The following is a 42864-nucleotide window of genomic DNA, read 5'->3' on the forward strand; positions in this document are numbered from 1 at the left end:
ATCAGGGATGATTTTGCCCGCTTTTTGCATACCCGGGGAAAAAGGGATCAAAATTTTGTTCAAAAGATTGGACAATCTGCTATAAAATTGTTTCTGGATTTGTACAAGATGCTAAAAATCCGAGATTTTGTCCCGGAAAACAGCGTGTGAAAAAAATATCGAAAAAAGGGGTTGACATTCCGGCATGGGGCAAGGGCTATACTAAGTGCACAGAAAAACATGAGCGAGAAACTGTTTCTTGTGCATGTTGCGCGCGCTGTAAATAAAAATGAGCTCAGAGAAAAGAAAAAACCGTAAAAGTTCCCAATCCCGAACAAAAGAAAACGTAACAGTAACAAAAGCAAAGCAAAAGTAAAGCAAAAGCGAAACGTTTGAGGGCTTGGGAGAGAACCAAGGAGAAGGAGAGAGACAAGATGAAGTATGATGCACTTGGAATGATTGAGACAAAAGGTCTTGTGGCTTCCATCGAGGCAGCCGATGCAATGGTAAAGGCAGCAAACGTAACCCTGATCGGAAAAGAAAAAGTCGGTGGCGGATTGATCACCGTTCTGGTGAGAGGTGATGTCGGAGCTGTCAAGGCTGCAACCGATGCAGGTGCCGCAGCTGCTCAGAGAATCGGTGAGCTGGTATCCGTTCACGTAATCCCGCGTCCGCACGGAGAGGTTGAGACCATCCTTCCTGGTGGAAAGACTGAATAATTAAATAACATCAAAGGAGAAATGAATCGATGAACGGAGGAAACGCATCTTTAGCGGATGCCAAGATGAAACAGGTCAGCAAAAGTTTCCGCAAGACGGGACTGATGACCGGAGCACTTTCCGGTCTGACCTATGGAATTTACACCACGCTGGTTATGGTGGCTGGTTACTATGAACCACTTGCCGGAGCGGCTGGTTTCCTTGCAGCTCCTTATGTGTGCGCAGGTCTGAATGATCTGTTTGCCGGACTTTGGCTGTTGATCTACAACGCCAAGATGGGACGTCTGGCAGAGATCGGAAGAACCTTGAACACCTTCCCGGGAAAGATGATGCTTCTCGGAGCCTTCCTTGGAGGTCCGATCGCAAACGGAGCTTACCTCGTAGGACTTGCACTTGCAGGTGCTTACGCAATCCCGATTTCCGCAACCTGTGGTCTTTTCGGAGCGATCTTCGCATGGATCTTCCTGAAACAGAGACCGACGAAGCGAGTTGTCGCAGGAATGGTCATCTGTGTAGCCGGTGCAATCGTCATCAACTGGACGAAGCCGGAGGGCGCACCGAACTTTACACTCGGAATTCTCTGTTCCCTTCTCGCAGCAGTCTGCTGGGGACTTGAGGGAACGCTTTCCAGTTACGGCGGTGCAATGGTTGATACCGATGTGGCAACAAACATCAGAGAGCTGTTCTCCGGTCTTGTAAACCTGATCGTCATCGTTCCGCTTGTCGGCGGTCTCGGACTGCTCGGCGGTACGTTAGCAGCTGGAATGCCGATCGTATGGCTGGTAATTTCCGGTCTGAGCGCAGGTGCTTCTTATCTGCTGTGGTATCAGGCAAATGCAACCGTTGGCTGTGCAATCGGAATGTCCCTGAATGTCACCTACGCATTCTGGGGAGTTCTCTTCTGTGTCCTGTTCTTAGGTCAGGCAGTGACTCCGACGATCGTGATCGGATCGATTGTCATCATCGCTGGTGCAATCCTGGTTACGATGAATCCGTTAGATTTCTTTAAGAAGGAGGAAAACTAAGATGTTACTTCCTGCAAGAATGGCTGTATTGAATTATTTAAATAAGGTGAAAGATGCAAGCGTCGATGAGATCATGACTGCGATGAAGCCTCAGTACGGAAACGAGGGTCAGTTCACAAAGAAAATGTATCTGAATCACGCGATGGCACTTGAGGCAAACGGAATGTGCGATCTGACCGGATATGAGCTTGACAAAAACGGAGAGCTCTCGATGAGATTTGCAATCAACGAGGCAGGACGCGATGCCGTAAACAAGTACGTGCCTGCAAAGTTTCGATAAACGTTCTCCCGGTGGAAAGTTGAGAGATTGAAATTCGGAGAATGAGAATGGAATCGCTTAGAATTAGAAAAGGAGAATCGGAGAATGAGATATTACGGTGAAGAAGCCCTCGGTCTCGTGGAAACCCTCGGTCTTGTTCCGGCGATGGAAGCTGCGGACAAGATGTTAAAGGCAGCAGATGTCGAGCTGATTTCCTACGAGAATGTAGGTTCTACCCTTGTCACGATCATGGTGAAGGGCGATGTGGCAGCTGTTCGTTCTGCTGTGGAAGCGGGAGCTGAGGCAGCGGCAGCGATCGGCAAACTGACAGCGAAAAATGTAATGCCGAGACCGATCCGTGCGGTCGGTGAGATCGTGTCCGTTCACGACATTGATGCGTAAGAAACCACTTCAAGTATTTAGACTTATTTAGACTTAGAGGGACTTGCGTAAGAAACCGTTTACAGGAGAAAAAGTATGGAGAGATATGAAGCCATTGGAATGATTGAAACCTTTGGTCTGGTATTTGTTCTGGAAGCTGCGGATGCAATGTGCAAGGCAGCAGATGTTGAGCTGATCGGCTATGAGAACGTTGCTTCCGGATACATTTCCGTCATCGTTCAGGGTGATGTCGGTGCATGCCGTACCGCAGTGGATGCCGGAGTGAAGGCAGTCGAGAACATGGGAGCAGAAGTTTACAGCTCCGTGGTAATCCCGAGACCGCATCAGGATCTTGGAAAGATTGTGAAACGTTACAGCCTGACGAATCTACTGCCGGAGGAGTAAAAACGTTGCTGCTTAGAGGTAGGCACTTTTGGAACCGAAAGTGCCGTAAGATAACCTGGTGGTAGCAGATTTTGCCGATTTGGAATGCGAAGCATTGGCAAAATCCGTTACTGTTTGCAGAACAGTAAGGTAAACACGCAGGAGGATCGTAAGATGAAATTTGTTGACAGAGACCTGATGGCAGTTCAGGAAGCCCGCGTCCTCATGGAAGAGGCCGGCGAGGCAAAGAACGTCCTCGGGACATGGAAACAGGAAAGATTGGACCGCGTTGTCCGTGCGATGATGAAAGCGTGCTCAGAGCGAGTCGAGATGCTCGTGCAAATGGCAGTCCGGGAAACCGGATACGGAGAGATCGCCGATCAGGTCAAGATGTGCCAGCTTCTGATTGCGTCGCTTGAGAAATCATTTGAAAACATGCAGTGTGTCGGGATTCTCGATCGCTGTGAGAGCGAGGGTGTTTTGGAGATCGGAGTTCCGCTCGGCGTGATCGCTGTGGCAGTTCCGGCACTCAGCCCGGTCTCAGCCGTGCTCTTTAGTGCAGTCAGCGCAGTGAAATCCGGAAATGCGGTGGTATTTGCCCCGCATCCGAGAGCCGTCGAGACGACGAAGAAGACGGTTCAGATTTTGAGAGAGTCGGCACTTGCAGAAGGGCTTCCGGACGGAGCGATTTCCTGTATGGAGACCTCAGCAAAGGAGGGAGCGCTCGAGCTCTTCGCTCACCCGCAGACCTCACTGATCTTAAACATGGGTGAGGAGGCGCTTTACCGGGAAAGCCCGGCGGGAAAACCGGTGATTTACGGCGGAATTGTTCCGTCCCCGGTCTTCATCGAGAGAAGCGCAGATGTCAGACAGGCAGTCGCAGACATTGTTGCGGGACGCAGTTTCAACTGCGGAATCATGGCCGGTTCTGAGCAGTATGTGGTTGCGGACAGCCGAATCGCAGAGACTGCAAAGCAGGAGATGATCTCCTGCAAAGCTTACTTTATGAACGAGGAAGAGGAGAAGAAATTGATTCGTCTTCTCGGAATCGGGGAGAAGCAGGGATGTGCGGAGAAAGAGTACATCGGAAAGAGCGCAGAGTGGCTTGCCACAAAAGCGGGATTTTCGGTTCCGAAGGGAACGAGAGTGCTGGTATCCGAGCAGACTTACATCACGGATTTCAACCCGTATGCAAATGCCCTGCTTTGTCCGGTGATCGTCTTCTACATCGAGAGCGACTGGACGCACGCCTGTGAGAAGTGCATGGAGCTGTTGATGGGAGAAAATCATGGAAATACGCTGGCGATTCACTCGACCGACGCCGAGATCATCCGCCAGTTTGCACTGAAAAAACCGGTGGGACGCGTGCTTGTGAACACCCCATCCTCTGTCGGAGCGATGGGAGTGACGACAAATCTTTTCCCGTCCGCAGTGCTCGGAAGCCTGAGTGCCGGAATGGGAATCACCGCAGAGAATGTTTCACCGATGAATCTGATTTACCGAAGAAAGGCGGCCTTCGGGGTGCGCAACTTCCAGAAGATGATGGAGTAACAAGAATCGAGTAACACAGTTTGACAAGAAGTCGAGAGAGTACTTTGTTACTCCGGAAAGAAAGAGAGGAACCATTTTGGATATTCGTGAATTTTCAGATAAAATTGCAGAAGCCACCAAAAATATGACTCCTGAGGAGAAGGCTTCTCTGATGAAGATGTTTGAGTCGGTTTCCGAGGAAATCGCAAAAGACAATACCGGCAAGAAGGCAGAGGAAGCAAAGAGCCTCGCAGATTTCCCGGCAGAGGGTACCGACATTCCGGACGGAATGACCAGAAGACTGAAACTCTTAAAGGAGAACTACTTAAAGCAGAAGCCGTCGATCACGACCTACCGTGCAAGAGCAATCACCAAGATTGCAAAAGAGAATCCGGGAATGCCAAAGATCGAGCTGAGAGGAAAATGCTTCCGTTACTGCTGTGAGACTGCTCCGCTTGTCATTCAGGACAACGAGCTGATCGTCGGCGCACCGTGTGGCGCACCGAGAGCAGGCGCATTCTCCCCGGATATCGCATGGCGTTGGATGGTGGACGAGATCGACACGATCGGCACAAGACCGCAGGATCCGTTCTACATCTCCGAGGAAGACAAGAAGATCATGCGCGAGGAGCTCTTCCCGTTCTGGCAGGGCAAATCCGTAGATGAGTACTGTGAGGATCAGTACCGTGAGGCTGGCGTTTGGGAGCTGTCCGGTGAGTCCTTTGTATCCGACTGTTCCTACCACGCAATCAACGGTGGTGGAGATTCCAACCCGGGTTACGATGTCATCCTGATGAAGAAGGGCATGATCGATATCCAGAACGAGGCAAAGGAGCATTTAGCACAGCTTCACTACGACAACCCGGAGGATATCGACAAGATTTACTTCTACAAGTCCGTGATCGATACGACTGAGGGCGTTATGATCTATGCGAGAAGAATGTCCGAGTACGCAAAGGAACTGGCTGAGAAGGAGACCGATCCGAAGAGAAAGGCAGAGCTGTACAAGATCTCTGAGGTCAATGCAAAAGTTCCGGCACACAAACCGGAGACCTTCTGGGAGGCAATTCAGGCAGTTTGGACGATCGAGTCCCTGCTCGTTGTCGAGGAGAACCAGACTGGTATGTCAATCGGTCGTGTTGACCAGTACATGTATCCGTTCTACAAGGCAGACATTGAGTCCGGCCGTATGAACAACTTCCAGGCATTCGAGCTTGCAGGTTGTATGCTGATCAAGATGTCTGAGATGATGTGGATCACAAGTGAGGGCGGTTCCAAGTTCTTCGCAGGTTATCAGCCGTTCGTCAACATGTGTGTCGGCGGTGTGACAAGATCCGGTCATGATGCAACCAACGATCTGACCTACCTGCTGATGGATGCTGTCCGTCACGTAAAGATTTACCAGCCGTCTCTGGCTTGCCGTATCCACAACAAGTCCCCGCGTCGTTATCTGAAGAAAATCGTTGACGTTGTTCGCGCAGGAATGGGCTTCCCGGCATGTCACTTCGATGACACCCACATCAAGATGATGCTTGCAAAGGGCGTTTCCATTGAGGATGCAAGAGATTACTGTCTGATGGGATGTGTAGAGCCTCAGAAGGCAGGCCGTCTGTATCAGTGGACTTCCACCGCATACACCCAGTGGCCGATCTGTATCGAGCTTGTTTTAAATCACGGTGTTCCGCTGTGGTATGGCAAGCAGGTTTGCCCGGATATGGGAGATTTAAGCCAGTTCAAGACCTACGAGCAGTTTGAAGAGGCTGTCAAGGAAGAGATCAAGTACATCACAAAGTGGACCGACGTTGCAACCGTAATCTCTCAGAGAGTACACCGCGATCTCGCTCCGAAGCCACTGATGTCCATCATGTACGAGGGATGTATGGAGCACGGAAAGGACGTTTCCGCAGGTGGAGCAATGTACAACTTCGGACCGGGCGTTGTTTGGTCCGGACTTGCAACCTACGCAGACTCTATGGCAGCAATCAAGAAACTTGTATTTGATGATAAGAAATACACGCTTGAAGAGCTCAACGATGCACTGAAGGCAGATTTCGTCGGCTACGAGCAGGTTCGCACCGACTGCTTAAACGCTCCGAAGTACGGAAATGACGATGATTACGCAGATAACATCGCAGCAGACCTGATCAACTTCACCGAGCATGAGCACAGAAAGTATAAGACCCTGTACTCCGTACTGAGCCATGGTACTCTGTCAATCTCCAACAACACTCCGTTTGGTCAGATGACAGGTGCTTCTGCAAACGGCCGTCACGCTTGGATGCCTCTGTCCGATGGAATCAGCCCGACCCAGGGCGCAGACTTCAAGGGCCCGACCGCAATCATCAAGTCGGTTTCCAAGATGTCTAACGACAACATGAACATCGGTATGGTACATAACTTCAAGATCATGGCTGGTCTTCTGGATACCCCGGAGGGCGAGGAGAGCCTGATCACCCTGCTGAGAACGGCTTGTATGTTCGGAAACGGCGAGATGCAGTTCAACTACCTCGACAACAAGACTCTGATCGAGGCTCAGAAGCATCCGGAGCAGTACCGCGACCTGATCGTCCGCGTAGCAGGATACAGCGCATTCTTCGTAGAGCTGTGTAAGGATGTACAGGATGAGATTATCAGCCGTACCATGCTGACTCATTTCTAAGATTTTCATCGAGTGCTCTGTCTGGCGGATGAGAGGAAACCCGATAACCGTTTTTTCAGATAAGTCGTCAGACAGAGGATGATGAGAAAGAAAAAGGAGAGAAAGCATGGAGAGAAAAGCTCTGATCTTTAATGTACAGAAATATAACATGTACGACGGACCGGGAATCCGGACAATCGTATTCTTCAAGGGATGCCCGCTCCGCTGTAAGTGGTGTGCGAACCCGGAAGGTCTGGTGCGAAAGCATCAGGTCATGTTGAAAAAAAACTCCTGCGCAAACTGCGGTGCCTGCGTGGAGGTCTGTCCGCAGAACATTCATGTGATCGATCCGGAGACCGGACTCCATCGAGTTCGCCGGGATATTGACTGCATTGGCTGTCGGAAATGTAAGAGTGTCTGTCCGCAGACGGCACTTGAGATCACCGGTGAGACGAAGACGATTTCAGAACTTCTGAAACTCGTCGAGGAGGATGCGGCATTTTACAGCATGTCGGGAGGCGGTGTGACGCTGAGTGGCGGAGAGTGTACCTCTCAGCCGGAGGCAGCGCGCGATCTTCTGATGGCATGCAAGGGAGAGGGCATCAACACAGCAATCGAGACCTGCGGTCACATCAAGACGGAAAAACTGCTTGAGATTGCACAGTATGTCGATCTGTTCCTCTTTGATATCAAGCACATGGACCCGAAGCGTCACAATGAGTTGACCGGAATCGGAAATGAGCAGATTCTGAAAAACTTGAATGAGCTTTTGAAACGACGCTACCGCGTGAAGGTGCGAATGCCGATGTTAAAGGGAATCAATGACAGCAAGGAGGAGATCGATCAGGTCATAAAGTTCCTTCTGCCATATCGGGATGATCCAAACTTCCAGGGAGTTGACCTTCTTCCTTACCACAAGATGGGCGTAGGAAAATACAGTCAGCTCGACATCCCTTACCAGATCGAGGACGATCCAAGCCTGAGTCAGGAAGATCTTGACCGGATCGAGGGCTGGATGAAAGAGTACCAGTTCCCTGTGACGGTTGTCAGACACTAAGAGATTGAGATTTTGGGAGGAGAGTCAAGTGGAGAAAACATTGATGCCGACGAGCCGGGTCGTGGAGGAATCCGTTCCCGGCAAGCAGGTCACGATCGCTCATGTGATCGCTTCTCCGGTTCCTGAGATCTACGAATGTCTGGGAATAGAGGGCAGGGGGGCAATCGGAATTCTGACCCTCTCCCCCTACGAGACGGCGATGATTGCGGCAGATCTTGCCTCAAAAGCGTCGGATGTAGAAATCGGATTTCTCGACCGTTTCACCGGTTCGGTGGTGATCTCCGGAGATGTCGAGAGTGTGGATGTGGCGCTTCACGCAGTCACCGAGACACTTGAGCGTGTTTTGGGATTCACCGTTGCCGAGATTACGAGGACATGAGAAAGAAACGAATTATGATTGTCGGGGCAGGAAGAAGCGGAAAGACGACGCTCGCCTCTTTTCTTGAGGGAGGCGGGGCGATCCGCAGAGTCCCCAACATGGTTTACCGCTCTGTGACGCTTGACACACCGGGACCTTATCTTGAGAGTCCGTGGATGCATCATCATCTGATTGCATCGGCACAGGATGCCTGCTGTATCGCGATGCTTGCATCTGCGACTGAAAAGCGTTTTACCTATCCGCCGGAATTTGCGAAAGCCTTTCGCGTTCCGATCTTCGGAGTCATCACGAAAGGCGATCTTTCCGAGGCGGACATCGAGATGGCACGGCAGGATCTTATGCAGGCGGGAGTGAATCCCCCCTACCACGAGATCAACGGGCAGGATCCGGAGAGCATGAGAGCGTTAAAAGAACTTTTGTTATCCTTTATCGGATAGCGAAATGAGACAATAACAACAGAGGGAATCGGATCAAACGATCCCCATTATAAAATAGGAAGAAACAAAATAATAAAAAGAGATTTTAAAAGAAATCTCAAAAGAAATTTCAAACGAAAATCGGAAAGAAATTCGAGAGAATACTGGGAGAAAGGAGGGACAGAAGATGGGACAGTTTTTGATGAGCACCCGTGTATATATGGGCGAATCCTCGATGGAAGAGGTGAAGGGACTCGGCATTCACAGAGCATATATCATCTGTGATCCGTTCATGGAAAAGTGTGGAAGAGCCGGAGAGCTCGCAGGACTTCTCGCTGAGGCGGGAGCTACGACCGAGATCTTTTCCAAGGTTGTTCCGGACCCGTCAATCGAGGTGGTTACGATGGCGATTCAGGGAATGACGGCGTTAAAACCGGATGCCGTCCTTGCACTCGGCGGTGGTTCCGCAATCGATACGGCAAAGGCAGCAAGCCATCTGTATGCGTCGATGAACGGCGGAGAGAAGCCGATGTTGATTGCCGTTCCGACGACGAGCGGAACAGGAAGCGAGGTGACCTCCTTCGCGGTGATTTCTGACACGCAGGCGAAAGTCAAGTATGCGCTTGTCGATCAGGCACTGGTTCCGGATGTCGCACTGCTCGACCCGAATCTGACTGCATCCGTTCCGCCGTCCATCACGGCAGACACGGGAATGGATGTGCTGACGCACGGTCTTGAGGCTTATGTCTCCACAAAGGCAGATGATTTCACCGATGCCTGTGCAGAAAAGGCAATCAAACTTGTCTGGGAGTATCTCGAGCGCGCCGTTGCAGACGGATCAGATATGGAAGCGAGAGAGCATATGCACAATGCCTCCTGCTTAGCGGGAATCGCATTCAGCAACGCTTCCCTCGGTGTTTGTCACAGCATGGCACATGCACTCGGAGCCCATTTCCACATTCCGCACGGAAGAGCGAACGCCCTTTTGCTGACGCATGTGATCGGCTACAATGCAGGACTTGAGCTTGTGGAGGACACCGAGACGCTTCTTCGCTATGAGAAGATTGCAAACATGCTTGGAATCGGAGGCGGAACGCCGAAAGCTGCGGTTTACGGTCTGATTCGTCAGATCAAGAACCTGATGCAGAGAATCCACATTCCGGCATATGTGACCGACTTGAACGTCGATCGCGAGAGCTTTGAGAGCGCAATCCCGGAGATGGCAAAGCGTGCGATGGAAGATAATTGTACGGCAACGAATCCGAGAACCCCGGCTGTATCAGAGTTTGAGAACCTTTACAAGAATCTCTGCAAAGGGGGACCTGTATGAGATTTATCACCGAGGAAGATTTGAGAGCGCGTTATAAAAACGAGCACTTTACGTCTTACCGGCTGGAACCCGGAACCCGGTTGACCCCGGGAGCGAGACAGTATTTGAGCGACCTCGGAATCCGGATGCCGGAAGAAGAACAGGGATATAAGAAAAGATTTTTTACGAGTTTTACAAGTGAGAAGAAGACTGAGCAGGAAGCGACGGACGAGAAGAAGATGGAGCAGAGTGCTCCGGGAAGTCAGGCAAATGTCGTGGCAGGTGCAGAGACGGGGACATCGGGAACGAGTTTTCCAAGTTCCTGTGTGGACGGATCGCAGGAATGGCGATACGGGCTCAAAAGCATGCAGGCACGATTCTTAGAGACGGGAATTGATCTTCTTGCGATGGATGTGCTGATCGCACAGGAAGTCTTCGAGCTTGAGCGGGTTCTCTCCGAGATCGGAAGAGACGAAGCGGAAAAAGAAAAAGCAGGAATTGCCTGGGAGGACGAGAAGAAGATCTGCCGGACGTGCAGTGGAATCTCGCCGGAGCGGGCAGGAGAGGCGATGCCGGACTGCTTTGAGGTGACAGGATTTCATGCCCAGTCACCGAGGGGGAGAGAGATTGTCAAACTTCACATTCTGCGCTGTGCGCTGAGAGAGTTTGCGATCCATCTGCCGGATGAGAAAAAGAAGACAGCCAATCAGGTAATCAACCGGCTGTCTCAGATGATATGCCAGACATTTGGAGGAAAAATATGTCAGAAGAATTAGCATTTGCAGAGTGTGACCGTCTGGTACGGGACTTTGAAAAGGTGGTAAAAAAGCCGATAAAAAAGAAATCTTCTATTTATTATACCGGCGTGGATCTCGGAACAGCCTGTGTAGTACTTGCCGTTCTGGATGAAAACCGCCGTCCTGTGGCGGGCGCTTACCGGTATGCAGATGTGGTGAAGGACGGCATGGTTGTCGACTACATCGGTGCGATCCGCTTAGTGCGTGAGATGAAGGAGGAGCTTGAGGAGAAACTCGGAACCGAACTCATCTATGCGGCAGCGGCGATTCCTCCGGGAACGGATGCACTCGATGGAGGAGCAATCAAGAACGTTGTGCAGGGAGCGGGATTTGAGATCACTGCTCTGCTCGATGAGCCGACCGCAGCCAACCAGATTCTGAAGATTAAAAATGGCGCTGTCGTCGACATCGGAGGCGGAACAACCGGAATTTCCATCCTCAAGGACGGTAAGGTTGTGAACGTCGACGATGAGGCGACAGGCGGAACGCATTTTTCCCTGGTTCTGGCAGGGGCGTACAAACTTCCTTTTTCAGAGGCGGAGATCTACAAGAGAAATCCGAAAAATCACAAGGAGATTCTTCCGGTCTTAAAGCCGGTCATTGAGAAGGTGGCATCGATCATCAGCCGTCAGGTACAGGGCTATGAGGTTCATGGTCTCTACCTCGTCGGCGGAACCTGCTGTCTGTCCGGAATCGAGACGGTGATTGAGAAAAAGACCGGAATCCCGACTTACAAGCCGGAGAATCCGATGTTTGTAACCCCGCTTGGAATTGCAATGAGCTGTACCGATCAGGAAATGGAGTGAGAACCGTATGGAGTACCGGATCATCAAATCGCCCGGTCAGGGCACCCTGGAAATTCTCTCAAGGAGAAAGGGAAGCGGAATGGCGAAATCGCTTGAGTGCGTGGATGCCATCGGACTTGTTCAGGGAAGACTGATCGACATGGTCTGTGCGGCGGATGTGGCGGAGAAAGCCGTGGGAGTGACCGTGGAGGATATCCGCGGAAATTGCCCCCAGAGTATGATTATGCTTGCGATCTTTGGAGATACCGCTTCGGTGGAATCGGCAATCGAGGAGATCCGCAGGCGGGAGAAGGAGGACCGGGAGGAATGGTAACGGCGAGATTGATAGACAACATCTGGGCGACGCGAAAGGCGGAAGCCTTAAACGGATGCAAGCTGATGTTAGCCGAGATGATCGGCGGAACGAGAGCCGGAGAGCGACTTGTCGTCGTCGATATGATCGGTGCCGGAATCGGAGACCGGGTCCTCGTGACAACCGGATCATCCGCAAGACGCATGATGGAGAACGATGAGAGTCCGGTCGATGCGGTGGTGACAGGAATTATCGATGAGGACTGCACCTTTGAAGAATAACTCTTTAGAGAGGAAATCTTTGAAGAGTAATCTTTGAAGAACAAATCTTTGAAGGGCAGGGAGATAGATGGAGAGGAGTGAAGTCATGAAGCGTCTGATTTGCGCCGGAGACATTGAGGCTCTGAGCAATGAGGGAAAAAAGGTCTGTGTGGTAGGACCGCAGACGATTGTGACACCGGCAGCACGGGATGCCGCAGATACATTTGGCATTACCTTCTGTGATGAGGAACCGAAGGCAGAGCCGGCAAAGGCGGTTTCATCCGAGAAAGCACCGGCAGAGATCTGTGGGGCAGATGGAATCACGAGCGATCAGATCTACCAGATGCTGAAAGTTCTGATGGATAAGGGGTTACTTGGAGAGCTGTTAAAATGCTGTAACAACAAGCCGTATGAGTCCGAGTCCCATGCGAATGGACTGAAAGTCGTTCGCGGAAAGACGGTCAAGATGGATGTATTTGATACGGGAGATCCGAATGCGACCGCTTATTATCAGGAGCTGGTGAGCAAGGATGAGTCTCACATGAGTGCAGGTTTCCTTGTGATCGATCACTCAGAGTTTGCCTGGGAGCTGACGTATGAGGAGATTGACTATGTAATAGAAGGAACTCTGACCGTCACGATTGACGGAAAGAAATATACGGCAAATGCCGGTGATGTTCTCTTTGTTCCGTCCGGTTCAAAGGTAATCTGGGGATCTCCGGACAAGGCGAGAGTCTTCTATTCCACTTACCCGGCAAACTGGGCAGATCTTCTGTAAGGAGGATGTAGCACATGCAGGCACTTGGAATGATTGAGACGAGAGGACTGGTTCCGGCGATTGAGGCGCTTGATGCGATGCTCAAGAGTGCGGATGTGACTCTTGTGGAAAAGACGATAATCGGAGGAGGTCTCGTGACGATCACGGTGACCGGCGATGTATCGGCGGTTCATTCAGCAGTCGATGCCGGTACGGCATCGGTGAAGCGTTTCGGAGAGGGACATCTGGTGACGAGTCACATCATTGCACGACCGCATGAGGAAGTGGCAGGGATGTTCGATCCGAGAGATCCTTCTGATCCTTCCGGAAACTTTGAAAACTCAGAGGATTCTGAAGAGATCGAAGAGAGAACGGAAGATTCTGAGTCTGAGATAGAAGAAGCGAAATCCGAAATCGAAGGTTCTGAAATCGAAGGTTCTGAGACAGAGCGTCTTGAGACGGAAGATTCTGGGAACGATGTGATGACGGATGAGCCGAAGGCAGAGAGCGATCCGGAATCGAGACAGGAAGAGGATCTGGAAGCTGAGCAGGTTTTGGAACGAAAGAATGGGGCGCTGAGCCGGGAGTACTGTGACTGGCTTGTGAAGAAGGAAGGCAAAGAGGCACTTCTTTCGGAGCTTGAAAAGACCCATGTGACAAAACTTCGCAGTCTGGCAAGAACTTACCCGGAGCTTGGAATCGCAGGCAGAGAGATCTCGAGAGCGAACAAGTCAAAGCTGATGGAAGAGCTGAGACAGTGGTATCAGATCTAGTGGAATCAGATATAGGATCTCTTAACGGGGATTTGTGATAGAAAATGTGAGAGGAAAGGATAAAACAATGGAAAATTTTGATCTGGATTTGCGTTCCGTTCAGGAAGCAAGAAATCTGGCGCGTCAGGGTGCTGAGGCAGCAAAAAAGATGGCATGCATGACAGCAGAGCAGATTGACAAGATTCTGCGCAGTATGATTGAGGCAGCAGAGGAGCACGCTTCCTGTCTGGCAAAGATGGCAGTGGAAGAGACTGGATTTGGAAAGGTTCTCGATAAGACTTACAAGAACCATGCAGCATCCACCCTGCTTTACGAGGATATCCGCGATATGAAGACCGTCGGAATTCTCTCTGAGGATAAGGCGAGAGGAATTCTTGAGGTGGCAGCACCGGCTGGACTGATCATGGGAATCGTTCCGTCCACGAACCCGACTTCCACGGTTATCTACAAGTCGATGATCGCGATCAAGGCAGGAAATGCGATTGTCTTCTCCCCGCATCCGTCCGCTGCAAAATGTACCCTGCGCGCAGCAGAGGTGATGAAGGAGGCTGCTTTGAAGGCAGGTGCTCCGGAGGGCGTGATCGGCTGTATCTCCACCCCGACAATGGCAGCAACGAATGAGCTGATGCACTGCAAGGAAGTGGCTCTGATCATCGCAACCGGTGGCCCGGGCATGGTAAAGGCAGCTTACTCCGCAGGAAAGCCGGCAATCGGTGTTGGCGCAGGAAACTCCCCGGCATACATCGAGCGCACCGCAGATGTGAAATCTGCTGTATCCGCAATCATGGCGAGCAAGACTTTCGATAACGGTACGATCTGTGCTTCCGAGCAGTCAATCATCTGTGAGGAGTGCAACCATGACGAGGTTGTCGCAGAGCTTCAGCGTCAGGGCGCATACTTCATGACCCGCGAGGAGACCGAGAAGGTTTGCCGTCTGCTGTTCAAGAACGGCGGTCATGCAATGAACGCAAAGTTTGTTGGACGTACCCCGCAGGTAATCGCACAGGCAGCAGGAATCAGCGTTCCGGAGACTGCAAAGGTTCTGATCGGTGGACAGGACGGAGTTGGCGACGGTTACCCGCTCTCCTACGAGAAGCTGACAACTGTTCTCGCATTCTACACCGTAAAAGACTGGCAGGAGGCTTGCCACCTGAGCATGGATCTGTTACAGAACGGTATCGGCCACACGATGAGCATTCACACGAAGGACGATGAGATTGTCCGCAAGTTCGCTGTAAAACCGGCATCGAGAATTCTTGTAAACACCGGCGGAAGCATGGGCGGAACCGGAATCAGCACCGGACTGAATGTGGCATTCACCCTCGGCTGTGGTACCTGTGGCGGAAGCTCCGTTTCCGAGAATGTCAGCCCGTTAAATCTGATCAACATCAAGAAAGTCGCATACGGACTGAAGAACTGCGCAACTCTGATCGAGGATGACCGCACCTTCCATCATCCGGAGGTAACTGGAAATACGGCAACCGCACCGGTATCCTGCTGTGAGACCACAACCGCACCGGCAACTTCATCCTGTGCACATGAGTTCAGCCCGGCAGACATCGTCGCTTCCTTTGAGAAGAAGCAGAGCCACTGCGCAGGCAGTTGCGGAGCTTCTGTGGAGCAGACCGTGACCAGCCAGAACCAGTTGGAGCAGGCAAGTGCCGGATTCACAGACGATGCTCATCTGGCAGACCTTGTTCGCCAGCTGATCTCCTCTATGAATAAATAAGGAAAGAAGCAAGAAAGAAAAATACAGGGAGGAAGTCATCCATGGATCAGTGCGAAGCACTTATGAAACTTATTATGGAAGCAGTCAAGAATGGCACAGACGCGAAGACGGCTTCCGAGGAAAAGCCGGAGAGCGGAGCAATCCCGGTCGGCGTTTCCAACCGTCATGTCCATCTCTCTGCCGAGGATCTTGAGAAGCTCTTCGGCGCAGGATATGAGCTGACAAAGCTCAAAGATCTCTCCCAGCCGGGACAGTTCGCCTGCAAGGAGACGGTGACGGTGTGTGGACCGAAGGGAGCCATCGAGAAAGTCCGGATTCTTGGACCTGTCCGCAAGGCAAGTCAGATCGAGATTCTCGCAGGAGATTGCTTCAAACTTGGAGTCAAGGCACCGGTGAAGCTCTCCGGTGATCTTGAGGGAACTCCGGGAATCACCCTTGTCGGACCGAAGGGTTCGGTTCAGACGAAAAACGGCGTGATGATCGCACAGCGCCACATTCACATGTTGCCGTCCGACGCAGAGCGTTTCGGTGTGCATGATGGAGAGAGCGTCTGCCTTGAGGTGGACGGAATGCGCGGAGGCATTCTGAGAAATACGGTGATCCGTGTGACGGAGCAGTCCGGACTGGAATGTCATCTGGATATGGAAGAGGCAAATGCAATGGGACTCGGCTCTTCTTCAACCGTCAGAATTGTGCGCTAAAAATGTGTGTTTTTATTACAAATATTAAATAATAAAATTTGAAAGAAATCAGGAGGAAACAAAGATGAAGTACGATGCACTGGGAATGATCGAGACAAAGGGACTGGTAGGATCTATTGAGGCAGCTGATGCAATGGTAAAGGCAGCAAACGTAACCCTGATCGGCAAAGAGTTTGTCGGTGGTGGTCTGGTAACCGTTATGGTTCGCGGTGATGTAGGCGCAGTAAAGGCAGCAACCGATGCAGGCGCAGCAGCAGCTCAGAGAGTTGGCGAGCTGGTTTCCGTACATGTAATTCCGCGTCCGCACGCAGAGGTAGAGACCATTCTTCCGCATGTAAGCGAGAACTAATCCTTCAACCAACCTATATATTTTTAACTGACGTGATGTCAAACCAATCAAACACTGCTATATAAAAATTGACTGATAGGAGACAGGTGCTTCCCCACAAACGAGCACCTGTCTCTTTTTGTATATGCGCAGTGATTTTGATAGGAGGATGTATAAATTGCGTTTTGCAGATTTGCTTGACTCATATGATGGAAAATGATACGATTTATCATGATATTGTCGCTATTTCGCTATTTTTGCGGAAAGGATGGGGCTATCTGTTATTTTTTGTATGAGGAGCGGGATATGGCGATGAGATCTGTGCAGATACAGATCATTTAAGAAGGGGGAGAGAATGTGCAGATGGAAAAAAGTTTGAGGGAGAAGGTAAGAGAACACCATCAGCGATACGGGAAAAATATTCAGAAAGTGATACAGGGAATCTTGATTTTTCTCATGATCGGAATGACGCTCTGTATGATGAGAGAGGTATCGAAGATTCAGGGAGATGCGAGGGTCGTCAACTATGCCGGAATTTTGCGGGGAGCGACTCAGCGCATGGTGAAGCTCGAGATCGCCGGAAAGGGCGACAATGATCTGGAAAAATACCTCGATGATATTTTTGACGGTCTGCTTCACGGCGGTGGAAAGTATCATCTGACAAGTCTGAACGATGAAGACTACCAGAGATATTTGGAGCTTCAGTACAATTACTGGAAACTCTTGAAAAAGAAGATTGACATCATCAAGCGACAGGGATACGGGCAGACCGACCTGCTCTCGATGAGTGAGACCTACTTCCACCTTGCGGACGATACGGTCAGCGCAGCGGAGATCTACTCGCAGAAGTGTGCGACGAGGATCAGTCAGCTCGAGCGGGCGCTCAGCGTCGTGATGATTCTGATTGTGTGCTCGATGATTCAGCAGTCGATCGAGGAGGTCATGCTGATGAAGAGCAACAAGGATCTCAAGAAGAAGGCATATATCGATCTTCACACCGGACTTCCGAACAAGAGCCGTTGTGAGGAACTGTTGATGGACCGCGAAAATGTGAGTGAGGAAGACGCCAAGGCTGTCATGATCTTTGACTTAAACGGGCTTAAGCGCGTCAACGATACCCTCGGTCATCTCGCCGGAGATACGCTGATTGCGAACTTTGCGAATGCGCTTCGCACCTCGATTCCGGAGTATTATTTTGTGGGTCGGTACGGCGGAGATGAGTTTATCGCCATCTTGGAGCACACGGACAAGGAGAAGGCGGAGGCAGTGATTGCGAATATTCAGACGACCGTGGATCACTACAATGAGTTTAGCAGACAGGCGCATATGGAGTTTGCGTGGGGCTATGCGATCTCCACGGAATTTCCGGAAGCGACGCTGAAAGTGCTCTTAGAGCAGGCTGACCGCAGAATGTATGAGCGCAAGAAGACGATGAAGGGTGCGCGCGTGTAGTGGGAAGATGCCTAGAACCCCCAAAAGCACCTAAAGATCAAAAAATTACGAAAGATCAAAAGATTCATAAAAATAATAGAAATAAAAGAAAAGACAAAATGAGACTGGTATTTCTCACTCGCAGATGTTACAATAGAAACGTTGCGTAAAAATGCGTGTATCCTGACCAGATGAAAGTCCGTGCAAATGTTGACGACAATCTGGAAAATGGGGACACATACGGGAAGAGAGGAAAAAATATGAGTCTGGAAAAAGTGTTTCATCTCAAAGAGAACCATACGGACGTAAAGACCGAGGTTCTGGCGGGTGTCACCACGTTCATGACGATGGCGTACATTCTGGCGGTAAACCCGAGCATTCTGAGTGCAGCGGGAATGGACAGCGGTGCCGTGTTCACAGCGACCGCAGTATCTGCCCTGCTCGGAACCCTGTGCATGGCGCTGATGGCGAACTATCCGTTCGTTCTCGCACCGGGAATGGGTCTGAATGCTTACTTTGCCTACACAGTTGTTTTGCAGATGGGATACAGCTGGGAGATGGCTCTGACTGCAGTCTTTGCGGAAGGTATTATTTTTATCATTCTGTCTCTGACAAATGTGCGTGAGCGGATTTTCAATGCGATTCCGATGAACCTCAAACATTCGGTATCTGCGGGAATCGGTATCTACATCGCATTTATCGGTATGCAGAATGCAAAAATTGTTGTGGACAGCACGACACTGGTGTCCTTCTATTCGTTTAAGGCATCTGTTCAGAACGGAACGTTCTCGACCGAGGGAATCACCGTGCTTCTTGCGCTGATCGGTATTCTCATCAGTGCGATTCTTCTGGTTAAGCAGGTAAAGGGAAATATTCTCTGGGGAATTCTGATCACCTGGATTCTCGGAATCATCTGCCAGCTGACCGGAATTTATCAGGTCAATCCGGATGCAGGCGCATACAGCCTTCTGCCGGACTTTTCAAACGGAATTGCGATTCCGAGCATGGCACCGACGTTCATGAAGCTCGATTTCAGCAAGGTGTTCTCTCTGGACTTCTTTGCGATCGTGTTTGCATTTCTGTTTGTCGATCTGTTTGACACACTCGGAACCCTGATCGGTGTGGCATCGAAGGCAGATATGCTCGATAAGGAGGGTCGCCTTCCGAAAATTCGCGGAGCTCTGCTCTCTGACGCGCTCGCAACGACCGCAGGTGCAGTATTTGGTACCTCGACCGTAACGACGTTCGTGGAGAGTGCTTCCGGCGTTGCAGAGGGAGGACGCACCGGTCTGACGGCGACGGTTGCAGGAATCCTGTTTGGACTGTCCCTGTTCTTATCCCCGATCTTCCTTGCGATTCCGTCGTTTGCGACGGCACCGGCTTTGATCGTCGTGGGATTCTTGATGATCTCCTCGATGCTGAAAGTAGATTTTGACGATTTCACCGAGGCGATTCCGGCATACATCGGCGTTATTGCGATGCCGTTTATGTACAGCATTTCCGAGGGTATCGCAATGGGAATCATCTCCTACGTTGTGATCAATGTGGTCTGCGGAAGAGCAAAAGAGAAGAAGATCAGCCCACTGCTGTATGTTCTTGCAGTGCTGTTTGTGCTGAAATACATCATGCTGTAAACCAGATAAGATTCTTTTATCAAAAAACTGTTAAAATTAAGTGCGTCTGTGTGAAAATACAGAAAAGAAAATCAAAGTTCTAAAAAAATAAGGAATTGATTCTGCGGGATTGACAGAGCGGAAAAGGAAGCATATAATCCGTAACCAAGCAGAGAGGCTAAAGGAAATGAGACCAGCCTCTCTGCTTTTTTCTTTTTTACAAAAAGGGAATGAGGAGGAAAAATCTATGTATTCATCTGTCGACGTTATCTGGACCCTGATCGGTACTGCACTTGTCTTTTTCATGCAGGCAGGGTTCGCACTCTGTGAGGCGGGCATGACCCGTGCAAAGAACACCGGAAACATCATCATGAAGAACCTGATGGACTTCTGTATTGGTACTCCGGCGTACTGGTTTGTAGGATTTGGCATTATGTTTGGCGGTTCCGGCGCCCTGATCGGTGGCTTTGATCCGTTCATCCGCGGAACTTATGATTTCGGAACGCTTCCGACTCTCTGCTATGTGATTTTCCAGACGGTCTTCTGTGCAACCGCAGCGACGATCGTTTCCGGATCGATGGCAGAGCGCACGAACTTCAAGGCATACTGTGTATACAGCGGTTTGATCTCTCTGATTGTCTATCCGATCTCCGGACACTGGATCTGGGGCGGTGGCTGGCTTTCCTCCCTCGGTTTCCACGATTTTGCAGGAAGTACAGCTGTTCACATGGTCGGCGGTGTCTCCGCTTGTATCGGAGCAAAAATCCTTGGACCGAGAATCGGAAAGTATGATAAAAACGGCAAGGCACATGCAATCCCAGGTCACAACCTGATGGCAGCGGCACTCGGTGTCTTCATCCTCTGGTTCTGCTGGTTTGGTTTCAACGGCGCAAGCACGGTAGCAATGAGCACGGATGCAGATATGATCTCTGCAAGCCGAATCTTTATGAACACGAACATGTCCGCAGCAGTTGCAACCTGCACCGTTATGATCTTCACCTGGCTTCGCTACAAGAAACCGGATGTATCGATGTCCTTAAATGGTTCTCTTGCAGGTCTTGTCGCAGTGACCGCAGGTTGTGATATGGTGACGACGACGGGTGCATTCTTCATCGGTCTGATCGCCGGCATCCTTCTTGTTCTCTCTGTTGAGTTCTTTGACAATGTGGCAAAAATTGACGATCCGGTCGGCGCAATCTCCGTTCACGGTGTCTGCGGTGCGACCGGAACACTTCTGACCGGTCTGTTTGCACAGGACGGTGGCGTATTCTACGGCGGTGGTTTTCATTTCTTCGGCGTACAGGTTCTCGGAGTTGTATCCGTTATGCTCTGGGTAATCGTGATGATGACGATTATCTTCAAGGTAATCGACAAGTTCATCGGTCTTCGTGTTCCGTCTGAGGTCGAGATCGAAGGTCTTGACTACCATGAGCATGGTCTTATCAGTGCCTATGCAGGATTCAACCTGTCTGAGGTTTCCACCGGCATGGAGGTCAATGAGAATACCGATCTCGGTGAGTCGGATTACGAGAAGGCAAGCGAGAAGCAGAAAGCCGTTTCCGTTCCGGTGACGACGACGAGATCGGCAGGTGGAGCAGGAACCGGAATGTATAAGGTTTCGATCATTGCCAAATATGCGAAGTATGAGGCACTGAAGAGCGCCCTCAATGAGCTCGGTGTAACCGGAATGACCGTGACACAGGTTATGGGTTGTGGAATCCAGAAGGGCATCGGCGAGCGTTACCGTGGTGTTGAGATGGATGTGACGGTTCTTCCTAAGATGAAGGTTGAGGTCATCGTCGGAAGCATTCCGGTTGAGAAAGTCATTGAGACCGCAAAGAAGGTGCTCTACACCGGTCATATCGGAGATGGAAAGATCTTCGTCTACGAGGTCATGAAGGTTGTGAAGGTTCGTACCGGCGAGGAGGACTTCCAGGCACTCAACGATGTGGAGTAAAAGTGAAAAATCCGTTGCTGTTTGCAGGGCGCGTGAACAGTAACAAAAATAGATAAAGAAAGTACAGTTGCCTTCTTTGAAATTCTGATGTACAATATAGACTATGTGATGTGACTGGTGAAAACATAAGAAATAGTTTTCAATACCATATCAATCATAAGAGAATAGGAATCCCCGGGGTTTCGGTCAGGCTTACATATCTGACTGGAATCCCGGGTATACTGATTTCAGGTGATAATTGGAAAGAGAGGGCGATTTCATGTATTATTCGAGTGGAAACTATGAGGCGTTTGCCCGTCCGCTGAAGCCGGAGGGAGTGGACAAAAAGTCGGCGTATCTGATCGGTTCGGGACTGGCAAGTCTGGCGAGTGCCTGTTTTCTTGTCAGAGACGGACAGATGAAGGGCGAGAGGATTCATATTTTGGAGAAAGATCCGGTTGCGGGTGGAGCCTGTGACGGTCTGCTGTTTGAGGATCTCGGCTATGTGATGCGAGGCGGACGTGAGATGGACAATCACTTTGAGTGTATGTGGGATCTGTTCCGCTCGATTCCGTCGATTGAGACCGAGGGAGTCAGCGTGCTTGACGAGTATTACTGGTTAAATAAGCGCGACCCGAACTACTCACTGATGCGTGCGACTGAGAAGAGAGGTCAGGACGCTCACACCGATGGAAAGTTTGGTTTATCGGACAAGGGAGCAAGAGAGATTCTGAAGCTGTTCTTCACGCCGGATGAAGACCTTTATAATAAGAAGATAACGGATTTCTTTGACGATGAAGTGCTGAATTCCAACTTCTGGTTGTACTGGAGAACGATGTTTGCATTTGAGAACTGGCACAGTGCGCTCGAGATGAAACTCTACCTGCGCCGATATGTGCATCACATCGGAGGTCTGCCGGATTTCACTGCTCTGCGTTTTACACGCTACAACCAGTACGAGTCGATGATTCTTCCGATGATCGAGTACCTGAAGAAATTCCATGTGCAGTTCCATTTTAATACGAAGGTAACTGACGTCCGTTTCGACATAAAGGATGGCAGAAAGCAGGCAAAATCGATCACAGTTCTTGCAGATGGAGGAAAGAAGGAGATTGCGCTGAGCGCAGACGATCTGCTCTTTATCACCGATGGAGGCTGTGTCGAGAACTCGACGCTCGGAAGCCAGAACCGTCCGGCAGAGTGGAAGCCGGAACTCAAAGAGGGAAGTGGATGGGATATGTGGCGAAAGATTGCGTCCCAGGATCCGTCATTTGGAAGACCGGACAAATTCTGCCACGATCCGGAGAAGACGAACTGGATGAGTGCGACGGTGACGACGCTTGACGACAAGATCCCGCCGTATGTGCAGAAGATCTGCAAGCGCGACCCGTTCTCCGGAAATGTCGTGACCGGAGGAATCGTGACAGTCAAGGATTCCAACTGGCTTTTGAGCTGGACGTTCAACCGTCAGCCACAGTTCCGCACTCAGCCGGAGGGACAGCTTGTCGGTTGGATCTACGGTCTGTTCACGGATAAGCCGGGTAACTTTGTCAAGAAGACGATGCGCGAGTGTACAGGTAAAGAGATCTGTATGGAGTGGCTCTACCACCTCGGCGTGCCGGAGAGCCAGATTGAGGAACTCGCAGAGCACAGCGCCAACACAATTCCGTGCATGATGCCGTATATCACCGCCTTCTTCATGCCTCGCGAGAAGGGCGACCGCCCGCAGGTTGTGCCGGAGGGCAGTGTGAACTTCGCGTTTATCGGACAGTTTGCCGAGACCGAGCGCGACACGATCTTCACGACTGAGTACTCAATCCGCACCGGAATGGAGGCAGTCTACACGCTTCTCAATGTTGACCGCGGAGTTCCCGAGGTCTGGGGCAGTGTCTTTGATCTGCGCTGTCTGCTGAATGCGACGACGAAACTGCGCGACGGCAAGAAGATTACCGACATGAATATGAACTTTATTGAAAAGATTGCACTGAAAGAGATGCTCAAACGTCTCGACAAGACGGAGATCGGAAACCTGCTCAGAGAGTACGGAGTGATATAAGAAAGTGCAGTGATTCTGATCGGAAGATGTCCATAAGCTAACCAGAATCACGTGCCAAGTCTTTGCAGTCTTTGCGAGCATCGACTTGCATGAAAGGAATAGGACTTTTCGGGAGCTTTTATTTATTTAAATTAGAGGCTTTCGCTCAGAGATTTTTTTGCGCGCTCTTCACAGAAGCGCATGAAGGTGTCGAGCGCCCGGGAGGTCCTATTTTTGTGGCAGGCAAATCCGATTGTCCGCTTGTGGATCGGGGTGTCGAGCTTGAGCTGGACGAGGCGTCCGCTCTCTAAGTCCTCCTGAACAAATTCCTTGATCACGCTTCCGATTCCGAGACCGATTCTCGTAAACTCGATCAGCAGATCCATCGTCGTCACCTCGAGCAGGTTGTTCGCCGTGATGTGGTTGAGACTCATGTAGTCGTCGATATAGTGGCGGGTGATGTTGTTCTTGTCAAGGAGCATGATGTTGCCGACCTGAAAGACATCGGCGTCCTCCCCCTCGCGCAGGCGCAGGTTCTCTAAGTAGGCGGGCGAGGCGGCAAAGATGTCCTCGATATCCATGACGGGCAGGACGTGGAGATTTTTCTGGTGGCGCTGGGGCTCTGCGATCAGTCCGACATCGATCTGCTGTTGCTCGAGCATTGAGAGAGTGTGCGTCGTGGACTGGCTCTCGATCGTGATCTTGATGTGCGGGTAGCGTGCGATGAAATCCTTTAGGTACGAGACCATGATAAACCGGCAGAGCGTGTTGCTGACGCCGATGCGGATGTGTCCCATGTTGAATTCCTTGATGCGCTTGAGCTCGAGTTCCCCGGCGGAGAGCTGTTCAAACGCAGCCTTTGTGTGCGCAAACAGAAGTGCGCCTTCCTCAGTCAGCTGAACTCCGCGTGACCCTCGCGTGAACAGCGTTGTCCCGAGCGAATCCTCGAGCTTGCTGATTGATTTGCTGATTGCCGGCTGGCTGATGTAGAGTTCCTTTGCGGCGCGCGAGATGTTGCCCGCCGATGCGACTGCATAAAAAATTCGATACTGTGATAAATTCTGATCCATGTAAATCTTCTAATCCTCTTCTAAATATTTATAAATTTCCAAGTTTCATAATTGAATGAAAAGATAAGTTTGATAAAAATAAAGGGAACTGCAACAAATAATGTTTGATAATAGCAAAGGAGATTGTTTTTGTTACAGAACTCTTGCATTTTATAACTAACTGTTATGATAAATATGAGTATTATCTATTGTTATTATAGCAGTGAAAATGATATAATACAAACGATTATTGAGAAAAAAGATTGTGACCGCAAAACGGGCCGGTACCATAGGATAGCGAGTCGGTATTAATAGGACAGCTGGTCAGTACGATGGGACAGGTAATCGGGCGCGGGGCACAGTGAGGACTTCAACAAAAAACAAACACGAGAAACTGTGGAAACATAAGGTTGAAGCACAAGGAGGAAGAGACAATGTCTGTGGGAAAAATTTTCAAATTTCACAACGACCTGGATACGGATCAGATTATCGCATCGCAGTATTTGTTACTGCCGAATATTGAGGAGATGAAGGTACATACGTTTGAGTCCCTCGATCCGGATTTTCCGAAGAAGGCAAAACCGGGTGACTATGTAGTCGGTGGAGAGAACTTTGGCTGTGGCTCTTCGAGAGAGCAGGCACCGAGCGTTTTAAAAGCACTCGGCATTCAGGCAGTTGTGGCGAAATCTTTTGCACGGATTTTCTACCGGAATGCGATCAACATCGGACTTCCGGTTATCGTCTGCAAGGATCTTCCGGATGCCGTACAGACCGGGGATGAGATGGATCTGTCTCTGACCGATGGCGTTGCAGTGGCAAACGGAGTGACGTATTCCTGCACGAAACTGCCGGAATACATGCAGAATATTTTGAGTCAGGGCGGATTGATTGCGTCTCTGAACAAGGAGGACTAAGATCATGGGAATGACAATCGCAGAAAAGATTATTGCTCTGGCAGCAGGTGTGCCGGAGGTAAAGGCAGGAGATATTCACACGGTCAATCTGGATCGCATGATGAGCAACGACGGAACGACCCATCTGACCGTCGATATGTATCACAATAAATTAAAACATCCGCACATTGCAGACCCGAAGAAGATGGTCTTCATCGTGGATCACAATGTTCCGTCTGACAGCCCGAAGACCGCTGCATCCCAGAAGAAGATGCGCGACTTTGCGCGCGAGCACAACATCGATTTCTGGGAGGGCAAGGGTGTCTGCCATCAGATCATGATGGAAAACTATGTGCGTCCGGGTGAGCTGATCTTCGGCGCAGACAGCCATACCTGCACCTACGGTGCTCTCGGCGCATTCGGTACCGGTGTCGGCTGTACCGACTTACTTTACGGCATGGTAACCGGTACTTCCTGGGTACTTGTCCCGGAGACCGTAAAGTTCAACCTCGTCGGAAAACTGCCGGAGGGCGTTTACCCGAGAGATCTGATGCTGACGATCATCGGTGAGATCGGCGCAAACGGTGTGAACTATCAGGTGATGGAGTTTACCGGAGAGGGCGCAAAGACGCTGAGCGTCAACGACCGTATGGTTCTGTGCAACCTCGCCGTTGAGGCGGGCGCAAAGACCGCGATCTTCCAGGCAGATGAGATTGCCTTGGAGTACTTGAGAGAGAGAGGCAGAGAGCCGAAGGCAGTCTTTGAGAGTGATCCGGATGCGGTTTATGCGAGAGAGTACACCTTCGATCTGTCAAAGATTCAGCCGGTTGCAGCACGTCCGGACTTTGTCGATGACGTTGTTCCGGCAAAGGAAGTCTGCGGAGTCCGCATTGATGAGGCCTTCCTTGGTTCCTGCAACAACGGACGTATCGATGATCTGCGCGTCGGCGCAAAGATCCTGAAAGGACACAAGGTTTCCGATCATGTGAGATTCCTCGTCGTTCCGGCAAGCCAGGAGGTTTACCTTCAGGCGATGAAGGAAGGTCTGATTGAGATCTTCATGGAGAGCGGTGCAATCGTGATGAACCCGAACTGTAGCGTCTGCTGGGGAAGCTGTCAGGGTGTCATCGGTGAGAATGAGGTGCTGATCAGCACAGGTACGAGAAACTTCAAGGGTCGTGCAGGTCATCCGAGCTCCAAGGTTTACTTGGGATCTTCTGCGACGGTTACGGCTTCCGCAATCAAGGGTGAGATCTGTACCGCAGACCAGCTCTAAATGATTTAATGATTTGTTAGGAGAGAAGAGAGAGGACAATAGAGAATATGGAACAGTTTACAGGTCGCGTCTGGGTTCTCGGAGATGACATCGACACCGACATCATCATCCCGACCGAGTATCTGGCATTAAAGACGATTGAAGATATGAAACAGTATGGATTTTCCCCACTGCGCCCGGAGCTTGCAGGTCAGATTCAGCCGGGAGACATCATTGTCGCAGGAAAGAACTTCGGTTGCGGTTCTTCGAGAGAGCAGGCACCGGAGGTCGTGAAGGCACTCGGAATCCGCTGTGTAATTGCGAAATCTTTCGCGCGCATCTTTTTCCGCAACTCGATCAACAATGGTCTGCTTCTGATCGAACAGCCGGATCTTCATGATCATGTGAAGGAAGGCGACACGATCACGGTGACCGTAAATCAGGACGTTGACCACAACGGGGAGAAGTACCCGATTGCGTCCCTGCCGGACAATCTGGTGGAGATTCTGAATGCGGGCGGTCTCGTCAAGGCAATGCAGAAGAGAAACGGTATTCACGAGTAAGCACTTTTGGAATCGAAAGTGCCGTAAGATAACGTGAAACGGACTTTAAGAGTGGGGAGAAAAGAAGATGGGACAGACAATTATTGAGAAGATCATCGCCCGCAACATCGGCAGAGAGAGCGTAAAGCCGGGCGAGATCGTGACGGTCAATGTCGATCGCGTCATGCTCGACGACATTATGATGCCGTTTATTGTAAATAAATTCAATGAGATGGGATTTAAAAAGGTCTGGGACCCGGACAAGGTTGTGATGATCTACGATCACCTCGTCCCGGCAAGCCAGCAGGACGATGTGCGCCACTACAAGGTGGGCGATGCATTCGCAGAGAAGTACGGCATGAAGAACGTTCACCGCAGTGACGGTATCTGCCATCAGCTGATGACGGAAGCTGGATATGTAAAGCCGGGCGATGTCGTGTTCGGAACAGACAGCCACACGACGACCTACGGCTGTGTCGGCGCATTCTCAACCGGAATCGGTTATACCGAGATGGCAGGAATCCTTGGCACCGGAACGCTCTGGGTCAAAGTTCCGGAGACGATCCGCGTGGAGATCAACGGAACCCTGCCGGAGAATGTGATGTCAAAGGATGTGATCCTGCGGATCATCGGAGACCTCGGCGCAGACGGTGCGACCTACCGTGCACTTGAGTTTGCAGGTTCCACGATCGAGAACATGACGGTCGCAAGCCGAATGACGATGGCGAATATGGCGATCGAGGCAGGTGCAAAGTGTGCAACCTTCACGCCGGATGAGAAGACCGCAGAGTACTGTGAGATCGAGTTAAATGATTTCCAGAAGAACTTAAAGGGCGACGCAGATGCCGTTTACTTCAAGACTTTGAAGTATCAGGCAGAGGATTTCGTTCCGGTCATGGCATGCCCGTCTCAGGTCGACAAGATCCGCAACGTCACCGAGGTTGAGGGCACGGTGATCGATCAGGTCTTCCTCGGCTCCTGTACGAATGGTCGTCTCGAGGATCTGCGCGCTGCTGCTGAGGTGCTCGACGGAAAGAAAGTCGCTCCGTTTGTGAAGATGATCGTAACTCCGGCAAGCCGAAAAGTTTATGAGGAGGCACTCAAGGAGGGCATCTTTGAAAAGCTGATCAAAGCAGGTGCGATTGTCACCCATCCGGGATGCGGTTTGTGCTGTGGACGTACCGGCGGTATCTTGAGTGACGGAGAGCGCGTAGTCGCAACGAACAACCGCAACTTCCTCGGAAGAATGGGAACCTCAAAGGTAGAGATCTACCTCGCATCCCCGAAGACGGCGGCAGCCTGTGCAATCGCAGGAAAGATTGTAAATCCGTAAGTAAAATCCGTAAAATCCGGAAAGAATTTGAGTGGTTTGATATAAAAGGCATTTAGGGCATTGATAAGGGATTTATATCATTTATATCAAAGGAACGGATTTGTATCAGAGAAATGAATAGAAAAAGTAGTTGGTATTATGAAAGAAAAGAAAGACAAAAATAAGAAGGCAGAAAAGATCGAGAAGACAAATGTGATGCGTCTTCTCGACTCCGCGGGGATCTCCTACGGCGTGAAATCCTACGAGGTCGATGAGAATGATCTGTCCGGCATCCATGTTGCCGACCAGCTCGGGCAGGATGTGGAGACCGTATTTAAGACGCTTGTGCTCAAGGGGGAGAAGACGGGATATCTCGTCTGCTGTATCCCGGTCGCAGAGGAGTTGGACTTAAAGAAGGTCGCAAAAGTCGCAAAGGACAAGAAGGTGGAGATGATCCATGTGAAGGATCTGCTTCCGCTGACGGGCTACATCCGCGGTGGCTGTTCCCCGGTTGGAATGAAGAAGAAGTTCCCCACTTATATAGAAGAAACAGCTCAGCTTTTTGATGAGATCGCGGTCAGCGCCGGTCAGAGAGGCTTGCAGGTTCTCGTAAATCCTGAGGAACTGCGCGCTTACACCGAGGCAGAATTTGTCAGTCTTGTGCAGGATTCATGAGCATTGATGAGAATTGATGAGAATTCATAAGAATTTGATCCAATTTAGGTGTGGCTTATGCGTGGCGCAAATGGGAATAGATCTTGAAGAATTCGCAAATTGGGCGACAAGTAGTTTACATAAAAAAGAGTCGAGAAATTTCGACTCTTTTTTTCTATCGTTAGATTTAACAAAAATGTAATAAAAGCGTAATAAAAGAAAAATTTTATTCACAAAATTTCGCCGGATTCCCCCAGAAAAATTTAGATGTCCTGTACAAAATTCAAAAAGTGTGCGAAAAACCGGGTGTCAGATGTGACAAAAGTATGAAAGAGTTATTGACATTTTATTAAGCACCCACTACAATAGCGGAAGTCACGTTGCTGATGGAAGATCTGCGCGCCCACTGTGCAGATCGGCAGGAGTCGCAATCTTGCTACGAGCTATGAGATTGTTACAAGATTGCTACAAGAGCCAGAGAGAAGAATCATGAGAAATGATAAGAACTGATCATGAAAACAAAATAAGAGTGAACGTAACTGCGTGACTGTGAAGATACGGAACAGTTACGAGTGAACAAAAAACAAAACAGTAACGCGAAGTTACCAGGAAACAGGCGATTTTGAAAATTCATGTTTTGTATCCCACTTTTTATTAGCAAAACGCAATGGGATCGCCTCCAAGTTCCGGAACGGATTTCAAAAATCAAAATCCCGAAAACCAGATTTTGAAAACGAACCGGAAAGATCGAAGAGAGGAGTATTGTATGCTTGCAATATGCTCATTTCTTCAGTCGGTTTATCAGCTTGTCCGGACGCTGACAGTAAAAAGCGTCAATGTGACAAAGCAGATGTACCGCTCACGCGCCATCTTGATGACGGGAAGCGTGGTGGTTGCAGTGCTGACCTTTGCTTCAGCCGGATTTGCAGGAGGAGGGCGAAATGCTCTGACTGCATATGCGGAGACTTCTTCTGAGGAGGAAAGTCCAGAAGAGACAGAAGAGATCGAGGAAAAGATCGAAGAGGCAGAAGTGGCACAGACTGAGGAAGTTGTACTGCTTACGGAAGCAAAAATACCATTTCATCTTGCGGGTCATGATACCGAAGAGGTAAAGAGTGGACAGTTGCTGGCGGGAAGTACGCTGGCAAAGAATGTGCAGGAAGAACTTGATGCACGGCAGTTGAGGGAAGAGGCCGTGGAAGAGACGAAAGAGGAGATTCGCCGGGTAGAGGAGGAGCGAAGAAGACAGGAAGAGGAAGAAGCCAGAAGAAGAGCAGAGGAAGAACGGAAACGTCAGGAGGCAGAGGCAAAGATGGCAGCGGCTGTGGTGTCCTACACGCCCGAGGATCTGACGGTTCTTCAGAGAATTGTTCAGGCGGAAGCCGGTGGATGCGACATGAAGGGCCGGATTCTGGTCGCCAATGTGGTGATCAATCGCGTTTTAAACAAGTCCTTTCCGGCGAGCATCACTGGCGTGGTTTATCAGAAGTCCCAGTTTTCTCCGGTGATTGATGGAAGCATCAATCGCTGTAAGGTGACGGATGCCACGGTGGAAGCAGTGGATCGCGCACTTGCGGGGGAAGATTACTCGCAGGGAGCTCTCTACTTTATGAATCGAAAACTTTCCCAAAACGGAAACGTCCGATGGTTTGACGGATCGCTTCACTATCTGTTCGAGCATGGGGGACATGAATTTTTTAAATAAAAGTTTCCTGAGAGCGCGGTGCTTTTAGGGAAAACAGAAAGGAACTGCTACCTGAGAAGATCGGGGGCAGTTCCTTTTGTGTGACTATGAGAGGAACTTGTTTTTTCGCCTTGCCTTTTTCACTGTGAGATGGCATAATAAGAGGGGTGTAAAAAGAAAGTTGCAAAGAAGATTGCAAAGAAGGTTGCAGAAAATAGGGTTACAAAAAGAAAAATTGAGGAAGCTGTGTGTCTGAGAGCTGAGAAGGTGGATCTGGTGGACGGACGGATCAGAATTGACCAGGTGAACGAGGCAAGTGCACAGTGACAGGAGAAAGATAGAACTATGGAGAAAAACATTCAGCACGTTTTATTTGACTTGGATGGAACTTTGACAGATTCCGCGAGAGGAATCATGAATGCGATTGAATATTCTCTGCATACTTACGGGATTACGGTGACGGATCGCAGTACTCTGCGCCCGTTTATCGGACCGCCTTTAGCAGAGAGCATGAGAAAATACTATGGATTTGGCGTGGAGCAGTCTCTCGAGGCGGTGGAGCGTTTCCGTGAGTACTATGACGGAAAGGGCGGTCTGTTTGAGAATGACGTCTACGAGGGAATCCCGGAGCTTTTGGACGAGCTGAGAAGTGCAGGATACCATCTGTATCTGGCAACCTCAAAGCCGGAGGATACCGCAAAGCGAATCCTTGAGCATTTTGATCTTGCGCGCCGGTTTGATTTTATCGGCGGAGCGACTCTCGATGAGAGCAGAGAGAAGAAGGGCGATGTGATTCGTTATGTGCTTGAGACCTGCGGGATCACCGATAAGAGTCAGGTCGTGATGGTCGGAGATCGAAGCAACGACATCGTCGGGGCAAAGGAGAATGACTTAAAGAGCATTGGCGTGCTCTACGGATATGGAAGCCGGGAAGAGCTTCTTGGCGCCGGAGCGGATGTGCTTGCGCAGACACCGGCAGATGTGAAAACGATCGTGGAGGAACTCTAATTTTCGTCGGATTAAAATTGGATAAAACAATTTGATTTGCTAAGACAGGTAAGAGGCAAAGAAGCGAAAAAGTAAAACAATAAAAACAAATCAGAAAAACGGCATCGCCGTCAGTAGAAGATTCTGCTGATTGGCGGTGCCGTTTCTTGGTGTATGATAGGAACTTGCGTCCTACCTGTATTTCTTGTGCAGGATATAGATAAATTAATTTATCGTGCGAAACTGAGAAGATTACTTTTTGGAGTATTTCTCCTCACAGTACAGGCAACGATAAGTCTCCGTCTTCTCATCGGTCAGACAGAAGATGTGAGGCAGTTCCTGCTCGATCGAGGTGATACAACGCGGGTTCTTGCAGTGGATGACATTGACGATCTTCTTCGGCAGGGTCAGAGCGCGCTTCTCCACGATCTTGTTGTCACGGATGATGTTAACTGTGATGTTGTGATCGATGTAGCCGAGAACGTCGAGATCAATGTGCTCGATCGGTCCCTCGATCTTGATGATGTCCTTGCGACCCATCTTGTTGCTTCGTGCATTCTTGATGATTGCAACCTGGCAGTCGAGCTTGTCAAGACCCAGATGATAGTAGATATCCAGACTCTTTCCAGCCTGAATGTGATCCAGAACAACGCCCTCGCTTAATCCACTGATGTTCAGCATGGTTTCTCTACCTCCAATAATGTCATGATGAGTGCCATACGCACATAAACTCCATATTGAACCTGCTTGAAGTAAGCGGCTCTCGGATCGTCATCTACCTCTGTGGAGATCTCATTGACTCTCGGAAGCGGATGAAGGATGTACATATCCGGTTTTGCAAGTTTCAGTTTCTCTTTGGTCAGAATGTAGCAATCCTTTAAGCGGATGTAATCCTCCTCATTGAAGAAACGCTCTTTCTGAACACGGGTCATGTAGAGGATGTCAAGCTCCGGCATTGCCTCGTCGAGGTTGTTGACCTCCTTGAACGGAATATTGTTGGCGCGAAGCACGTCGTCGCGGATGTACTCCGGAACTTTCAGCTCATCCGGGGAGATCAGGACGAAGCGAACGTTCGGGTAACGAACCATAGCCTCGATCAGAGAGTGAACGGTACGACCGAATTTCAGATCGCCACAGAGACCGATTGTCAGGTTGTCAAGACGTCCCTTTAAGGAGCGGATCGTCATCATATCGGTCAGGGTCTGGGTCGGATGCTGATGACCACCGTCGCCGGCATTGATAACCGGGATGCGGGACTTCATCGAAGCGACAAGCGGAGCACCCTCTTTCGGATGGCGCATTGCCACGATATCTGCGTAACAGGAGATGACACGGATTGTGTCAGAAACGCTTTCTCCCTTTGATGCCGAGCTGGAATCAGCTGAAGAAAAACCAAGTACGTTTCCCCCGAGGTTCAGCATTGCGGACTCAAAACTGAGGCGGGTTCTTGTACTTGGTTCATAGAATAACGTCGCTAATTTTTTACCATTACATACATGAGCGTATTTTGGAAAATTCTGCTCAATGTCGGATGCCAGTGCCAAAAGCTGGTCAATCTCTTCCACTGAGAAATCCAATGGGTTTAACATGTGTCTCATCGCGTATCTCCTTTGGTTTTGTCATTTGGTTCGTGACATATTATAGCGGATTTCTTAGGAAAATTCTACTGTATTTTGCAAAAAAAAGAAAAAAGTTTTTGGTGGTTTTTGAGAAAGATTCACCCTGAAAATTCTGAAAACTCAGAAAAATATCGGAAAAAGAACGGGATATTTGTTAATGAATATGTAAGGAAGTTTAAGAAAATAAGAGGTGTCGGAAAACACTTTATCCTGTATAATGAAGTTGAGTATGAGAGGATTTTAACGTACATCTGTTTGATTTGTATGGGAAAATACATGACAAATCATATAACTCAGAGTGGATGTCCCCCACCTATAGAGGAGGGGGTATCACAAACACATGTACGGGAAAGCCTATAAAAAGAAGAGAAGTAATAAAACACATCTTGAAATGAGGGGAATTGTATGGGTGAACAGCAGATGGAAAGACAGAGAGTCCCGATGATTCGGGTGAAAAATCTGTACAAGATCTATGAGGTTGGAACAAATAAGGTTTACGCGTTGAATGGCGTGGACTTTACGATGTATAAAGGCGAGTTCTGTGCGATTGTGGGACCTTCCGGCTCCGGCAAATCCACCCTCCTAAATATGCTCGCGGGACTTGAGAAGCCGACAAAGGGCGAGATCATCGTTGCCGGAAAGCATATGGAGCGGATGAATGAGAATGAGCTTGTGGCATTTCGCAGGGAGAATGTCGGATTTATTTTCCAGTCCTACAATCTTTTAAAGACGCTGAATGCCGTGGAAAATGTGGCGCTTCCGCTCTCGTTTCGCGGAGTCCCCAAAAAGATCCGAAATGAAAAGGCGCAGAAGTATTTAAAGCTCGTCGGACTTGAGAAGCAGATGAAACACATGGCAAACGCGATGTCCGGCGGACAGCAACAGCGAGTCGGAATTGCGAGAGCGCTCGTCGTGAATCCCAAGATTATTTTTGCGGACGAGCCGACCGGAAATCTCGACTCTAAGACAACGATGGAGATCCTGAAATTGATGAGGCGGATTGTTCGGGAGCAGAACCAGACGCTCGTCATGGTCACGCATGACAATCACCTTGCGACGTTTGCGGACAGGCAGTTTCATATCGTGGATGGAAAGATTTTAAAGATTGAGGAACAGCATCATCCGGATCTGAATGAATTGGATCAGGATGATTTCGAACAGGATGATTCGGATCATGAGAACTTGGATCAGGGGAATTCAGGCCAGAGTGATTCAGTTCAGGGTGATTCAGAACAGGGTGATTTCGCTCAGAGTAATTCGAATCAGGAGGATAGGGAGGAACGGAGATGAACAGGACGAAGAGAGAAAAAAGATTCCGCAGATGGATCGCATTCGTGCTGACCGTGATATGGACAGTTGGATTTCTGGCAGTGCCGGAATCGGGAGAGAGAGGAATCGGGAAGTTACAGGCATTTGCGGATAACCAGTGGATTTTTACGGAGAAGATTCCAAGCGGAAAGACCGGAAAGAGCATGACGGTTTCGTTTCGACTGAGAAACAGTTCGGGACACGACATCAAGAGACTCGGAATCCGTTTTGATACGAACGGAGTCGACATTGGAGATGAGGACGAGGATGATTTAAAGTATGGCTATGCCTTCCCGTTTGAGACGACGGATTCGACGTTTGAGAAGGTCAAGTCGGTCGGTTCGCTCAGTGATGGCAAGGAAAAGACGGTCTCTTTGACTGGTCGCGTGCGCCGGGATCTCCAGAATGGATATTATACCGTCCCGATTTCCGTGTTTGAGCAGGTCGACAGCAGTCAGGATGACGGAGGCTGGGTGGAGCTGACGAGTGAGAATGTCCGCGTGTGGATTTCGGTCTCCACAAGCAGTAGCGACGACGATGACGAGGGAACGAAGACGTATGATTTTGTGCTCGGAGAGGGACAGAGTACGCCGTATGGAACATATCCGAATGTGCTGAATTTTTCAATCAACTTGAGAAACAACAGCCCGGCGACGGTCTACAACGTCAAGGCGAGCATCATTCTTGACGCAGACAGCGCAAAGTTCCCGTTTCGGATCAACGATGTGAACTATGACCGGATGTTTGAGAAGATTGGTGTGGATGAGGTGGTTCCTCTCGATTACAGTTTTGCGATCCGGCAGGACAGTTACACAGGGTACTATCCGATCCAGATGAAGATTTATTATTCGAAGAGTTCGACCGGAGAGGAACTTGAGACGTTTGAGACGACGTTCTTCGTGCACATCACGAGCAAACCGAAGGAAGATGAACAGAATGACTTTAATGAGCATGATCGCACAAAGGCACGACTCATTGTTGATGGATTTTCGACGGAGCCGGAGAAGATTATTGCGGGAGAATCGTTTGATTTGACGCTTCAGATCAAGAATGCGTCTGGAAGTGTGTCCGCCTCCGATGTGCTCTTGACCGTAGAGTCGGAGAAAGCCTCGGACAGCCCGGTTTTCACGACGGCGGAAGGTTCTTCTTCGGTTGCCATTTCGTCGCTTCCGGCTGGAGGGACGCAGACGGTGAAATTCCGCCTGAGTTCGCGTGCCGGAGTCGATCAGCGTTCCTACGCGCTCACGATCAAGGCGAAGTACGACAGCCCGGAGTACAAGAATGCGGAGGACAGCATGTCCGTGGATATTCCGGTGTACCAGATTCCAAGACTCAACACGGGAACCTTTGAGGTGATGCCGGATTCGATCTCAGTTGGGGAGGAGTCGAATGTGATGTTTGGCATCAACAATACCGGGCGTGTGACGCTCTACAATGTGATGGCGACGTTTGAGGCGGATTCGATTCAGAAGACCGATGCCTATGTCGGAAACATCAAGTCCGGGGAGACCGGAAATGTGGACTGTATGCTGACCGGAATTGCGCCGACGATGGATGACGGAAAGATCAAGGTGACGATCTCCTACGAGGATGAGAATGGCAATGTCTCCGAGGTGGAGAAGGAGCTTTCCCTGACGGTGACGGAAGACTTTTCGTCGATGGATGATCCGATGAATCAAGAGCCGATGGAGCCGATCGAGGAGCCACCAACCGGAATTCTTGGCATGATTTCCCAGCATTGGATCGCACTTGTGGTGGCAACCGTGATCGTGCTTGGAATTCTTGTGACTGTGATTGGAAGAAAGATCTGGAAGAAGCGCAGAAAACAACATCAGGAAGCGGATGAGGATGAGAGTGAAGAGTAAAAAATCAAAAAAGGAATCATCAACTTGAAAATAAAGGATGTGTGGGAAGATGAGATTTGTGGACCTTCTGGGAATGAGTTTGAATAGCCTGCGCCGAAGAAAACTTCGGACAGCCCTGACGGTTCTCGGCGTCGTGATCGGAACGGCATCTGTGGTTGTGATGATGTCACTCGGAATCGGCATGAAAGAACTGAACCGGGAGATGATTTCCTCCTACGGAAGCCTGACAGCGATCACGGTGTACGGGCAGGATGCGTGGGGCAGTTCTGACTCGGACAAGCCCCTCTACTTAACGGATGATGTCGTCAAACAGTTTTCCGGGATGGAACATGTGAATAGTGTCTATCCGCTTCTTGAAGTCAATGCGATTTTCCTTCAGGGAAAATACACGATGAGCACGAATCTCACAGGTGTGCCGGATGCGTACCTTGCACAGATTCCGCTCGGCAAGGGAAGCCTTCCAAAATCTGGGGAGCGGGAGATGAAGCTGATCTTTGGAAATGCGGTGATCCGCTGGTTTCAGGACGGAAAGAGCAACCGCTGGGGATTTTCTGATGACAGTGAACTGCCAAAAGTAGATTTGATGGGAAAGCCGATGTTTGTGGTCTTTGACACCGATGCCTATTACCAGTCGCAAGGGACGGGGGAAGACCGCCCGAAAGCGCCGAAGAAATATCTGCTGAAGACAGCCGGAGTCGTGGAGGGCGAGGTCAACGATTACAATGAGTATGCCTACTCGGTGTATACGCAGTTGGAACCGCTCAAGACGGAACTCAAGAAAATCTTTAAAAAGAATCCGATTCCCGGTCAGCCGACGAACAAGAAGGGCAAACCCTACAATTATTTTGTATACAGTTCCTGCATCGTCAATGTGGACACGATGGAACATGTGTCGGATGTTCAGAAGAAACTCACGGATCAGGGTTATCAGGCAAACAGCAATGCCGAGTGGATGAATCAGGCGGAGCAACAGTCGAGGATGATCCAGGCGGTTCTCGGTGGAATCGGTGCGGTCTCGCTGTTTGTCGCAGCGATCGGAATTGCAAACACGATGATGATGTCGATCTATGAGCGCACAAAGGAGATCGGAGTGATCAAAGTTCTTGGGTGTGATATGGGAGACATCCGAAATATGTTTCTGATGGAATCCGGCTTTATCGGATTTATGGGAGGAGTCGTCGGCTTAGCGTTTAGTTATGCAGTTTCTGCGATGCTCAACCATCTGCCGGCTCTCACAGATTTGCTTGGAAATGGAACAGGAGGAAATATCTCCCGGATTCCGCTCTGGCTTGCTGGATCAGCGGTTGGGTTTGCGATTCTCGTCGGAATGTTGGCAGGATTTTTCCCGGCGATGCGAGCGATGAAGCTGAGTCCGCTTGCAGCGATCCGGAATGAATAAGAGATTGAATAAAGGATAAGGAAGAAGAATAGGAATAGGAAAAAGAAAATAAATAAAGAAAAGAGTGATAAAGCGTAATAAAAAGAACAATTAAAGAAGAATCAATGGGGAATCAAAGAAGAATTAAAGAGGAATAAAGAAAATCTTGGACGAAAAAAAGTACTTGCCAGATGAAAAGAAATCGATTATGATAAGGGCAAGAAGCGTGCGACTGGCGGAGAGAGTGGGATACCACGAGGGAGCACGTCTGAATTTACAATGCCGACCGCCTGGGCGCCATTTTTTTGTGGTACTCAGGCGGTCTTTTTGTATACAGACAGTTGTACTTGTGTACAGAAAGATGGGATTCCGCTCTGAGATGCCGATTCTGTATTGGAATGAGAGAGGAGAAAGTCAGAAGATGAAGATGTTATCTCTGGAACAGGAACTGAAAGAAAACGCATATCCGGGAAGAGGAATTGTGATTGGAAAGACTCCGGACGGAACGCGGGCAGTAACTGCATACTTTATCATGGGCAGAAGCGAGAACAGCCGTAACCGTGTCTTTGTGGAGGACGGAGAGGGAATCCGTACTCAGGCATTTGATCCGGCAAAGCTCGAAGATCCGAGCCTGATTATCTATGCGCCGGTTCGTGTGCTGGGAAACAAGACGATCGTGACAAATGGTGACCAGACCGATACGATTTATGAGGGCATGGACAAGCAGATGACGTTTGAGCAGTCTCTGCGCAGTCGTGAGTTTGAGCCGGATGCTCCGAACTACACCCCTCGCATCTCCGGCGTGATGCACATCGAGGCAGGCAATTACAACTATGCAATGTCGATTTTGAAGAGCAACAACGGCAATCCGGATTCCTGCCACCGTTACACCTTTGCTTATCAGAATCCGACAGCAGGTGAGGGTCATTTCATCCACACCTACATGCATGACGGCAATCCGCTTCCGAGCTTTGAGGGAGAGCCGAAGCTTGTTGGCATGATGGACGATATGGATGCCTTTACCGATATGCTCTGGAACAGCCTGAACCCGGACAATAAGGTTTCTCTGTTTGTTCGTTACATCAACATTGCGGATGGAAGCTACGAGACAAAGATTGTGAACAAGAATCACTAAACAGAATCACGAAACGGAATTGTGAAACGAAACGATCTGGAAACCGATCACGAAACGAATGGATAACGAATGGATTAGGAAAGAACAGGAGTGCGCAAAATGAACGAGATGGAATTAAAGTACGGATGTAATCCGAACCAGAAACCGGCAAGAGTATTTATGAATGAGGGAAAGGATCTTCCGATCAAAGTGCTGAGCGGTCGCCCGGGATACATCAACCTGCTCGATGCATTAAATGGTTGGCAGCTTGTGCGTGAGTTAAAGAAGGCAACCGGACTTCCGGCTGCAACCTCCTTCAAGCATGTCTCTCCGGCAGGTGCAGCGGTTGGAGTACCGCTGACGGAGACTCTGGCAAAGATCTACTGGGTAGATGATATGGGAGATCTCTCCCCGCTGGCAAGTGCCTATGCGCGTGCGAGAGGTGCAGATCGTATGTCGTCTTTTGGCGATTTCATTTCTCTCTCCGATGTGTGTGATGTGGATACCGCAAAGCTGATCAAGAGAGAGGTATCAGACGGTGTGATCGCTCCGGGATATGAGCCGGAGGCACTGGAAATCCTGAAATCTAAGAAAAACGGCAACTACTGCGTGATCGAGATCGATGAGTCCTATGAGCCGGAGCCGATCGAGCGCAAGCAGGTGTTTGGTGTTGTATTTGAGCAGGGAAGAAACAACCTTGCAATCAATGAGGAGCTTCTGACAAATCTTGTGACCGAGAACAAGGAGCTTCCGGAGTCCGCAAAGAGAGACCTTGTGATTTCTCTGATCACCCTGAAATACACCCAGTCCAACTCCGTATGCTATGCAAAGGACGGACAGGCAATCGGAATCGGAGCTGGTCAGCAGTCTCGCGTACACTGCACAAGACTGGCAGGTCAGAAGGCAGACAACTGGTTCCTGCGTCAGTCCCCGCAGGTTTTAAACCTTCAGTTTGTCGATCACATCAAGCGCGCAGACCGTGACAACGCAATCGATGTTTACATCGGTGAGGAGTACATGGATGTTCTCGCAGATGGCGCTTGGGAGAAGATCTTCAAGGTAAAACCGCCGGTATTCACGAGAGAGGAGAAGCGCGCATGGCTCGATCAGATGCAGGATGTCGCTCTCGGCTCTGATGCATTCTTCCCGTTTGGCGATAACATTGAGCGCGCTTACAAGAGTGGCGTTAAGTACATCGCTCAGCCGGGCGGATCTGTTCGCGATGACAATGTCATTGAGGTCTGCAATAAGTACAACATGGCGATGGCGTTCACTGGAATTCGTCTGTTCCACCACTAATTTTATCGCGTTATGAGGTACCGGGTTTTTGGCAGGTACCAATTTGAAAATAAAATAAAGTGAATTAACTAACATGGAAAAAGCACTGAGATACAGAGAAGATAATGGTTTCTGTATCTCGGTGTTTTTTTGCGTTGCTTTGCTTACATATCCGATATGTGTCGGTAGAGTAGTATCTATCAAAATCGCAGAGTACCACGCCTGATGGCGTAGGAAACGGAGGCTTCAGACGTGGTAATTTATCGGTTGCTTACTGATTACTTTTTAGATCGTAAGAAGCGATATGGATAGTTTTTCTGATTATTTTAGTTTCTGTTTTTGCTTCCGTCTTCTAAAGTGAAATGATGCCGTATTTCATCGAAATAATGCATCATTCGATAAAGAAGTTCTTTTTCTTCCTGTGAATAATGAGAAATAGGAAGCATTTCTGATTGATCAATTCCAAGCAGATAGTCGGAGGTTGTATGAAGCAGTCGGCAAAGCTCTGCGATCTTTTCCGTGGAAGGAATGGCAACTGCCATTTCCCATGCATTTACGCTGGAACGTGTCACATACAGCAATCGAGCAAGATCTGCTTGTGTTAAATTATTTTTTGTCCGAAGTTCCCGAATACGATCGGCAGTACGAAGAATCATTTTTGGTATTCGACCTCCAGTCTTTTGTCATTGATCCCGCAAAAAGACGGGATTTTTACTCTTAAATTGTAAGTTTCTATGATTGAAGATATCTGAGCGGAACCCCTCTACCCTTGATGATTAGATGCTATTTCATTATAACCGTTGCCGATATAAAAAAACAGATTGTAAAAGAGAAAAAAATGGGGTTCACAGAAGATGATAAAAATTGACAAAAACTGGAATGAAAAACAGAAAAATCCATATAGGAAAATGAGAAATTTTATTATCAATAAGGCTTTGCGCATAGGGGGGGTAAAACTAAAAAACAGAAAAGTACATGTTTAATTTGCGAAAATACACAATAAAAGACGAGAGAAAATTGTCGAAAACTGATAATTTGAATTGACATTTAGAGAAAAATCAGTATAATTAAATGTAAGAAATTTACATTTTTAAAAAGCAGATGAGAAACATGTATTAAATTTCACATTCATACATTAAAACTTTCTAAAGCCTTATGACACGGAAAATTTAATGATGGGGAAGGACAAGGAGGAAAGAAAAGGTATGTACAAGAAAAAACTTGGTGCACGCGCGTTTACCGCAGTTACCGTTGCTTCTCTCTTAGCAAGTAACGTTACTCCGGCAATGGCAGCGGAAGATGCCAACGCAATGGCAAAGGCAGCAGAGAAAGCAGTAGCAACTGCTTCTGATGCAGAGGCAGCAGAGACTGAGGATGAGAAGGTCGAGGCTGAGGTAGCAGAGGATGCTCTGGAGAATGACATCGCAACTGAAGAGGCTGATGAGGAAGTTGCAGCTCAGACGGCAGAAGCAACAGTGAAAAAGGTAACCGTTAGTATTAATGTCGGCGGTGATGGTGTTGTTGCTACGTCAAAAATGAATGAATCTAAAGATCTTGAAGAAGATGATAATCTTACTTTACCGAAAGTATATGTAGAGGAAGGTTACAAATTTGAAGGATGGAAAGTTTCTGGTGAAGAGGACACTACCATTGATACAGATGATGAGTATGAATTATCATATGATGAGGCTTATAATTTGTGCTTTGCTTCAAAGGGCAGTGACACAGGTTATGTAACATTTACTGCGATTGTTGAACCGGTTGAGGAAGATCGTATAGTAAACGTTACTATTTCTGTAGATCCAGAAAAGGGAGAACTTATCGATGAGCATGGAACAAGTTTTGTATCTACGACGTATGAAAATATCGATGAGAGTTCTGATGAGCTGATCAAACTTCCAAAAGTAGTAGCAAAGGAAGGCTACAAGTTTGTAGGCTGGAAAGGCCAGGGGGCAGATGAGATCAACTGGGATGCAGATGCGACAGAATTTGGAGTAAGCGGACTGGCATACTTTGCAGAGGGAGCAACTGTAGGCTACGTAAGTATCGAAGCAGTATTTGAGGAAGAGGACGCACCGGTTGAGGAGAATCGTACAGTAGAAGTTACAATTACTGTAGATCCGGAAAAAGGTGAGTTCAAAGATTATGGAACAAATCCTGTAACTTATAAGGGTATTGCAGAGGATTCTGATCAGCAGTTTGATCTTCCGGAAGTAGTAGCGAAGGAAGGTTACAAGTTTGTAGGCTGGAAGGGTCAGGGAGCAGATGAGATTAACTGGGATGCAGATGCGAAGACCTTTGGAGTAAGCGGACTGGCATACTTTGCAGAGGGAGCAACTGTAGGCTACATAAGTATTGAAGCAGTATTCGAGAAAGAGGAAGCACCGGTTGA

At 49.3% G+C, this 42864-nt stretch carries 41 protein-coding genes, 1 pseudogene and 1 riboswitch; of the genes and pseudogenes, 38 read left to right on the plus strand and 4 right to left on the minus strand.

Going from position 1 to position 42864, the window contains the following annotated elements; translation table 11 throughout:
- The first annotated feature begins 413 nt into the window (after positions 1 to 413).
- The 24 genes and pseudogenes from eutM (ACR0QT_RS04200) to ACR0QT_RS04315 all read left to right on the plus strand — a co-directional run bounded on the left by eutM (ACR0QT_RS04200) (position 414) and on the right by ACR0QT_RS04315 (position 23555).
- Positions 414 to 698: an ethanolamine utilization microcompartment protein EutM gene (eutM, locus tag ACR0QT_RS04200; protein ID WP_027640754.1), complete on the plus strand. Its 285-nt coding sequence runs from the start codon at positions 414 to 416 to the stop codon at positions 696 to 698.
- A gap of 29 nt (positions 699 to 727) precedes the next feature.
- A complete protein-coding gene (locus tag ACR0QT_RS04205; RefSeq protein ID WP_432629635.1) occupies positions 728 to 1723 on the plus strand; it encodes a DMT family transporter in 996 nt (331 codons plus the stop codon).
- A gap of 1 nt (position 1724) precedes the next feature.
- Complete coding sequence (locus tag ACR0QT_RS04210; protein ID WP_432629636.1) at positions 1725 to 2003, plus strand: hypothetical protein; 279 nt, start codon at positions 1725 to 1727, stop codon at positions 2001 to 2003.
- 84 nt (positions 2004 to 2087) lie between these two features.
- Entirely contained in the window at positions 2088 to 2384 is a 297-nt protein-coding gene (locus ACR0QT_RS04215; protein ID WP_027640757.1) for a BMC domain-containing protein, read from the plus strand.
- Positions 2385 to 2459: 75 nt separating this feature from the next.
- On the plus strand, positions 2460 to 2768 hold the full coding sequence (locus ACR0QT_RS04220; RefSeq protein WP_432629637.1) for a BMC domain-containing protein: 309 nt from the start codon (positions 2460 to 2462) through the stop codon (positions 2766 to 2768).
- A 153-nt stretch (positions 2769 to 2921) separates the two neighbouring features.
- Positions 2922 to 4298, plus strand: a complete 1377-nt coding sequence (locus ACR0QT_RS04225) for an aldehyde dehydrogenase family protein (RefSeq protein ID WP_432629638.1) — start codon at positions 2922 to 2924, stop codon at positions 4296 to 4298.
- Positions 4299 to 4374: 76 nt separating this feature from the next.
- On the plus strand, positions 4375 to 6936 hold the full coding sequence (gene cutC, locus ACR0QT_RS04230) for a choline trimethylamine-lyase (protein WP_432629639.1): 2562 nt from the start codon (positions 4375 to 4377) through the stop codon (positions 6934 to 6936).
- A 106-nt stretch (positions 6937 to 7042) separates the two neighbouring features.
- Positions 7043 to 7972, plus strand: coding sequence for a choline TMA-lyase-activating enzyme (gene cutD / locus ACR0QT_RS04235; protein ID WP_432629640.1), 930 nt, complete (start codon positions 7043 to 7045; stop codon positions 7970 to 7972).
- 43 nt (positions 7973 to 8015) lie between these two features.
- Entirely contained in the window at positions 8016 to 8351 is a 336-nt protein-coding gene (locus ACR0QT_RS04240) for a BMC domain-containing protein (RefSeq protein WP_432629672.1), read from the plus strand.
- The gene (locus tag ACR0QT_RS04245) at positions 8348 to 8788 is read left to right on the plus strand and encodes a EutP/PduV family microcompartment system protein (protein WP_432629641.1); all 441 of its coding nucleotides are present in this window, start codon (positions 8348 to 8350) and stop codon (positions 8786 to 8788) included. The genes ACR0QT_RS04240 and ACR0QT_RS04245 overlap by 4 nt, the downstream gene beginning before the upstream one ends.
- 166 nt (positions 8789 to 8954) lie before the next feature.
- On the plus strand, positions 8955 to 10097 hold the full coding sequence (locus ACR0QT_RS04250) for a 1-propanol dehydrogenase PduQ (RefSeq protein WP_432629642.1): 1143 nt from the start codon (positions 8955 to 8957) through the stop codon (positions 10095 to 10097).
- The gene (locus tag ACR0QT_RS04255) at positions 10094 to 10852 is read left to right on the plus strand and encodes a hypothetical protein (protein WP_432629643.1); all 759 of its coding nucleotides are present in this window, start codon (positions 10094 to 10096) and stop codon (positions 10850 to 10852) included. Before ACR0QT_RS04250 ends, ACR0QT_RS04255 begins: the two co-directional genes overlap by 4 nt.
- Positions 10837 to 11679: an ethanolamine utilization protein EutJ gene (gene eutJ / locus ACR0QT_RS04260; protein WP_432629644.1), complete on the plus strand. Its 843-nt coding sequence runs from the start codon at positions 10837 to 10839 to the stop codon at positions 11677 to 11679. The genes ACR0QT_RS04255 and eutJ overlap by 16 nt, the downstream gene beginning before the upstream one ends.
- A gap of 7 nt (positions 11680 to 11686) precedes the next feature.
- The gene (locus tag ACR0QT_RS04265) at positions 11687 to 11992 is read left to right on the plus strand and encodes a BMC domain-containing protein (RefSeq protein WP_432629645.1); all 306 of its coding nucleotides are present in this window, start codon (positions 11687 to 11689) and stop codon (positions 11990 to 11992) included.
- Positions 11986 to 12252, plus strand: coding sequence for a EutN/CcmL family microcompartment protein (locus tag ACR0QT_RS04270; protein WP_308451318.1), 267 nt, complete (start codon positions 11986 to 11988; stop codon positions 12250 to 12252). The genes ACR0QT_RS04265 and ACR0QT_RS04270 overlap by 7 nt, the downstream gene beginning before the upstream one ends.
- Positions 12253 to 12337: 85 nt before the next feature.
- Positions 12338 to 13009, plus strand: a complete 672-nt coding sequence (locus tag ACR0QT_RS04275; protein ID WP_432629646.1) for a cupin domain-containing protein — start codon at positions 12338 to 12340, stop codon at positions 13007 to 13009.
- 14 nt (positions 13010 to 13023) lie between these two features.
- Positions 13024 to 13275: pseudogene (locus tag ACR0QT_RS04280) on the plus strand (BMC domain-containing protein); the annotation flags it as partial.
- A gap of 553 nt (positions 13276 to 13828) precedes the next feature.
- The gene (locus tag ACR0QT_RS04285; RefSeq protein ID WP_432629647.1) at positions 13829 to 15490 is read left to right on the plus strand and encodes an acetaldehyde dehydrogenase (acetylating); all 1662 of its coding nucleotides are present in this window, start codon (positions 13829 to 13831) and stop codon (positions 15488 to 15490) included.
- Positions 15491 to 15531: 41 nt separating this feature from the next.
- Positions 15532 to 16191 carry a phosphate propanoyltransferase gene (locus ACR0QT_RS04290; RefSeq protein ID WP_432629648.1) on the plus strand — a complete coding sequence of 220 codons (660 nt, stop codon included), beginning with the start codon at positions 15532 to 15534 and terminating at the stop codon, positions 16189 to 16191.
- Between the two features lie 64 nt (positions 16192 to 16255).
- Complete coding sequence (eutM, locus tag ACR0QT_RS04295; protein ID WP_027640772.1) at positions 16256 to 16540, plus strand: ethanolamine utilization microcompartment protein EutM; 285 nt, start codon at positions 16256 to 16258, stop codon at positions 16538 to 16540.
- 342 nt (positions 16541 to 16882) lie between these two features.
- Positions 16883 to 17971 (plus strand): GGDEF domain-containing protein, encoded by a 1089-nt coding sequence (locus ACR0QT_RS04300; RefSeq protein ID WP_432629649.1) that lies wholly within the window; start codon positions 16883 to 16885, stop codon positions 17969 to 17971.
- Positions 17972 to 18210: 239 nt separating this feature from the next.
- Positions 18211 to 19584 (plus strand): NCS2 family permease, encoded by a 1374-nt coding sequence (locus tag ACR0QT_RS04305; RefSeq protein ID WP_432629650.1) that lies wholly within the window; start codon positions 18211 to 18213, stop codon positions 19582 to 19584.
- Positions 19585 to 19810: 226 nt separating this feature from the next.
- Positions 19811 to 21520, plus strand: coding sequence for an ammonium transporter (locus ACR0QT_RS04310; RefSeq protein WP_432629651.1), 1710 nt, complete (start codon positions 19811 to 19813; stop codon positions 21518 to 21520).
- Between the two features lie 259 nt (positions 21521 to 21779).
- The gene (locus ACR0QT_RS04315; protein ID WP_432629652.1) at positions 21780 to 23555 is read left to right on the plus strand and encodes an oleate hydratase; all 1776 of its coding nucleotides are present in this window, start codon (positions 21780 to 21782) and stop codon (positions 23553 to 23555) included.
- Positions 23556 to 23686: 131 nt separating this feature from the next.
- On the opposite strand, the gene ACR0QT_RS04320 is transcribed toward ACR0QT_RS04315, so the two are convergent.
- Positions 23687 to 24604, minus strand: coding sequence for a LysR family transcriptional regulator (locus tag ACR0QT_RS04320; protein ID WP_432629653.1), 918 nt, complete (start codon positions 24602 to 24604; stop codon positions 23687 to 23689).
- Between the two features lie 413 nt (positions 24605 to 25017).
- Here ACR0QT_RS04320 and leuD point away from each other — a divergent pair, with 413 nt between their 5' ends.
- The 7 genes from leuD (at position 25018) to ACR0QT_RS04355 (ending at position 31931) form a co-directional block, all read left to right on the plus strand.
- Positions 25018 to 25497, plus strand: a complete 480-nt coding sequence (gene leuD, locus ACR0QT_RS04325; protein WP_432629654.1) for a 3-isopropylmalate dehydratase small subunit — start codon at positions 25018 to 25020, stop codon at positions 25495 to 25497.
- Positions 25498 to 25501: 4 nt separating this feature from the next.
- Entirely contained in the window at positions 25502 to 26752 is a 1251-nt protein-coding gene (locus tag ACR0QT_RS04330; protein WP_432629655.1) for a 3-isopropylmalate dehydratase large subunit, read from the plus strand.
- A 47-nt stretch (positions 26753 to 26799) separates the two neighbouring features.
- A complete protein-coding gene (locus ACR0QT_RS04335; RefSeq protein ID WP_432629656.1) occupies positions 26800 to 27294 on the plus strand; it encodes a 3-isopropylmalate dehydratase in 495 nt (164 codons plus the stop codon).
- 67 nt (positions 27295 to 27361) lie between these two features.
- Positions 27362 to 28606, plus strand: coding sequence for a 3-isopropylmalate dehydratase large subunit (locus tag ACR0QT_RS04340; protein ID WP_432629657.1), 1245 nt, complete (start codon positions 27362 to 27364; stop codon positions 28604 to 28606).
- 177 nt (positions 28607 to 28783) lie between these two features.
- Complete coding sequence (gene ybaK / locus ACR0QT_RS04345) at positions 28784 to 29260, plus strand: Cys-tRNA(Pro) deacylase (RefSeq protein ID WP_432629673.1); 477 nt, start codon at positions 28784 to 28786, stop codon at positions 29258 to 29260.
- A 745-nt stretch (positions 29261 to 30005) separates the two neighbouring features.
- Positions 30006 to 30944: a cell wall hydrolase gene (locus ACR0QT_RS04350; RefSeq protein WP_432629658.1), complete on the plus strand. Its 939-nt coding sequence runs from the start codon at positions 30006 to 30008 to the stop codon at positions 30942 to 30944.
- 324 nt (positions 30945 to 31268) lie between these two features.
- Positions 31269 to 31931, plus strand: coding sequence for an HAD family hydrolase (locus tag ACR0QT_RS04355; protein ID WP_432629659.1), 663 nt, complete (start codon positions 31269 to 31271; stop codon positions 31929 to 31931).
- Between the two features lie 231 nt (positions 31932 to 32162).
- Here the strand turns inward: ACR0QT_RS04355 and ACR0QT_RS04360 are convergent, their stop codons facing one another.
- Positions 32163 to 32591: an aspartate carbamoyltransferase regulatory subunit gene (locus tag ACR0QT_RS04360; RefSeq protein WP_432629660.1), complete on the minus strand. Its 429-nt coding sequence runs from the start codon at positions 32589 to 32591 to the stop codon at positions 32163 to 32165.
- Positions 32585 to 33508, minus strand: a complete 924-nt coding sequence (gene pyrB / locus ACR0QT_RS04365) for an aspartate carbamoyltransferase (RefSeq protein WP_432629661.1) — start codon at positions 33506 to 33508, stop codon at positions 32585 to 32587. Before pyrB ends, ACR0QT_RS04360 begins: the two co-directional genes overlap by 7 nt.
- 75 nt (positions 33509 to 33583) lie before the next feature.
- Here pyrB and ACR0QT_RS04370 point away from each other — a divergent pair, with 75 nt between their 5' ends.
- The 6 genes from ACR0QT_RS04370 (at position 33584) to ACR0QT_RS04395 (ending at position 40493) form a co-directional block, all read left to right on the plus strand.
- A complete protein-coding gene (locus tag ACR0QT_RS04370) occupies positions 33584 to 33889 on the plus strand; it encodes a hypothetical protein (protein WP_432629662.1) in 306 nt (101 codons plus the stop codon).
- 45 nt (positions 33890 to 33934) lie between these two features.
- Positions 33935 to 34819 (plus strand): ABC transporter ATP-binding protein, encoded by an 885-nt coding sequence (locus ACR0QT_RS04375; protein ID WP_432629663.1) that lies wholly within the window; start codon positions 33935 to 33937, stop codon positions 34817 to 34819.
- Entirely contained in the window at positions 34816 to 36702 is a 1887-nt protein-coding gene (locus ACR0QT_RS04380) for a CARDB domain-containing protein (protein WP_432629664.1), read from the plus strand. Before ACR0QT_RS04375 ends, ACR0QT_RS04380 begins: the two co-directional genes overlap by 4 nt.
- A 49-nt stretch (positions 36703 to 36751) precedes the next feature.
- The gene (locus ACR0QT_RS04385) at positions 36752 to 38101 is read left to right on the plus strand and encodes an ABC transporter permease (RefSeq protein ID WP_432629665.1); all 1350 of its coding nucleotides are present in this window, start codon (positions 36752 to 36754) and stop codon (positions 38099 to 38101) included.
- Between the two features lie 197 nt (positions 38102 to 38298).
- Positions 38299 to 38383, plus strand: a riboswitch (ZMP/ZTP riboswitch).
- 118 nt (positions 38384 to 38501) lie between these two features.
- Complete coding sequence (locus ACR0QT_RS04390; RefSeq protein WP_432629666.1) at positions 38502 to 39215, plus strand: IMP cyclohydrolase; 714 nt, start codon at positions 38502 to 38504, stop codon at positions 39213 to 39215.
- 99 nt (positions 39216 to 39314) lie between these two features.
- Positions 39315 to 40493, plus strand: coding sequence for a phosphoribosylaminoimidazolecarboxamide formyltransferase (locus ACR0QT_RS04395; RefSeq protein WP_432629667.1), 1179 nt, complete (start codon positions 39315 to 39317; stop codon positions 40491 to 40493).
- A 305-nt stretch (positions 40494 to 40798) separates the two neighbouring features.
- Here ACR0QT_RS04395 and ACR0QT_RS04400 read toward each other — a convergent pair whose 3' ends face one another.
- Complete coding sequence (locus ACR0QT_RS04400; RefSeq protein WP_432629668.1) at positions 40799 to 41128, minus strand: helix-turn-helix transcriptional regulator; 330 nt, start codon at positions 41126 to 41128, stop codon at positions 40799 to 40801.
- Between the two features lie 549 nt (positions 41129 to 41677).
- On the opposite strand from ACR0QT_RS04400, the gene ACR0QT_RS04405 reads away from it, so the two are divergent.
- The coding region (locus ACR0QT_RS04405) for an InlB B-repeat-containing protein (protein ID WP_432629669.1) at positions 41678 to 42864 on the plus strand (1187 nt) is incomplete at its 3' end.

Origin of the sequence: Brotaphodocola sp. (assembly GCF_050873365.1) — a bacterium.
GTDB lineage: Bacteria > Bacillota > Clostridia > Lachnospirales > Lachnospiraceae > Brotaphodocola.

Bases quoted from the DNA above. Each gene is read 5' to 3' on its own strand.
- eutM (WP_027640754.1), top strand. From the start codon at position 414: ATGAAGTATGATGCACTTGGAATGATTGAGACAAAAGGTCTTGTGGCT.
- ACR0QT_RS04205 (WP_432629635.1), top strand. From the start codon at position 728: ATGAACGGAGGAAACGCATCTTTAGCGGATGCCAAGATGAAACAGGTC.
- ACR0QT_RS04210 (WP_432629636.1), top strand. From the start codon at position 1,725: ATGTTACTTCCTGCAAGAATGGCTGTATTGAATTATTTAAATAAGGTG.
- ACR0QT_RS04215 (WP_027640757.1), top strand. From the start codon at position 2,088: ATGAGATATTACGGTGAAGAAGCCCTCGGTCTCGTGGAAACCCTCGGT.
- ACR0QT_RS04220 (WP_432629637.1), top strand. From the start codon at position 2,460: ATGGAGAGATATGAAGCCATTGGAATGATTGAAACCTTTGGTCTGGTA.
- ACR0QT_RS04225 (WP_432629638.1), top strand. From the start codon at position 2,922: ATGAAATTTGTTGACAGAGACCTGATGGCAGTTCAGGAAGCCCGCGTC.
- cutD (WP_432629640.1), top strand. From the start codon at position 7,043: ATGGAGAGAAAAGCTCTGATCTTTAATGTACAGAAATATAACATGTAC.
- ACR0QT_RS04240 (WP_432629672.1), top strand. From the start codon at position 8,016: ATGCCGACGAGCCGGGTCGTGGAGGAATCCGTTCCCGGCAAGCAGGTC.
- ACR0QT_RS04245 (WP_432629641.1), top strand. From the start codon at position 8,348: ATGAGAAAGAAACGAATTATGATTGTCGGGGCAGGAAGAAGCGGAAAG.
- ACR0QT_RS04250 (WP_432629642.1), top strand. From the start codon at position 8,955: ATGGGACAGTTTTTGATGAGCACCCGTGTATATATGGGCGAATCCTCG.
- ACR0QT_RS04255 (WP_432629643.1), top strand. From the start codon at position 10,094: ATGAGATTTATCACCGAGGAAGATTTGAGAGCGCGTTATAAAAACGAG.
- eutJ (WP_432629644.1), top strand. From the start codon at position 10,837: ATGTCAGAAGAATTAGCATTTGCAGAGTGTGACCGTCTGGTACGGGAC.
- ACR0QT_RS04265 (WP_432629645.1), top strand. From the start codon at position 11,687: ATGGAGTACCGGATCATCAAATCGCCCGGTCAGGGCACCCTGGAAATT.
- ACR0QT_RS04270 (WP_308451318.1), top strand. From the start codon at position 11,986: ATGGTAACGGCGAGATTGATAGACAACATCTGGGCGACGCGAAAGGCG.
- ACR0QT_RS04275 (WP_432629646.1), top strand. From the start codon at position 12,338: ATGAAGCGTCTGATTTGCGCCGGAGACATTGAGGCTCTGAGCAATGAG.
- ACR0QT_RS04285 (WP_432629647.1), top strand. From the start codon at position 13,829: ATGGAAAATTTTGATCTGGATTTGCGTTCCGTTCAGGAAGCAAGAAAT.
- ACR0QT_RS04290 (WP_432629648.1), top strand. From the start codon at position 15,532: ATGGATCAGTGCGAAGCACTTATGAAACTTATTATGGAAGCAGTCAAG.
- eutM (WP_027640772.1), top strand. From the start codon at position 16,256: ATGAAGTACGATGCACTGGGAATGATCGAGACAAAGGGACTGGTAGGA.
- ACR0QT_RS04300 (WP_432629649.1), top strand. From the start codon at position 16,883: ATGGAAAAAAGTTTGAGGGAGAAGGTAAGAGAACACCATCAGCGATAC.
- ACR0QT_RS04305 (WP_432629650.1), top strand. From the start codon at position 18,211: ATGAGTCTGGAAAAAGTGTTTCATCTCAAAGAGAACCATACGGACGTA.
- ACR0QT_RS04310 (WP_432629651.1), top strand. From the start codon at position 19,811: ATGTATTCATCTGTCGACGTTATCTGGACCCTGATCGGTACTGCACTT.
- ACR0QT_RS04315 (WP_432629652.1), top strand. From the start codon at position 21,780: ATGTATTATTCGAGTGGAAACTATGAGGCGTTTGCCCGTCCGCTGAAG.
- ACR0QT_RS04320 (WP_432629653.1), bottom strand. From the start codon at position 24,604: ATGGATCAGAATTTATCACAGTATCGAATTTTTTATGCAGTCGCATCG.
- leuD (WP_432629654.1), top strand. From the start codon at position 25,018: ATGTCTGTGGGAAAAATTTTCAAATTTCACAACGACCTGGATACGGAT.
- ACR0QT_RS04330 (WP_432629655.1), top strand. From the start codon at position 25,502: ATGGGAATGACAATCGCAGAAAAGATTATTGCTCTGGCAGCAGGTGTG.
- ACR0QT_RS04335 (WP_432629656.1), top strand. From the start codon at position 26,800: ATGGAACAGTTTACAGGTCGCGTCTGGGTTCTCGGAGATGACATCGAC.
- ACR0QT_RS04340 (WP_432629657.1), top strand. From the start codon at position 27,362: ATGGGACAGACAATTATTGAGAAGATCATCGCCCGCAACATCGGCAGA.
- ACR0QT_RS04350 (WP_432629658.1), top strand. From the start codon at position 30,006: ATGCTTGCAATATGCTCATTTCTTCAGTCGGTTTATCAGCTTGTCCGG.
- ACR0QT_RS04355 (WP_432629659.1), top strand. From the start codon at position 31,269: ATGGAGAAAAACATTCAGCACGTTTTATTTGACTTGGATGGAACTTTG.
- ACR0QT_RS04360 (WP_432629660.1), bottom strand. From the start codon at position 32,591: ATGCTGAACATCAGTGGATTAAGCGAGGGCGTTGTTCTGGATCACATT.
- pyrB (WP_432629661.1), bottom strand. From the start codon at position 33,508: ATGAGACACATGTTAAACCCATTGGATTTCTCAGTGGAAGAGATTGAC.
- ACR0QT_RS04375 (WP_432629663.1), top strand. From the start codon at position 33,935: ATGGGTGAACAGCAGATGGAAAGACAGAGAGTCCCGATGATTCGGGTG.
- ACR0QT_RS04380 (WP_432629664.1), top strand. From the start codon at position 34,816: ATGAACAGGACGAAGAGAGAAAAAAGATTCCGCAGATGGATCGCATTC.
- ACR0QT_RS04385 (WP_432629665.1), top strand. From the start codon at position 36,752: ATGAGATTTGTGGACCTTCTGGGAATGAGTTTGAATAGCCTGCGCCGA.
- ACR0QT_RS04390 (WP_432629666.1), top strand. From the start codon at position 38,502: ATGAAGATGTTATCTCTGGAACAGGAACTGAAAGAAAACGCATATCCG.
- ACR0QT_RS04395 (WP_432629667.1), top strand. From the start codon at position 39,315: ATGAACGAGATGGAATTAAAGTACGGATGTAATCCGAACCAGAAACCG.
- ACR0QT_RS04400 (WP_432629668.1), bottom strand. From the start codon at position 41,128: ATGATTCTTCGTACTGCCGATCGTATTCGGGAACTTCGGACAAAAAAT.